Source organism: Burkholderia sp. Ac-20344 (assembly GCF_017104975.1).
Taxonomy (GTDB): Bacteria; Pseudomonadota; Gammaproteobacteria; order Burkholderiales; family Burkholderiaceae; genus Burkholderia.
On record NZ_JAAGPP010000019.1, the window covers coordinates 1 to 57671 of the forward strand.

Genomic DNA, 57671 nt, shown 5'->3' on the forward strand with positions numbered 1-57671 from the left:
CGGCCGGTTCGACGAGGTTTGCCTGACTGAACTGCACGCATGCGCGCACGCGCTCGTCGAGCAGCCAGCCGGCGCGCGTCGGCGTGAAGTGCCGCACGCGAAACTCCGTCGCGGTGCCGCGGAACGCATTGCGCCCGTAGCAGCCGAGCCGCGCCTGCTCGATCGCGCGCACGCTGAGGTCGATCGCGTCGATCGTGAAGCTGGCCGGGTCGAGCCCCGCGTCGAGCAGCGCCATCGCCGCCGAATACGGCTCCTCGCCCGTCGAGCACGGCGCGCTCAGCACGCGGATCACGCGGCCGGGCAGCGCGGCGAGCCGCTCGGCCGCGAGCCGCGCGAGCGTCGCGAAGGCCTCGCGGTCGCGGAAGAACCAGGTCTCGGGCACGACGAACAGCTCGATGAGCGCACGCCGCTCGTCGGCCGACGCGTTGAGCTGCTGCCAGTAGGCGTCGAGCGCATCCTGCGTCACGGGCGGCCGCGCCGCCGACAGCAGGCGCTCGCCGTCCGCTTGCAGCGCGTGCACGCGTTCCGTCAGCGCACGGGTCATGAAATCGTTGCCGAGCGAATCGGGGTCGATGCCGGTCTCCCGCAGCAGCCAGCCGCGAAATCGCGATTCGGACTCTTTCATGCGGACTCTCCCCCGTGGCCCGGCGGGCCGTCGAACAGATACAGGCGCGCCACGTCGTCGACCAGGTCGCACACCGATACCTGCTGCACGACGCCATCGGGCGTGTTCGCGACGGGCCCGAGCCAGCGCGTGCGCGCGGTCGAGATGCCGCTCGACCGGAACGCCGCGCGGTCGATCCGCATCGTCTGCGTCGCACGCTCGACGATCAGCCCGATCGTGCGCCCGCCGCCGGCCGCGTCCGCACGGTGGCGGACCAGCACGAGCCGCGTCGAGCGCAACGCACGCGCGCGGCGCCCGAGCGCCAGCATCGACACGTCGATCACCGGCACCGGCTGGCTCCCGCGCATCAGCAGCCCGGCGATCCATTCCGGCGCGCCGGGCACGGCCTTCGTGACCGCGAGCGGCAGCACCTGCTCGATGCCGGCCGCGTCGAGCGCATAGCGTTCGCCGTCGAGCTCGAACATCAGGAACAGCGCCTGGGCACCGTTCTGCGCGTCGGCGCGCGTCACGCGTCGACCTTGAAGCGCGACACGCTGGTGCGCAACTGGTTCGCGACGAGCGTCAGGTCGTCGATTGCCTGCGACGACTGGCGCAGCGACTCGGCCGTCTGCTGCGCGGCCTCCGACAGCTGCGACAGCGCCTGCGTGATCTGCTCGGCGCCGTTCGCCTGTGTCTGCATCCCCTCGTTGACCATCTGGAAGCGCGGCGCAAGCGTCTGCACCTCGGCGATGATCTGCGACAGCTGCCCGCCGACCTGCTGCACGTCGAGCATGCCGCGGCGCACTTCCTCGGAGAACTTGTCCATCCCCATCACGCCCGCCGACACCGCCGACTGGATTTCCTTCACCGTCTGTTCGATGTCGTAGGTCGCGACCGCCGTCTGGTCGGCCAGGCGGCGGATCTCGGTCGCGACGACCGCGAAGCCGCGGCCGTACTCGCCGGCCTTCTCGGCCTCGATCGCCGCGTTCAGCGACAGCAGGTTGGTCTGGTCGGCCACCTTGGTGATCGTCGCGACCACCTGGTTGATGTTCAGTGCCTTCTCGTTGAGGATCGCGAGCTTCGCGTTCACCGAACCGGCCGCGTCCATCACGCTGCGCATCGTCTCGCCCATCCGCGTGAGCCCGCTCTGGCTCACGCCTGCCAGCGTCGCCGATTGCTCGGCCACGCCGGCCACTTCGTTCATCGTGCGCAGTAGGTCGCGCGACGTCGCGAAGATCTCGCGCGAGGTGGCGCCGATCTCGGTCGTCGTCGCGGCGGTTTCGTTCGCGGTCGCCTGCTGTTCGCGCGACGTCGCCGCGATCTCTGCCACCGACGTCGTCACCTGCAGCGACGACTGCTGGGCGCGCGCGACGAGTTCCGTCAGCTCGTCGGCCATCCGGTTGAAGCCCGTCTCGAGCGTGCCGAATTCGTCGCGACGGCGCAGATCGAGACGGCGCGTCAGGTTGCCGGTGCGCATCACGTCGTGCACCTCGACGAGCCGCGCCATCGGTACGGTCACCGAACGGTACAGCATGTAGCCGAGACCGAGCGCGGTCAGCAGCACGAACGCCAGGGCGGTCGCGAGCACCACCTCGGTGTCCTGCACGGATTCGCGGATCAGCTTTGCGGACTGCTCGGCGAACTTGCGGTTTTCCTGGACCAGCACGTTCGCGTTGCGCACGACCTCGATCCACGCGGGCACCGTCTTCGCGTATGCGGCGACGGCTTCCTCGTGCGACCCCCGGCGCTTCTGTACGGCTTCGTTCAGCAACGGCGCGTAGTGGTCGTACGCGCCGCGGAACGCCGCGAAGCGTTGCCGGTCGTCGTCGCGGAACGTCGTGTTCTGGTAGTCGATCGACAGCGACTCGATCTCCTTCAGCGCGTCGGAGATCTTCGCGAGATTGCGCTGCGCGGCTTCGGGCTCGGTATCGACGAAGGTCGCCTGCTGCAGCAGCATGAACGATTCGTTCACCGAACCGCGCAGCGACGACGCGAGGTAGACGCCGGGCAGCGAGTCGCGCTCGATGCTCACGGCTTCGCTGTTGATCGCGCGCAGTCGCTCGTAGGACACGCCGGCTGTCACCAGCATCAGCACGAACAGCACGCCGAAGCTGAGCAGGATGCGATTGCCGAGCGTCAGCCGGGCAGCGCCGATCGTCGGATGCAGGCTTTCATTGGTCGCGCGGGGTGTCACGGTGGCCATGTTCGTTATGGGCTTTCTAAAATCAGCGTTGAAAAAATCCGCGCCCGCCTGCGCGCCGGACGGCGCGCCACGAACGCATCGGGGTCTGCGGGCAGCGCGGCGCCGGCAGGCCGCGCCGCGACATCACCGCTCCGCTTGCGCCGGCAGCCGAAGCGCGACCATGAAGCCGCGCGCCGTATTGCGCATCAGGATCTGGCCGCGATGCCGCGCCGCCGTCGCGCGGACGAACGCGAGCCCGAGGCCGAAGCCGCCACGCGCCGCGCCATGTGCAGACTCGAGCTGCACGAACGACTCGGTCGCGGCCGTGCGCTGATCCGGCGCGATCCCCGCGCCGGTATCCTCGACGCCGATCAGCCATGCACCGTCCTCGCTGCCCAGCGTGCAGTGCACGTCCGTGCCGGCCGGGCCGTACTTCAGCCCGTTGTCGATCAGGTTCGCGACCGCGCGCGTCAGCATCATGCGGTCGCCCATCGTCACGCACTCGGTATCGGGCACGTGCGCGGCGACCCGGCTGCCGAACCCGGCCGCCTTCTCCCACAGCTGGTCGACGGCGTCGAGCACGATTTCGTTGAGACTCACGACCTCGTGCGCGCGGCGCTCGGACTGCGCGCGGGTCAGGTGGATGAAGCCGTCGGCAAGCGCGAGGGCGCGCCGCGCATGGCCGGCAATGCGCTCCATGATCGCCGGCATCTCGCCGTGTTCGGCCCGGTAGACATCGAGCAGCGCGAGGATCGACGTCTGCGGCGAACGCATGTCGTGCGACAGGAAATCGAGCGCCTCGTCGCGCTGCCGGGACATCAGGTACGAATTCGAGTGATAGCGGATCCGGGCGGCCAGCTCCATCGCGTCGGGGAGCTTCACCAGATAATCGTTCGCGCCGGCGATGAACGCCTCGCGCTTGACGATCGGCTCCTCCTTCGCGGACAGCACGATGATCGGCACGCGAGCGGTGCCGGCGTCCGCGCGCCACGCACGGACGAGATCGAGGCCGTCGATCTCCGGCATCACGAGATCCTGCAGGATGACCGTCGGCTTCACGTCGCGCGCGACCGCCATCGCCCGGTGCGCGTCCGTGCACACGTGCAGGTCGATGTCGTGTTCGCTGCGCAGCGCGCGGCGGATCACCTCGCCGACGAACGGCTGGTCGTCGACCAGGAGGACCGACAACCCCGATTCGAGGTAATCCGAGGCATTATCACTGCTCGATTCTTTCATAAATACAGTTTCAAACGCCGAATCTCCAATCGATTCTTTCATAGGAGTTGTTTATCCGACTTGGACGCTATCTTATATTGGCAGTTGAAAAACCCGCCTGATTCCGCCGATTTGGCCTGTCGGCACCGCCTTGCGGGGCTTCGGACGCCGCTTGTTTCCCCGTTGGCGGCCGCATTACCTCCGCATCCTTTCTCTCAATAAACATAACCGGCTGATTCTAAATGAAATTAGAACACAGCATCTATCTCGTTCCGGTTTAGTTTTGCCAAATATGCAGAAAGAGACGGAAACAGTTAAATCAGATCATTTCCGGATTCGAAAGACGATAACGTTTGCGAGACCGGTGCCATAAGGTTTGCATGCGCTGCAAGGCTGGTTGTCCGTCGCATTTGGGGCCGGATGAAAATCCGCCGAATCGGCGGGTGAACGGAAGAAAAAACGCGCGCCGGGCAACGATCGGCCCATGCGCGCTTCGGGCCGGCTGGCGCCGGCCGCTTGATGGCGGTGTGAAGAAGGTGTGCGGCCTTACCCGCGCGCGTGCTGTGCGGACACTTCCTGCAGGTCGAGGTCGCGTTCGAGCGCATGCAGCATTTCGTCGTGGATGCGGCCCGAACGGTGCAGGCGCAACAATTCCGTGCGCCCGGCCTTGATCGCGGCCAGCACGACGTCGTAGTGCGCGGCCCGCACTTCCGCCGGATACGTGGGCGCGTTCTTCGTCCGCTCGGTCAGTTCCGCGCGATACGTGTACTGCTCGAGCAGGCGCGGATGGATCACGACACCGTTCTCGTCGCGCACGAGCGGCTGGATCGCCGCGAGTTGCGCAGCCTCGACGTACGCCCACGTCTGCGGCTCGGACAGGTGATGCGCCGCACGTTCTTCGCGCTGCGGCAGGCGCAGCAGCCGGATCAGCGGCCCGATCGTCGTGCCCTGCAGCAGCACGGTGACGAGGATCACCGCGAACGACGCGACCAGGATCACGTCGCGCCCGGGCATCGCCTCGGGCAGCGACAGCGCGATCGCCAGCGTGACGACGCCGCGCATCCCGGCCCAGCTCATGATCGTCGCGGCCTTCCAGTCCGGTGCCTCACCGCGCCGCGCGATCCCGCGCACCGGCCACTTCAGCGCCTCGACCGCGTAGATCCACACGAAGCGCGACACGATCACCGCCGCCAGCACCGCGAGCATCGGCGGCACCATCGTGGCGAGCACCTGCTCGAAGCCGCCGAGCCGGTGGATCGCGCCGCGCAGCGACAGCCCGATCAGCACGAACACCATCGCTTCGAGCAGGAACACGATGACCTGCCAGAACGCGGTGCCGCGCGTGCGCACGGCCGCCGAGAATACCTCGTGCTGATGCCAGCCGACGATCATGCCGGCCGTGACGGTCGCAATCACGCCCGACACCTCGACCATTTCCCCTGCGATGTACGCGATCCAGCCGGCGATCACCGCGACGGTGATCACGAGATAGTCGTCGTCGAGCTGCTTCAGGAACCACACGACGAGCTTGCCGACCGCGAAGCCGATCGCCACGCCGCCGAGCCCGAGCTCCGCGAAGCGCACGACCGCGTGCTCGAGGCTGAACGCGCCGGTGAGCGCGGCCGCGACCGCGAAACGGAACAGCACGAGGCCGGCCGCGTCGTTCAGCAGGCTCTCGCCTTCGAGCAGCACCATCAGCCGGCGCGGCAGCGCGACGCGTTCGAGCACGGCCTTTGCGGCAACGGCGTCGGGCGGCGACACGATCGCGCCGAGCGCGAAGCACGCGGCCCACGGCAGCGACGGCGCCACCCAGTGCACGGCGAAGCCGACCGCGAACGTCGTGAACACGACCGCGCCGATCGCAAGCAGCAGGATGCCGCCGACGTTGCGCTTGAACTCCTCCCACACCGAGAAGTACGCGCCGTCCATCAGCAGCGGCGGCAGGAACACCAGCAGCACCAGGTCGGGATCGAGATTGATCGGCGGCAGGCCGGGGATGAAGGCGATGCCGATGCCGCCGATCAGCAGCGCGGCCGCGGGCGGCAGCCGCAGCCGCTTGGCGATGCATTCGAGTGCGACGATCGCGAGGAACGACAACAAAACCAGCTTGAATGCCGAGACGGGGGACATGAATCGACCTCGTGAAGAATGAATTCGCGCGTTCCGGCGTCGTGCCCCGGTCCGCAGTTTCGCGCGATTACATCACGAGGCGAGGGTCGCAGTCGAGCGTGTTCGGGCGACCCGCCGTGCGAGGCGGTCACGGTGCGGGCCCGGCGCCGGCCCAATGCGCGCGGCACCATGAAAAACGGCACGCGGGCCGGCCCGATCGCCCGCCCGCGTGCCGTCGCGGCATCGCGCCGCCTGCCCGCGCGCTACCGCCGCCGCACGACCATCAACCGCGGCTCGGTCATGTCCTCGATCGCGTAGCGGATCCCTTCGCGGCCGAGGCCCGAATCCTTCACGCCGCCGTACGGCATGTTGTCGACGCGGAACGACGGCACGTCGTTGATCACGACGCCGCCGACCTCCAGCTCGTCCCACGCGCGCTGCGCATGCGTGAGCGAATCGGTGAACACGCCGGCCTGCAGCCCGAAGTCGCTGTCGTTCACGCGCTCGAGCGCATCGTCGAACCGGTCGAACTTCTCGAGGATCGCAACGGGACCGAACGCCTCCTTCCGGTACAGGTCCTGCTCGCGGCCGACGTTTTCCAGCAGCGTCGCCTCGAACATCGCGCCATCGACCTTGCCGCCCGCGACGATCTTCGCGCCTGCCGCGACGGCCGCATCCATCCAGCCCGACAGCCGGCGCGACTCGGATTCGGAGATCATCGGGCCGACGAACGTCGACGGATCCTTCGGGTCGCCCATTTTCAGCGAACGCGTCTTCGCGATCAGCTTCTCGCGCAGCGCGTCGTACAGATCGGCATGCACGAGGATCCGCTGCACGCCGATGCAGCTCTGGCCCGACTGGTAGTACGCGCCGAACGCGAGACGCTCGACCACGTAGTCGAGCCGGTCGCGCTGGTCCGCATCGACGATCGCGGCCGCGTTGCCGCCCAGCTCCAGCACGACCTTCTTCTTGCCGGCCTTCTCCTTCAGCGCCCAGCCCACGGCCGGCGAACCCGTGAACGACAGCAGCTTGAAGCGCTCGTCGGTCGTAAACAGGTCGGCGCCGTCGCGATGTGCGGGCAGCACCGAGAACGCGCCCTTCGGCAGGTCGGTTTCCGCGAGCACCTCGCCGATGATCAGCGCGCCGATCGGCGTGCGGCTCGCGGGCTTCAGCACGAACGGACAGCCGGCCGCGAGCGCAGGCGCGACCTTGTGCGCGGCGAGGTTCAGCGGAAAGTTGAACGGCGAGATGAACGAGCACGGGCCGACCGGCACGCGCTTCGTATAGCCCGTATAGCCCTGCGCACGCGCGGAGATCTCGAGGTTGATGATCTCGCCGTCGATGCGCACGGATTCCTCGGACGCCACGCGGAACGTGTCGATCAGCCGCGTCACCTCGCCCTTCGAATCGTTGATCGGCTTGCCGGCCTCGATGCACAGCGCCTCGGCCAGCTCGTCGAAACGCTCGCGAAAGCGCGCGACGCAATGGTCGAGCACGGCCTGCCGCTTGTAGGCCGGCAGCTCGCGCATCGGCTTCGCGGCGTCGACCGCCGCGCCGATCGCCGCGTCGATCGCCTTCGCGTCGGCCAGCGCGACGCGCGTCGCCACCTTGCCGCTGAACTTGTCCATCACGTCCAGATCGGTGTTCGCGTAGACGGCTTCGTTGGCGAGGTAGTACGGATAGGTTTCCTTCAACATGGAACGACTCCTTCCTGTGAACGGGACATTCAGAGTTGCGCCGACAGGCGCTTGATCTCGCGGTTCAGCACGCGCTCGTTGTCCGAGTAGTCGATCGGCACGTCGATCACGTGCACGCCCGGCGACGAAAAACACTCGCGCAGCAGCGGCTCGAGATCGTCGGCCGATTCGACGCGATGCCCGTGCGCGCCGTAGCTTTGCGCATACGCGACGAAATCGGGGTTCTGCAGCGTCATCGCGAAATCGGGGAAGTTCATGTTCTCCTGCTTCCAGCGGATCATCCCGAACGCGTCGTCGCGCAGGATCATCACGACGAGGTCGAGCTTCAGCCGCACGGCGGTTTCGAGCTCCTGCGAATTCATCATGAAGCCGCCGTCGCCGCACACGGCGATCACCTTGCGCTGCGGATGCACGATCCTGGTCGCGATCGCCGACGGCAGGCCCGCGCCCATCGACGCAAGCGCGTTGTCGAGCAGCAGCGAATTCGGCTCGTGCGCGCGCCAATAGCGCGCGAACCAGATCTTGTACATGCCGTTGTCGAGACAGACGATGCCGTCGACCGGCAGTGCGTTGTACAAATCGTTGACGATCCGCACCGGGTACATCGGGAAGCGCGGATCGTGCTGGCCCTTCTCCAGATGGGCGTCGAAATGCGCCTTGATCATCGCGAAACGCGCGAAATCCCAGTGCGGCTGCGGCGCGAGCGCTTCCTTCATCTGCCACACCGCATTCGCGATGTCGCCGACCACCTCGATCTGCGGGAAGTAGACCGGGTCGACCTGCGCGCCGAGGAAGTTCACGTGGATCACGGTCTTGTCGTCGGTACGCATAAAGAACGGCGGCTTCTCGATCACGTCGTGGCCGACGTTGATGATGCAGTCCGCATGCTCGATCGCGCGGTGCACGAAATCGCCGTCGGACAGCGTCGCGTTGCCGAGCCAAAGCGGGTGCGTCTCGTCGATCACGCCCTTGCCCATCTGCGTCGTGAAGAACGGGATGCCCGTCTTGTCGACGAATTCGAGCAGCATCTTGCAGGTGGTCTTGCGGTTGCCGCCCGCGCCGATCATCAGCAGCGGATGGCACGCGGCCTGGATCGCGTCGACCGCATGCGCGACCGCCTTCTCCTCGGCCACCGGCCGCCGGCTGTAGCTGCGCGGGATCGGCTTGCCGTCGCCCTCCTCGTGCGCGATGTCTTCCGGCAGTTCGAGGTGCGCGGCGCCCGGGCGCTCTTCCTCTGCGCGGCGGAACGCCTCGCGCACGGCCGACGGGATGTTGCCGATCGACACGATCTGCCGCGTGAACTTCGTGAGCGGCTGCATCATGTCGACCACGTCGACGATCTGGAAGTGGCCCTGCTTGCTGGACTTGATCGGCTTCTGCCCGGTGATCATCAGCATCGGCATCCCGCCGAGCTGTGCATACGCGGCGGCCGTCACGAAGTTCGTCGCGCCGGGCCCGAGCGTGGCGATACACACGCCGGTGCGGCCCGTCAGGCGGCCGTAGGTGGCGGCCATGAAGCCGGCCGCCTGCTCGTGCCGGGTCAGCACGAGCTTGATCTTCGATCGCCGCAGCGATTCGAGCAGATCGAGGTTTTCCTCGCCGGGAATGCCGAACACGTACTCGACGCCTTCGGCTTCCAGCGCCTTCACGAACAGATCCGATGCTTTCATGGGGACTCTCGGTTGATGCCGCCTGCCCGGCTTACGGGCGCGCGGCGTTCAGAACGCGCGCCGGCCTACGGCACGCGGACGCTTTACCTACTGGACACAAACCACGGCACTGCCCGCCGCGCAACAGGCGATGCGCAGCGGCGCCTCCGGATACCGGAGGACAAACGGACCCGCCCGCGCGCGGCAGGCGCGCACGGGCGGCAAAGACGTTTTTGATTGTAGACGGATTCGGCAGATCCCGACTTCGGCCGAACGGCCATTTGGAGCACAAACGAAGCGGGCGCCCCTACTGTAGCGGCACCGACATTCAACACACGATACATGTGAACCATGGTTGACATACTGCAATCCATGCCCTACAGTGCGCCTACGTTCAGCATCCGGACCACCGACGTCTTCGACGCCTGGTTTGCCGGCCTGCACGATCGCGTCGCGAAGCGCCGCATCCAGGCACGCATCGACCGCCTGTCGATGGGCAATCCGGGCGACTGGAAGTCCGCCGGCTCACCGGTCGTCGAGATGCGGATCGACCAAGGCCCCGGCTATCGCGTCTACTACGTCCGGCGCGGAACGATCTGGGTCATCCTGCTCTGCGGCGGCGATAAATCGACGCAACAGGCCGACATCCGCGCCGCGCACGCGATGCTCGCGCATCTCGACATGGAGTAACCGATGGACAAGATCAGCACCCGGCCGTGGGATTCGGCCGACCATCTGAAGACCGAAGACGACATGGCCGACTACTTCGAAGCGTGCCTGCAGGAAGCCGGCGACGATCCGGCCTTCATCGCGCACGCGCTCGGCGTGATCGCACGTGCACGCGGCATGTCGCAGGTCGCGCGCGATGCGGGCCTGTCGCGCGAAGGGCTGTACAAGGCGCTGTCGCACGACGGCAACCCGAGCTTCGGCACGATCCTGAAGGTCATCAAGGCGCTCGGCCTGCAACTGCACGGCTCGAAAGCGCACGCGTGATGCACGGGCACGGCCCGCCGCGCGATACCGGTGGCCGTGTCAGTGCAGCCAGCCGGCCGCCCAGCGCGGCACCAGCGACACCAGATACAACCCGAGCCCGATCAGCCCGCCGACCAGCGTGCCGTTGATGCGGATGTATTGCAGATCCTTGCCGATGTTCAGCTCGATCTGCCGCGACATCTCGCGCGCATCCCAGTTGCGCACCGTGTCGCGGATGTGGCGCATCAGGAAATCCGCGAAATCCGGCGCCATCTCGTGCACGGCCTTCTCGACGTGCTCGTTCAGCGACGCGCGCAATGCCGGGCTCTCCGCCAGCCGCGCACCGAGCCAGCCGCCGAGCGTCGCGGCCTGCCGGTGCAGCGTCGAATCGGGGCGCGCGAGATCGGCCTTCAGCCACGCGCGCAACTGATCCCACACGTCGCGTACATACTCGTTGAACGCAGCGCCGTCGCGGATATAGCGCTTGATCTCCTCGCCCTTCTCGATGAACGCGGGATCGTGCTTCAACCGCTCGGTCAACCGCATGACCGTCCGGTCGAAGCGCTGCCGCAGTTCGTGCTCGGGATCGGCCGCCACGCCTTCCAATACGCGGCTCACCGCGCTCGCGAGCATCCGCGCGCCGTTTTCGCCGAACCACTGCGTCGGCATGATCTTCTCGACCTTCGGGTACTGCGTCTTCAGCCATTCGACGATGAAGCCCGCGATCACCTCGCGGTTCTCCTCCTTGTCGAGCACATCGACCACCTGTTCGATCGCGTCGTCGAGCAGCGCCTGGTGGCGGCCGTCCTTCGTCAGCGTGTCGAGGATCGCGCCGGCCGATTGCGACAGGTCGACGCGGTCGATCACCGCGCGAAACGCGTCGTGGACGAACGACTGGATCCGCGCGTCGTCGGTCATGTCGAGCGCGAAACTCATCAGCTTCGTCACATAGCCGCCGAGCGCATCGGTATTCGCCGGCTCGCCGAGCCACGCGCCGAGTTTCTGCGCGGGATCGTGCTGGCGGATCTGCGCGGCGAGCGCGTCGGGGCCGAGGAACTTCTCGCGCACGAACACCGCGAGGTTGTCGGCGATCTTGTCCTTGTTCTTCGGAATGATTTCGGTATGGCGCGACACGAACGGGATCGGCACGCGACGGAACAGCGCGACGACCGCGAACCAGTCGGCAAGCGCGCCGACCATTGCGGCTTCGGCTACGGCCTTGACGCCGTCGACCCACGGGCCGCGCGGCAGCAGGATCGTCGTGACGAACACCGCGACGGCGGCCAGCAGCAGCCACAGCGCGCGGCGCTTGCTGCGTTTCAGTTCGAGGGCTTTGTCTGGCGTCATGGGCAACCGGTCGGGCGAACGATGCCGCTAATATGCACCGGTTGCGGGGCCGCCGACAAACATTGCGACGCGCGACGCGCGAGCCGCGACCCACCGGCGCGGACCGGCGGATCGCGCATGGCGCCGGCCGGCATCGTCACCGCATGCCGGGCCGGACGACCGTACGCCTGCTACATGAACGTCTTCAGGTTCACTGCCGGATCGGCGAGCCTCACCGGATCGGGCACCGCCCCCGCCGCGATCAGCCGGCGCGATGCGCCGATGTCGCGCCCCAGGTTCGCCGCGGCCACCGCGACGATCCTGCCGCCGTCGCCCAGCCCGAACACCGTGAACGGCCCGTTCGCCGGATCGCCGCGCACGACGATCGTGCGCTCGCTGCCGAACAGCCCGAGCATCTGCAGGTTGCAGTCGTACTGATCGGACCACAGCCAAGGCAGCTCCGCATAGGTCTCGTCGGCACCGAGCAGGTTCGCGGCCGCGACCGCCGGCTGGTTTTCGGCCACCTGCCACGATTCGATCCGCACGTGACGCCCGAGCAGCGGATTGAAGTGCATCGTCACCTCGCCCGCCGCGAAGATCGCGGGATCGACCGTGCGGCAGCCCGCGTCGACACGTATTCCGTTGTCGACATCGAGCCCGGCCGACTGCGCAACCTCGACGTTGGGAACGACGCCGATGCCGACCACGACGATGTCAGCCGGCACGCCGCCACGATCGGTCTCGACGATCGCGCCGCCGCCCGGTGCGCGACGAATCGCGCGCGGCAGTGTCTCCATCCGGAAGACCACTCCACGCACGTCGTGCAACTGACGCGCATACGTGCCGACCACTTCCGGCAACGCACGCTGCAGCAAGCGCGGCGCCGGATCGATCACCGTCACGTCGCAGTCGAGCTGGCGCGCCGCCGCCGCGACCTCGAGGCCGATGAAGCCGCCGCCGAGCACCGCCACGCGGCGGCCCGGCGCAAGCTGCGCACGCAAAGCACGCGCATCGTCGACCGTGCGGACGTAATGCGGCCTGACGCCTTCGTCGATCGCGCCACCAAACGCGCGCACCCGCGAGCCCGTCGCGAGCACGAGCCGCGCATATGGCAGCGTCGTGCCGTCGTCGAGCCGTACGCGCAGCGCATCGCGCTCGATCGCGTCGACACGCGTGCCGAGCCGCAGCTCGATGCGCTGCGTGTCGTACCACGCGGCATCGCGCACGAACGCACGCTGCTCGCCGCCGTCCGTCAACAGCGCATCCTTCGACAGCGCGGGCCGGTCGTACGGCAGCTCGCGTTCCGCGCCGATCATCACGATGCGCGCCGCGGCGTCGCGCTCGCGCAGCGCTTCGGCCGTGCGCCGCGCCGCGTGGCCGGCGCCGACGATCACGAACGGATCAGCCGACATTGACTTCCACCTGCCCGTCGACGATCCGGATCGGATAGGTTCGCACCGGCTCCGTGATCGGCGCGCATTTCGGCGCGCCGGTGCGAATGTCGATCAGCCCCTGGTGCAGCGGGCATTCGACGCAGCCGTCTTCCACATAGCCCTCCGACAGTCGCGCATGGCCGTGCGTGCAGAGGTCATGCATCGCGAACAGTTCGTCGCCGATCCGGAACACGGCGATCGGCTTCTGGCCGGCGACGCGCGCCGCCGGTTCGTCTTCGGAGAATTCGTCGAAAGCGCCGAGCGGATGCCACTCGGCGAGCGTTGCTTCGGTCATGTCTGTTCCTTGCTTCCGTATCAGATCGGGGTGGCGAGCAGCGTCTGCACGCGCGACGTGTCGTAGATCACCCGCTTGGTCTTGTAGCGCAGCCCGTCCGGCGTGCGCACGACCGTGTCGTAGTACTTGCCGGCCTGGTACACGTTCGACTCGCCGTTGCTGCGCGTCTGCACGACGACGTAGTTGCTCTCGGTGTCGATCTCGCCGTCGCGTTCGGCGACGATCGTCAGCCCCGACGTCATGTGCCGGTACGTATGCTCTTCGAAGATGTTCGCGTGCCGCAGCGACACCACGCGGTCGCGCAGCATCCGCTGGTTCGTGCAGTGGACGATCCCGACCGGCAGCCCGAGGTCGGCGTTCTCCTTCGGTACGATTTCGTACGTGCAGTCTTCGGTAAACATCGTCGGCCACGCTTCGAGCCGGTCGTTGTCGAGGTGTCCGATATAGCGGTTCTGGAGCATGTAAATCTCGAACCACGTCTTCATGTCTTCCGTCAGGTTTTCCATCATTGCGCGCTCCCGCTTCAATAGCCCATCAGCTTCTGGTAGCCGACCCAGAACTTGCGGATCAGGCTTTCGGTGATCACCGTGTCCTGCTGGTCCGGATTGCCGCGCGACATCTCGATCACCGACGTCGCGTCGCCGTCGCGCACCGTGCCGCGCTGCACGAGCTCGGTCGCCTCCGTGTCCTCCATCGAGATATAGCCCGCGGGCCCGACGAGGTTCGCCTGCTTGATGCGCAGCGCGCGCAGCTCGGGCGTATCGTCCGCGTAGCCGAAGAAGTGGAAGATCAGCTCGAAGTTGTCGGGGCCTTTCGGCAGGATCTGGCGCGCGACCAGCGTGTTGTGGATCTGCTGGATCACGAGCTGCGGGAAGATCGGCTGGATATGGTTCGTGCAGTCCTCGTCGTATTCCGACACGAGATCGAGGATCGATTCGTCTTCCAGATGAAAGCCTTCGTCGAACGAGCGAATGTTCTGCTGCTTGTAGGCGGCCGACGTGTCGTCGCCGGTCTTCGTCACCGTGATGATGCTGTGCAGCCCGTGGTTCGCATCCGGAATCGAGCGCGCCTTCATCCCGACGCGGAAGATGTTGAAGGTCGTATGGAACAGGTGCAGCATGCTCGCGTGATACGGGTCCTTCACGTTCTCCATGTACAGCTTCCAGTTCGACTTCGAATACTGGCGCGTACAGCCGAGATACTCGATCGGCTTGTGGAAGATCCGGTCGATCCACGGGCGCATCTGCTCGCCGAGATAGTCGGGCAGCGGCGCCACCTCGTCGCTGAACGTCGCGAACACGAGCCCGCGATAGCTGTCGACGCGCAGCTTGCGCAGCCCGTGCTGCTTCGGATCGAAGTCGGCCGGCATCCCGGACATCCCCTTCTGGCCGCGCCGGAACGGCACGCCGAGCAGGTTGCCCGAATTGTCGAAGCTCCACTGGTGATAGACGCACGTGTGCGAGCTCGCGTTGCCGCGCGACTTGCGGCACACCTGTGCGCCGCGGTGCGCGCAGCGGTTCACCCAGGCGGAAAGCGTGCCGTCCTCGGTACGCGTGACGACCACCGGCGTATCGCCGACGAACGTGCTCTTGAAGTCGCCGGCGTTCGGGATTTCCGCCTCCAGCGCGACGAAGTTCCACGTCGGGCCGCGGAAGATGCGTTCCTGCTCGCGATCGTAGACCGCGCGCGAGCTGAACACCTTGTACGGCACGCGCGAGCCGTCTTCGTGCGGAAAGGTCACGTCGGACGCGTCGTTGCGCGCGGCGAAAACGACGGGCGATTCTGTCTGCTCCATGTCGGACTCCTTGTCGATCCGTTGCGTTGAATGCATGGAGCCGATTTTTGAAAAGCTAATATTCGGCGTCTATCCGGAAAGTGCGATTGCGGCGGCGCAATATCCACTTTCGGCGGATTTCTGCGCTAGCATGACGGCACACACGACCCGGCGCACGATCGCGACCCAATGATCGGATCGATGCGCAGGCCGTCTACACCAAGGCTGATGCCCATGTCCCCAACGTCGTTCGAGCCGTTCGCGCTGCGCGCGCACCGGCTGTTCGAATCCCGCGATCTCGACGAGACGCGCGAGCGGATCTCGCGCGTGATGCAGCCGCATGCGCTGCTGCCGAACGGCCGCACGCGTGGTGCGTCGCACATGGATTTCGTCCGGCTCGGCGGGCTCGGGATCGGCACGATCGCATTCGGCGATGCGATGCGCGTGCAGGTCGACGCGGTCGACGGCTATTACCTGCTGATGTTCTGCCTGTCCGGCCAGGCCGAGGTGCGCGCGATGGGGCGGCAGCTCGGCGTCGACGGCCAGACCGGCGTGCTGTGCGCGCCCGGGGAGCGCTTCGACGCGATGCTGTCGGCCGATTGCGAGCAGTTCGTGCTGCGCATCGATGCGGCGACCGTCGGCTCGCTGACGGGCGACCCGCGTGCGACGCTCGATCCCGTGCTGCATGTCAGCGACGCCGCGCTCGCCGCGTGGCGCCAGCAGCTGATGCTCGTCGCACGTTCGCCCGAACTGCTCGAACGTGCGAACGCGAACCCGCGCGTCGCATCCCAGCTCGAGCACCTGCTGATCGACCTGCTGATCGAAGGCCACCCGCCATCCGTGCTGCAGCCGTCGCACCGCGACCCGGCGCCGGGCTTCGTGCGGCGCGCGCAGGAGTTCGTGAACGCGCACTACGCGCAGCCGCTGCAGCTCGCCGATATCGTCCAGGCCGCCAACGTGCCGGAACGGACGCTGCGCGACGCGTTCCTGCAGTTCCGCGGGATGAGCCCGATGCAGTACCTGCGCGCGACGCGGCTCGACCATGCGCGCGAGCTGCTGCGCGGCGCGGCGTCCGACCGGCGGATCGCCGATATGGCACTCGATTGCGGGTTTACGCACCTCGGCCGGTTCGCGATCGCGTATCGGGAGAAGTTTGGCGAATCGCCGTCGGAAACGCTCGACGGGAAGCGCTAACGCCGCATACGCTCGCGCGGCTGGCGGCTGGCGGCTGGCGGCTTGCCCGGCTGGTCGTGGCTTTGCCCGGATCGGCATGAAGCCGTGCTGCCCTGCCCGCATCTGCCCGCCCTGGCCGAAATAGACCGTTAGTTGCGATTTGAAGACACAATGACGATCGTCACCCCGCCGGCACGATCATCTCCCGCGCAATCGCACAAAACGCAGCCGTGGCAGCGCTTTCGCCGTGCAGCCGGCGGCTCATGATGATCGGCGACGTCGCGGCGGGCTCCGGGAGCCGCCGGTAGACCACCCCCTTCACGCGCACCCCTTCCACGCTTTCCGGCACCAGCGACACGCCCACCTGCGCGGCCACGAGCCCGAGCGCCGTCTGCAACTCGCGCACCTCGTGAACCGCCGCCGGCACCAGCCCGCCGTCGCGCAGCGCGGACAGCTGCTGATCGGCAAAGCTCGGCCGCGGCGTGCTCGGATAGACGATCAGCGTCTCGTTCGCGATATCCGCGAGCGTCAGCGGCCGGGCCGGATCGGCGAGCGGATGCCCGACCGGCAGCGCCGCGATCAGCTTTTCCTCGATCAGCGCCTCGCGCACCAGCTGGTCGTCGTCGAACCGCAGCCGGCCGAACCCCACGTCGATCCGCCCGCCCTTCAGCGCACCGAGCTGTTCGAGCGTGAACATTTCGATCAGCGACAGCTCGACCTCCGGCTGCGCCTCGCGAAACGCGCGGATCACGTCCGGCAGCGCGCCGTACAGCGTCGACGGCACGAAACCGATCACGATCCGCTCCGACAGCTGCGCGAGCCGCCGCGTCAGCGGGCCGAGTTCGTCGGCCTGGTCGACGAGGCGCTTCGCCTGCGCATAGAACACACGCCCCGCATCCGTCAGTTTCAGCGGCCGCGCACCGCGCTCGAACAGCGGCAGCCCGATCTCGTCCTCGATCGCCTGGAGCTGGCGGCTGAGCGGCGGCTGCGTCATGTGCAGCCGCTCGGCCGCCCGCGTGATGTTCATTTCCTCGGCGACGGCGATGAAGTAGCGGAGCTGACGCAATTCCATTTCATGCCTCAAAGGTATGGAAGTAGTCGGAAAGAGTGTTGGACGACGCGGGGCGGGAATTCCTACCATGTGCACCAACAGGAGGAATCGCATGATAGCAACTGCCGCCACCATCGAACGCATCGAGACGCTGCTCGTTGACGTGCCGACGATCCGGCCCCACAAATTGTCGGTCGCCACGATGAATTGCCAGACCCTCGTGCTGGTCCGTATTCGATGCACGGACGGTATTGAAGGCGTCGGCGAGGCGACTACCATCGGCGGTCTCGCATACGGCGAGGAGAGCCCCGAAAGCATCAAAGTCAACGTCGACACCTACTTCGCGCCGCTGCTGCAGGGCATGGACGCGACCCGCCCGGGCGCCGCGATGGCCCGCGCCCGCAAGCTGTTCCAGGGCAACCGTTTCGCGAAATGCGCGATCGAGACCGCGCTGTTCGATGCGCAGGCGCGCCGCCTCGGCGTGCCGCTGTCCGAGCTGTTCGGCGGCCGCCGGACCGATGCTGTGGACGTCGCATGGACGCTTGCGAGCGGCGACACGCAGCGCGACATCGCGGAAGCCGAAGCGATGCTCGACGCGCGCCGCCACCGCGCGTTCAAGCTGAAGATCGGCTCGAACGCCGTGGCCGACGATGTCGCGCACGTGATCGCGATCAAGCGCGCGCTCGGCGAGCGCGGCGACGTGCGCGTCGACGTGAACCAGGCATGGAGTGAAACCGACGCGATCTGGGCCGGCGCACGACTCGCCGAAGCCGGCGTGAGCCTTGTCGAGCAACCGATTGCCGCGACGAACCGTGCGGGGCTGAAACGCCTCACGCAACTCGCGCAGGTGCCGATCATGGCCGACGAGGCGCTGCACGGCCCCGTCGATGCGTTCGCGCTCGCACAGGATCGCGCGGCCGACGTGTTCGCGGTGAAGATCGCGCAGTCGGGCGGCCTGCAGGGTGCGGCGAGCGTCGCGTCGATCGCGGCGGCGGCCGGCATCGAACTGTACGGCGGCACGATGCTCGAGGGCGCGGCCGGCACGATGGCGTCCGCGCAGCTGTTCAGCACGTTCGACTCGCTGAAATGGGGCACCGAGCTGTTCGGCCCGCTGCTGCTCACCGAGGAAATCCTCGTCGAGCCGCTGCGTTACGAGGATTTCAAGCTGCACCTGCCGGCCGCGCCCGGCCTCGGCATCACCTTCGACTGGGCCCGCATCGAACGGATGCGACGCGACGCCCGCTGACCCCACACGACAACCGAAACCGGAGACACAGATGAACAAGCAAGCCATCGACGCCCTGCTGAAGACCTTCGACGACGCCGCGGAAAAGCCCGGCAACCCGCGCGTGCGCGCGATCGTCAACCGGATCGTGAAGGACATCTGCTACACGATCGAGGACTTCGACGTACAGCCGAGCGAATTCTGGACGGCGCTCAACTACCTGAACGAAGCCGGCAAGGAACTCGGCCTGATCGCCGCCGGCCTCGGCCTCGAGCACTTCCTCGACGTGCGGATGGACGAAGCCGAAGCGAAGGCCGGCATCCAGGGCGGCACGCCGCGCACGATCGAAGGGCCGCTGTACGTGGCGGGCGCGCCGGAATCGCTGGGGCATGCACGACTCGACGACGGCACCGATCCGGGCCAGACGCTCATCATGCGCGGCCAGGTGCTCGGCCACGACGGCACGCCGGTCGCGAACGCGCTGGTCGAGGTATGGCACGCGAACCATCTCGGCAACTACTCGTACTTCGATCCCTCGCAGCCCGCGTTCAACCTGCGCCGTTCGATCCGCACCGACGCCGAAGGCCGCTACAGCTTCCGCAGCGTGCTGCCGGTCGGCTACAGCGTGCCGCCGGGCGGCAAGACCGAACAACTGCTCGACCAGCTCGGCCGCCACGGCCATCGTCCGGCGCACATTCACTTCTTCGTTTCGGCGGACGGTTATCGTAAGCTGACGACGCAGATCAACATCGAAGGCGATCCGCATCTGTGGGACGACTTCGCATTCGCGACGCGCGAGGGGCTGATCCCGGCAGTGAAGCAGGCCGAAGGCGCGGAAGGCAAGCCGTATGGCGTCGACGGGCAGTTCGCGCTGATCGACTTCGATTTCTCGCTGCTCGCGGAAAAGCAGGACGTGCCGGGCAGCGAAGTCGAGCGAGCCCGCGCGCAGGCGTGAGCGGCCTTCCCGTTCGACGAATCGACAACGCAAGGAGTGCAGGATGCTGTTTCATGTGGAAATGACCGTCCGTCTGCCGACGGACATGGATCCGGTCAAGGCGGCCACGCTGAAGGCGGAAGAAAAGGCGATGTGCCAGCGGCTGATGAACGAAGGGACCTGGCGGCATCTGTGGCGGATCGCCGGGCAGTATGCGAACGTCAGTATTTTCGATGTCGAAAGCGTGCAGCAACTGCATGACCTGCTGAGTCAGTTGCCGCTGTTTCCGTATATGGAGATGGAGGTTCGGGCGCTGTGCCGGCATCCGTCGTCGGTGCGGGAAGATGATCGGTGATCCCAGTGCGGCCCATGCCGCCGGTTGTCCGGCGCATGGGTCGCAGGACATGGCGTCGTGATGACGCCATGCACGCCAGCATTGACGACTATTCGATGCTTGGCAGCGACCGGGAAAACTCGAAGCCGTCGCCAATCTGATCCAGTGTCCAGCGACGCTGCGTATGCAGCTTTACCCAGCGTGTACGTTCGCGATCGTCGGACACATTTCCGATCGATATCTTGGCCTTGCCTGTCGAGTAGTTCACGCTGAGGTTTCGCACGGCGCCCGTATTGCGCATTGTCGAGAAGTTGTCGTAGCCGATCAGCATGAAATTCCGATCTTGCCACCGGAATGTATAGGTGGTGGATCCCATTTCCCAACTCCCTGCACTGGAAAAGCGACTCAGCGTGACCCGCAACGTGCCCCGGTCGATCATCACGTCCCCTTCTTCCAGAGCATCCGCGAGACAGGGGGATTCCCGGGCCGGTATGAGCGTATCGTTTCGCAACGCGACAGCGTACCGGCCGTCTGGCTGCGCAAAGGCAACGACAAGAATGCGCGGATTCGCGTCGAACGGGTTCTCGCACATGCCGCCATGCGATATCACGTTCGCAGGATCATTGTCACGCAAGACCAGCACAAGATCGTCGCGGCCATCGCCGTTCAGGTCACCCTTCGTCTGGAATTCCAGCTTCCAGCCTTTGGGCACAAAACCATCCGGCTTTCCAGCGAGCGGCGCAATGGATGGAGACGGCACATCTCGAGCCACCGCGTGAACGGACACGACAACGCCAAGCAAAACTGCCAGCCTGAGTCGTTTGGACAGCGTGAATGGTTTATTCCCGCTCCGAATGGGTTGCGTGACGTTCACTTCGCCCCATCCCCCGCCATTTGCAATCCATTCGACGTCAAACCGATACGTAGAGGCTTATCCGGATCAAGCTTCTTTTTCTCGACGACCCGCTTCCAGTCTGCCGCAGCTCCGGGGGCGCGGTACAACGCGACGATCGCCACATACTCCGTCTCGCGTTGCATCGGTTGAGACAAGCTCGACGAAGCGCCGGGGTTCACAACAGCCGACATATCCGCTCGCAGATCCTGATCCAGCACGGTCCGATCGTTCTTCAACAGATCGTCATACGACGCCGCATCGAATATCTTGCGATCCTTCAACTGGTAGACGCGAACGGCAACCGATGTCGGTCGTCCCGCGTCGTCCGGATTCAACTCGGCGCGTGCAGTCAGATCGACATCAAGCACCTTCACCTGCTTGAAAAAAACGGCACGATAGGCATTCGACGACGCATCCGACACGGACTGCCAGGCACCACACCCCGACAGCAGCAATACAGCGGCAGCGGTGGCCGCACTCACTCGATAAAACATGGAAACTCCGGAATCAGGTTGCTTGCGGCGCGAGATGCGGGTTGGGTTGCGGCACGGGAAACGCCTCGTACACACCGAGCGCGATATCGATCAGGCGCTCATCGACTGAAGGCAACACCGTCGTCCAGCCGAGACGCGGCGCGGGAGCGGCACATTCGATGCCGACGGTCGGAGGTGGCACGAACCGTGTCGACACTTTCATCCGCAAATGCACGTCGGCCTTGATGCCGACATACAGCTGGATGAATGCCATCACCTCTCGATGCAGCCATCCGCCCGGCAACAGATCCTGGGCCTGCTTCGCATCGGCAGGTCGCAACGTCAAACGCACCGCCCGGCTGCGATACGCAAGACGCCTGCCGAGCACATAACCGCCACCGAGCCCTTTGCGCTTCCCGTCCGACAGACCATCCTCATCCGGCTTCGCCGACGTCAACGGTTTCGGTCGCCCGCTACGCGTCGTCACCGTCCAGAACTCGTCGACACGAACGTCGGCCCCCGGCGCGGCGAGCGCCGCCACACCAGCCAGCCCTTCCGATGTACGCGTACGCTGAATCAACAGCCCCAGCAATGCAAGCATCCGCGAGTTCGGCAAGCCTGCCCGCGAAGGCTTGTCGCCCCACCCGAATCCCGCCAGACACAACAGGCTTTGCGAATAATCGTCGACACCACCGGCACGAAAGCGTTCCGGATAACGATATTTCTTCCAAGCGCGATAAAGCAGCGTCGCCATCCGGTGGTTGAACGGATCGAGAAACGCCTCGACCGCTTCATGCCCCTCCTCCCGCAACACGATCTCGTCGATCATGTGCGACGGCATGGCCGCATCGACACCATAAAGACCCATGAAAGTCGTACGCACGGTCGTGGGTGCATCGGAGTGCTCATCGTCGAATTCGACAGCGGCCATCTCACCCGCCGGAAACCCCAACCGCGAACGCGGCCGGAATCGCACCGGCTCATGTTCAAGCGTGTCGCGCGTACCGAGCCCGGGACGTTCAGGCGCACAGGCCTCCAGCAGACGACAGAACTGCATGAACGTCATCTTCGGCGCCCGCTCGAACAACTTCACAGCCACTGCCGGCAGGCCTTTCGGCTCACCGGCTTCAGCACTCCTCCGATCGATCGAAAGACTCATAACGGCGCCCGCTGAGCCTTGCTGCGCGGCCATTCCGTCCGCGAGCGGGACGGCAGGCTGACGATCGCCAGCTTCGTGAACAGATTGATCTCCGCATAGGCGCCGAAGAACCGGTGCAACAGTTCACCGAACAGCATCACGTCGCCCCCGCCGGAAAATGCATGTGCATCAAGCGTGACTTCAATGAGCACGCCACGCTCGACCGCCCCGCCCGACACCTCCTCGATCATTTCCTGCGACACGTGCAGGATGCCGGCGAGCCGCCGCCGGTTCAGTTCCTCGTGCGTCCAGTCGTACAACGCCAAAGCACCGCGCAACACCTCCGCATTCATCATCGACAGGAAATTCGGCGCGAGATGCGACAGCACGCGCCACTGGAAGCGATCGTCTGTCGGCGGATACAGCGGCAATGTCGGCGACACGAGATTGCGCACGCTTGCAACGTTCGGCGTGCTGGCCGCCAGCTCGTCGAGGCTCGCTTCGCGCAACCCCTTGCGCGGCAGCAACCCGTTCGTGCCCGTCACACGCAGCGACAGGCTTTCCTCGGGTAGCGTATCCATCGTTTCCCACGCATGACCGCCGAGAATCACCCACATTTCGTGCAGCCCCGATACGCCCGAACGCACGCGCGCGTGGAAATAGCGCTCCGGCGCCTCGTGCCGCAGCATGCCGCCGCGGTGCCGGAACGTCGCGAACGGCACGTATTCGTATCGCTCGGCCGTATCGTGATCGAACGTCGCGATCGCGTCGACCGAATACGTTTCGACGTGCTCGCCCTGATGGCCGGCCGGCACCACGCGATATTCGGTTTCGTGATGGTCGATCTCGATCGGCTCGGCATCCAGTTCGAACAGGTTGATGACCGGCGAACAGAACAACCGGACGTTCTCCGCGTTGAAACGCTGGTCCGACGGATAGGCATCCTTCAGGAGAATCTCCAGCTCGAAGCGGGTCGATTTTTCGGGAAGCGTCGAGACGTCCAGCCCGCACAGATCGACGAACAGGAATTTCTCGCGGAACGTAAAGTATTCGAGCAGCAGCTGATATCCGGAAAACGCCGCATCGGCCTTGGGCCACAGCCGTTCTTCCGTCGAAAAACCTGCCGGTTCGATCGTCACGCCGGTGAGCGGCACCGGTTCGCCGTCACGGACTTCCGGAACGCGCCAGTCAATCGCATCGACCTGACGTGTCAGCGCAAGATGCATCGCGAATGCAGTCGGCAAATCCGCGTTCAGATGCAACCGAAGCCGCGACAGATCCGTTTCGCTGCGCAGCGCGGAACCATGCAGCAAGAAACCGAGACGAATCACCGAGCGACCGTCGTGGCGTACGGCAGGCCCTGCATGCGTGATCGACACCGGCTGCAGCGCAACGGCCTGTGTCGTCCGGTACAGACATTGCACCGTGCGCGGCGTCCCGCCCTCTGCCCCGCCCGGCGACGGCACGTTGATTGGTGCGGACCGCACGGGTACGCCGGCCGGCACGACTTCGGTCTTCTGCAGCTTCTCCGCGAACGGCGTCAGCTCGACGATCGACAGCGAGGGAATCATCCGCAGATAGTGCGGCCACAACAGGCTGACGAGCCCTTCGGTCAACTCGGGCAATTCGTCGTCGAGTTTCTGCCTGAGCCGGCCCGTCAGGAAGGCAAAGCCCTCGAAAAGACGTTCGACGTACGGATCGCGATCGCCGACGCGGTCCAGATTGAGCAGGCGCGCCCGGTCGGGGTGGGCCTTCGCGAATTCCTTGCCGGACTCGCGCAGGTAACGCATTTCCGCTTCGTAGTAGCGCAGGATGGGATCGTTGTTGTCCATGGGAATCCGTTACGAAAGGGTCAATGCACGCGCGGGATCGAGTACCGCGAGTTCCGCATGCAGTTCGCCGATGCGGCGGGCGAGTGCCGGCTTGTCGGCATCCTTGCGGCTGCTCATCGCTTTCAATGCCTTGACCAGTTGTTGCTTGACCTCGAACGTCAGCGCCGGCTCCCAGCGCATCAGCGGCAGTGAGCGGGACGTTCCGTCGAGGTCGGCGAGCAGTGCGAGCGCCGTATCGTGACGGCCGGCATGATCGGCCAACCGGGCCATCACGAGCCGCTGCAAATAGCGATGTCGATCGGTTTTCATGCCGGGCAGCGCCTCGAGCCACGCAAACGCCGTCTCGATACCTTCACGGCCAGCCAGTTCGCGAGCCTGGGTTTCGATCTCCGGCCAGTCGCCGGCTGCATCGCCCTCGCTGTCTGCGGAAACCGGCAGCGGCGCAACCGTCTCTCCCGCGTCCAGGTCGCGTACGACCGCGTGGCGGGCAATCCACTCGAGTGTCGTGTCGTCGGCGAATGGCGTGCCGTCGCTGAATGCCAGCCGTTCGACGCCTGGCAATCGTTCGAGAAACAGTGCAAAGTCGGCGCGCAGCAATTCCCGCCACGCGCTGTAGGGCGTACCGACGTGATCGAGCGCCACGTGCTGGAAGTACTGCAGATCGAACCACAGGTGATTCACGCCTTCCATGAATGCCCCCTCGACGCGCTCCAGCAACTCGTGCCAGTGCTTCTGCAGCACGAGACGCTTCATCTGCTGACGCAACTCGGCGCGGGGCGGCGCCAGACGCGTATGTGACGCGGCGTCTGCGGGCGGCACGTCATGCAAGGTATCCCACCGAACGCTTCGCACGAGGCGCACCGAAGGCAAGTAGCCGTTTTCCTGATCGCGGAGCCACGCCGACATCGCGCGTGCCTGATCGAGCAGATCGCGTGTGGACGCAATCGAGCCCGCCGACGTTTTGCCCGGCGCAGTCGCTGCCGGCATCGCCATGCCGGAATCGACGCCGCGCGCCGACGCCTCCTTTTTCTCGAACCGGGAAACGAGCGGCTGCAAATTTGGACGAGCCGCATCGGGCCACGCGGCCGTATGCGTCACGAGCACGTCGAGTGCGGCCAACGTGCGTTCGAGATCGACCGGCACGAAGTCGCCACGACTCTCCAGCGTTTCGATCACGCGCGCAGTCGCCAGCATTTCAAGCGCGGCCTTCTTGGCTTCGTGACGGACGGGCAAAGCCGTCTCGCCAAATCGGTCGACGAGTGCAGCGGCCAGCTCAAGTCCATCGGCAAACCCGGCCGGGCCGTCCTGCCGCAGGCGTGCGAACGCGTAGTAGCCGGCGAGCCGCAAATCCTTGCCGGTCTCCTTGAGCAGGTGTTCGCATGCGCGAATGATCAACCCGTCATCGATTCCCGACAGCTTGCCGGCTTCGTCCTTCAGTTCGAAGAACGCGTCTTCGTAGCCGGGATCGCGTCCGTATGCATGCTCGCCCGGTATCGGTGCAACCCATGTGGCCCAGGTATCCGTCCGTGCCCGCTGGAGCGAAGCGATACGGGGACCGCCGACGAGTGTCTTCACAAAATTGGCAAGCGTCATGGCATATCTCAAAAAACGAATGCGTCGCCCAACAGGCTGAGGGCGTGTCCGAACGGACTGGAGGAGGATTCGGAAAGTCCCGACGTGGTCGCCAAGGGCGAAATTGTGGCCTTCGCTGCGGCCGTTTGTTGCGCCGCTCCGCGCTCAGCGGCCTGCGCTTTCGTCTGAGCAAATTCGAGCGCGGTACGCTGACCGGATGCCTGCTCCGTCGTCGCCGGCATGACCGTGTCCGGCACGGCGCCTCCGCCCGGAAGCCCCGGTGGCAATGGCACGGCTACATGCTTCGCTGCCTCGATCGCCGACATCGGCAGCGGCGGCGGGCCGCTTGCCGATACCCGAGCCCCGACATTTGCCGATCCCGTCACGAAAATACGTGCCGGCAACACGAAATTGCGCAACTGGAGAACGTCGAGCGGACCGCCGCCGGCTTCGCTGCGCAATTGCACCTTGAGCGGGATACCCTGACTCGTGTCTGGCGTCCAGGTCAGCAAATAGCGCGCGTTGTCCTGCTGTACGACCTTCGCGCGCTCCAACAACCGGACGAGACCGAAGCGCCCCTGCGAATCGAGTGCGGTGCGCAACCCGCCCTGCTCCGTCTGCCATTCGATATGCGACAGGTTCTCGAGCGATTGTCCCGGCCATTCGAACGGTGTCCATTCCTGCTTCTGGTTGAAGTAATGCAGTTCGCGGCCGGACAGTACGAATCTCATGTCGGTGACGCCCGGCGTCGGCTCGGCCCGCAGTTCGTAACGCACACGCGCGTCACCCGACGGGAACAGGATCGTCGACGTGCGCGTGAGCTTGTTCAACCCGTTGAGGAACGCCGGATCGATCGTCAATGCGCCGGAATCGGTACCTTGCGAAGCGACCCATCGGTCGCCCTGCCGTTCGACGACACCGGCCAGCTGCGACGTCACGAACTGCGCGATCACGCCGCTATCCGGGCGCATGAAGCGCGCCATCTCGGGCAGCGATGCGTCGTTGTCGGAATCCCCGAACGGATAGCGGCCGCCGAATGTCTTGTTCCAGTCGGCAAGGATCGCGGTGCGCCAGATTTCGTTCAAGCTCGACGCGGCCGGCTGCACGATGACTTGCCAGGACTGGTCGAACGGTGCGCGGAACAGCGCGCCAAAGCCTGACCATGGTTCGCCGAGACTCGCGGCGACACGGCTCGCGTAATCGCGGCTATCGGCAATATCGGATGTCTTGCCTTGCAGCACGGATTGAGCGGCCAGACGCGCAATTGCGTCCGGATCCGGACTGGAGACGATCTGCGATGTCTTCAGGCGCATGGCCGTGATCCGCTCAAGGTAGCGTGCCAGGCTCAGGTCGCCGGTTGAGGCCGGCGATGTGTTCCCCTTGCCGCCGGACGGCGCGCCTGAAACGAGATCGCTGCCGGTCAGACGCACGATCGGCCCGAATGTGGCGGCAAGCGGTGCGAGCTGAGGTTTTGCCTGCTTCGACGGATCCTTTTCGTCTGCCCCAACCAGTTGCTGCGCCTTGCTGAGCAGCGTGTCGGACAGCGACTGAGCGCTGGCGCCCGTGCCCGCCTGATAGACGATCGCATTCATCAACGCAACGAGCGGTGAGCGCTGCGGATCGCCCAGTAGCGTCAACTGGTCGGCTGTGGCCGACAGCGTCGGGGCATGTTGCCAGCGCAGGCTGTTGAGGAAGAGCGCCCACGCCCGTGCGTAGTCGTCGAAATAGCGCTGACGCAGTTCAGCCTTCAATGTCGACGACGATGCGTTGGCAACCTTGGTGTCGGAGAGCACCCAGTCGCCCCCCACACCGCGTTGCTCGCCGGCTTCGTCGATTGCCTTCGAGATCCGATCGTCCCACGCAGCACGTGTGAATACGCCAGGCACGGTTGCCGTCGTACCGAACAGGCCTCGGCTCGTTGCGCCGCCGGCAGAGGATTGCGACGCCGCGTCGCCGAGTAGCGTCGCAAGTGACAGCGGCGGGTATTTCGGTGTCGCTTCGTCGATGATCTGCTGATAGATCGCATCCCCGGAGTGCTGGATGCCTCGGACACCGATGATCGTCTGGCGGGTCGACGCGATCAGGTTGCCGTCCGGGGCAATCGCAAGTGCGGCTTGAGCGGATGCAGCGCCACGGCCAACGTGGTTGGCGAAGAACGCGATCGCTTGCCGACGCAGGTCTTCCCAACCGCCCTTCGACAGTTGCGAATGGGTCGGGCGTTCAGGGGCGGACGTTGCGACGAGTTGCGGTATCAGGAACGTGGCCACGGCGCGCTCCGGTTTGGCAAGCATCATGTAGGTCTTGAGCGTGTCGTAAGCAGCCTGTACCTGAGCATCGCCGCCACTGGCGATTTCCGCGTCGGATAGGGACGCCAGCTGATGCAGCCTCGTTTCGAGCTTCTGGCGAATCGGGTTGACGAAGATGCGGTTGGCGGCATCGGCGTAGTAAGGCCACAGGGCATCGAGCAGCGCGCGGTCGCGGTTCAGGCCGAAACGGGTAACCCAAGGCGCAGCGGTACGCTGATGGATTTCGAGCGTGTCCATTTGTCGATCGAGATCGGTGAGCGTTTGCAGCGACTGTGTCGGGTTCAGGGGCTCGGTGAACTTCGCGACCGTCTCCGTTGCACTGCCGATCGTTGCGCGGTTGGCAAAGCCGGACAGCATCGTGCCGGCGAACCAGCAACCGATCAGGGCAGTCACCATCCAGGCTGCCGTGGCCGACAGAGAAAAACCGACGCGGCGACCGTGAACCTTGCGACTGTGGTCGGCGATGGTTTGCCAGAGGGTTCGGTGTTGAGGATTGCCGGGCGTATCGTCGTCGTTCTCTGGAACGGGACCCGGTGGCGTTAAGTCACGCTCCTTGAACAGCGGCGCAAATATCAGACCGTAGACCGCATGCCGCCAGACGCTGGATTCAGTGGCTTGCTGTATCAGATTCGATAGCGCATCGTGCAGCCTCGAAACATGCTGAGACAGTTCCGCAGGATAACGATCACGGGCATCCGCCGCGAGACGTACAACACCCGCATCCGCGAGGTTGTCGATGAGGCTTCGCAGCGATGCATCGATCGTCTCTTCATTCATCCGCGTATTGGCCCACGTCAAGCCAATGGCTTCGTCCGGATCCTGCCACTCGCTACCAAAATCCGTGGCGTTCAGAAGATAAGCAGGCGCAGCCCAGCGTAGCGTGCGCGCATGGCGCGCAAGACGTGCCGCGAGTTCGTCAGTATCGAACGCGGCATTCGTGGCACTACGGTTTCGGGTTACCGCCACGATGGCGTCAACCGGGCGACGACGTCGCAAGCGTCGGACTTGATCGAGCCATTCGGTGTCAAGCTGGTCGCGAATCTGGTTTGCGTGCAATACAACCGTGTTGCCGAGAACGACGTACCCGATCTCGGCCAGTTCGGGGGCGAGACGTTTGACGAGAGGGGTGTCGCCGGCAACGAGCACCCAGCGGTCACGGTAGCGCCAGCGCCAGCCGTGCCGGTCACTCAGGATGTCGCGAAGCGCCGTAGCGCGATTGACCGGTTGTGGTAACTCGTCCGAATCGTCGCATTCGGCAGATTCGGCGCGTTTTCCGGCATCGAAACGAGCGAACCATCTGAACGCCCTCAGCGCCGCAATTTTCAGCAATACCAACTCGAAGAACTTGACGGCCACGATCGCTAACAGAAACGCGCATGCCAAGGAAAGCTCGGCGATGATCCGGGTCTCGAGCGACCACCCACGATGAGGCCCCTCTACCCATACCGCGAGACTGAGTGCAAGGAATACGATGACGGCCGCGATACCGATGAAGAAGCCGGCCGACCGGGTTTTGTTTTCGTTCTTGTTGTCGTTCATGTCTGCTTTCCGCACATGAGGGCGATCAGTTCTTGACCTTCGCCACAAAGCACCAATTGTGGATCGCCCGTAGTTCGAGCCCTTTCCGCGGCAAGGGCTACGGCCAACCACGGCCCTGCACCCGAACAGTCGCCCACTGACGTCTCGAGTCCGATCCAGCGCGCCTCGTCCGGCAATGACGCGGCTTGTCGGACACAACTGATACCATCGCCGATCAGACCGTGCGTCCATACCGTGCGTAGACGATCGGATGAGGATTGTCCCCACCGGGCAGCAAGTTCGAGCGTCACGGCAGGGAAATCAAGCGGGCCCTTAGCCGGCCGATGTAAAAGGAGTCCGGTGGACATGGACGGTGACGCAAGGCGTCGGCGTCCGACCAGGAGAGCGACGCCCGCCTCCGCAACGCCGTTGGACAGGACGGCACTGATTGCGTCGCGAAGTTCAATAGCTATCAGAAGGTAGGCGCTTTGGGCGTCTCGGTTGTCGTGCCATGCATCCGTTCTGAAGACGGTGAGTGCTGGGTCGCTGGCCCCGATGTCCACCTGCAATGCAGGTACTCGTTCAACGAGCAATTCCTGTATTTGAGTTTCGACAACCTCGGCCTTCAGCCTCGATCGATGACATAGTTCGACATGAAGTCTTGTTCCCGGCGGGAGCGCCCGGCACTGTGGCAACAAGTTGTCTATCAAGCGCTTGAGCAACCATGTACACACGGCATGATGGCGGGCATGTTCCGTGAGTTCGTTACCCGGAAAAAAATGGACATCGGGAAGGGTGAGCCAGCGTGCGTTCACTTCTCTATCCGCCACTGCACCACTTTGTCGCAACGTCTTCCCTTCGGCCCCCGTCAGGATCTGTTTGAATGAGTTTTCCGAATCATTCGTGGAGACGCACCAGGTATGGCCCAAAATCGCCAAAGGTCTGGCTGCCATTGCATGACGCGACTGCTCCGCGTCGTCGCTAACGCGATTCGTCGCAATCGCCTGATCGCGGCAGGCATAGCCATATCCGAGCCACGCGAACAGCAGAAATGCCCAGGCCAGAAATGGGTAACCCACGAGGCAGAACCAGAACCATGAGGTATTCGTAGGTCGGTCAGTCGGCCAGAGCGTGATCGTCAGCCCTGCTCCCGCTCCCATCACGAGGACAAACAGGATTGTCCAGATGATCATCGAAACCTGGGGGGCAGCCGGTACATTCACGCGCGGCGGCACACGATTGAAATCGATAGGCATCGCTTACCGGACCTGCGCTCCGCAGGACGAAGCAATCAGAACGGCTCCACAGCGTGTGTGATCACCGTCTCGCGACAGCGGTATCGTGCCGTCCTTCATGCTGAAGCTGCCTTCGACGATTTCGTTGTCGCCGTGGATCGGGCATGAGATTTTGTCGCCAATGCGAGCAGCCCGGCGGCCCTTCACTTTGATGCGATCCGAGCCGGTCAGGATCTTGCCGCCGTGGCTCGTTGCGTCACCTTCGTATGCGAGATTTTTCACCTTGAATACCTAGGTAAGAAATTAAAAATCGACGGTTCAATTACCTGCGGAGCACGCATTCACATCATCGCAACGAATCCATCGCTCGATAATATTTCCGCTCTTCTGACGATACCTTGAAGCCATAAACCCCTGCGACAAGCTAGATTTATTCACCAATACCGAATCACCATGCACAAGGTAGGCTCTGGTAGCCGATGATTTATCGGGTTTTCCATAGAGATATGCCTTCTTGGAAATCACTGCATAGGCGACCCAGGCGCCCGACTCAACTGGCGCTACGTGGATGGATGTGCCACTCCGGTCACCACTCAGAATCTCCTTCAGCTTGGTGGCGTTTTCGGCGTCTCCATCTCCTTGCAATTGGACAAGTATCTTATAATAAGCGCTTTTGTTACCTGCATTCGGTGGGTCGCACGCAAGCAGATTGTCAAATGAGGTACCTTCCGCCAGATAGGCTAGAATTGGCGGCTGTGAAACTTGGTATCCGATTTTGTATTTCGATGTGTAAGCGTCGTAAGTGTCGGCTGCATTAGGTGGATTATCGAAGATAGGCTCAATGTTGATGGACCACTGGTGAGGCGGGCGCCACTCTCCACCACAGACAGCGTCTTGCGCAACATGCACAACGCAACCGTCCTTCATACGTACGAAGGCACACAGATACTCGGTATGCACAGACACACCGCTGGAATCGTCGAGATCTCCTTCAGCAGAAAAACTCACGATCGAGTACTGTCTGTCCGGAGACAGACTGTTGGCGCCGGGCTTGTAAAATCTCAACCCCTCATCGAAAGGGGTAAACATCGTGCCATCTGGGCGTTTAAAGCGTAGCGATCGGTAGACGTTGCGCCCGTCATCGGCATACTCTAAAACACTTGATTCACCCAACACATTTACCTGCGCCTGAACGCAGGTAGACAGTACTACCAAGAACATAAATAGGAATTTACGAGTCATTTTGAGTTCTACAGCAATCCGCGAAGATGGTTGTAACGTTCTGCAGCAGAGTTCATGTGGCGTGACGGGCCATAGATCTGAATAAGTTCATTTTCATACTGCGCCCGGTTATCACCCCATTGCGTCGGATCTGCGCCCAATCCCGGATGCCGTGCCCGAAGTGTATTAATCGATGCTCCAAGATCTGTAGAGACATTACCGGGTGCATTGACGTCGTGATCAAGAACAAGCGCGCGACCCAAACGGGACAGAAAGAAGTTACTTGCTGAATTTCTATAGCCACTCGGTTTCTTAGCGATGGCAATGTGTAAACGACCAATGAAATCCAGAACCTGCTTCTTCTGATACTCCTCGTTGATCATCGCGTGCGCAATGGAAGCCAATGGTTTTGATTCCTTTGGGAATCCACTGTCTGCTTCCTGAAACCCTTTCTTGATGAAAACATAGAGCTCCTGCCCTGTTATTTTCTCGTTTGCGGTATCACTGGACGAATAGTAAATCCTCGGACCTCTCTCCTGTTTAATGGACCATCCGCATCGGCCAAAAATTTCCTCAAACAGATTAGGATTTTCGTTCTGGAACTCCCAGATCTGTTGTGGGAGTTCTCCGTAGCCTTCTGGCGTCACGGTCTTCTGCATGGCACCGGCACTGAATGTCTGCCAATCCCAGGCCTGTACGGCATCCATATTGCCTTCGTTGGACGACATGGCGATCACGATTGCCTTTTCGTCCTCAGTGGCCTTGGACTTAGCAATGAGATCGTCCCATCCTGTGAACTTGTCCAACTTCTTTGTACCCGCATAGAGAGGACCATAGTATGTCTGCGGCGGATGGTTACGCCGATGTCTAATCCAACGATAGCGGTTAAACACCTTGCCGAGGCAGCATCCGCAGGCGCAAGTATCGCCCTTGAAAAAATTCCCCACGAACGCAACCGGATGAATGTGAAAAACCTCCGGCCCCGGGAAGCCCGACACCCCGGCCACTACCTCATCCCACCACGCAAGCTTCTCGATCCGCTTCTGCTCTTCCTCATGCTGTGACTTTGGCCCCGTCAGCCTCTCCAACTCGATAATCAACTGCTTCCACTTCGACGGGTTCGCCCACTCGCTCTCGTGTTTGACAATCAATCGTGACGCAGCCTGCATCAACCACGGATATCCACCTCGCTCGATCTTTGACAACGTACAGAGCTCGTCAGCCGCGCGACTACCATCGCCCTTCGTGAACAGCGCGCCATACACCTTGAGCATCAGCGGGCTGAGCTTCGAACACGAAGCGAGGTCCGGCATATTTGCGCCACTCGCGTAATCAGCCCACGCTTGGATCTTCGCAAAGATCGTATGTACCGGATCATGCGCATCCGAAACACACTTAAATTCGATCCACTTTTGTGCGAATTCCCGTGTGACCCGCCCCCCTCCTGGGTGGTTAAAGTCACACACCCAACCGTCAATCGGCCGCCCTTGTTCGGTCACGCCATCAACGTGCCACCAACTCACGGGGAAACCTGGATTGGGATTCGGATGAGGCTCCGCCACGCGCCGTTTCGAATCCTGCGCCAACTCGGCGAGCGAATACACCTGCACACGGTCGGTTTTTCTCGATTGCGGATCTGCGCCCTGTACAAACTTGTTGTCCGCCGTACGCTGATACAGCACCGTACCCGCCTCAATTCGAAGAATGGTCGGATCGGAAGAGAGCCCCAGCGCCGCCCAATCCTCCTTGTGCGGACCGTGTTGATTGACCCATGAACGCCCTTGCTCTAGGAACGACTCGATGCTGTCATCGCAAAAGACCTCAATGTGCGCGATCCGAGCGCCCGAACTACATTGATTCAACGAGTCGTATCGCCCCAGGTGTCCGATCAGGTCCCCCGCCTTGATTGGAATGCCCGGTGTGTCGTCAGGCTTGGCCTGATCCGTCACCACCACAACTCGATCAAACAACGAGTCCTGAACCGTCTCCTGAGCGACAGTCCCTCCGTTTTCCTGGCCGAGAAATAGCCACCCACCGATCGCACTCGATGGCTCGACGTATCCGCCCGCTTCCTGCGGATACAGCGACGACCCGTGGAGATCCGTCAGTTGTCCCCACGGCTTCCCGTTCTTCGTCTCAATCTTCCCGATGCCGACATGGGCTCCCTGGGGAAGAATAGCAATCGGCACACCGTTCGGCGTCTTGCGAACTCGCAGCCCCTGCTGCGTCGGATCGGGAGCCTGGCCGTTTTTGCCTGACACTGACTTGTCCTGCGCATACTGCGTCACCAGCCATTGCCGCGGCCAATACGACGGCTTCCCCCGTTTCGGGAAGTTTGCGTAGTCCTCCCAGGACATCAGGTGCATGTACAAGCTGTAGAACGTCAGCTCCGTGTCCCGCGGGAACTCCATCGTATGCCGCACCAGTGCGAAGCCCGTGCTGTACGGCGCCTCGTACGGCAATCCGTTATCGGTCAGGGCAAGCTTGCTGACTGGATAGGCCTTGTTGGCGCGATACGCGATCAGCACGCCATCGGCGATACAGCGCAATCCGCCATCGAGGTCCAGAGACTGCCCCGCGCCAGCCTCCGTGATATGAATTCCGCCGTGCCACATTCCACTGCGGCTCGCCAGATAGGTCCCGGATGGCTCACGCTCGGCCAGTAGCCGATAGATATCGTGCTCATCGGTGAATCGAGTCGAAGCATCGGACTTGCCGTTCCCTTTGCGCAAAAACGGAAACGCAAACGACAATTGCTTCAGAGCAGGCTTGGCGGGCACCGGTGCGGGCTTGGGCGGTGCCGGTTGCTTCGGCGTCTTTTTCGGTGTGGATTTGGTCGCCATAGTCGGGCTTACTCCGAGAATCCGAAATTCAATGTGCTCTTCACTTCGTTGAGCGGCGCAGCGGACCACGTCGGGAATTTGAAACTCCCACCGTCGGCGTCGTTCACTGTCAGATTGCCTTTCAGCTCGATCTCGCCCGCAGGACTCCCGAGAACGATCTTTCCGCCTGACAGCTTGATATAGGCGCCCGAGCCGTCCCCGATCGTGACGCCTTTTCTCCCGGTTATCGTGATTTCACCGTCCGACGAACTCATTTGCATGTCCCGCATCGCCATCAGTTCCATGCCGTCGCCTTGCGCCTGAATCTGGACCTTGCCCTTTGCTGCGAAGAGTCGAATCCCGAGCTTTGCCGCGAGGAACGAAATCGCCTCGCCAGCCGCCACCGTGATTCGCTTCATGACGCCGAGATCGAATCCGTCGCCCGCTGTGACGAACATCTGCCTGCGTGCAGCGACCTGAACGTGCTGCCCACTTGCGATGCCAACTCCTTCTGGTGCACTCGCAACAATGACGGGCTTCTGGAGACGGCTCAGCTTCTTCTCGATGAGCTCGCGTTGCTGGTTGGCCTCGGCTTGGAGTGCCTTTGCTGCGTTCGCGGCGTCATTGAGCGAACGCAGAATTTCTTCGGCCTGCGCGAACGTTGCGTCCGCGTCTTGCATCGCAAGCTGATTGCCGGCCGCGCCTGGTTGTGCCTCGGCCGATACGAGCACGCCGTCTGCTGCCCGAATCGCCGCATGTCCGTAGGTAGCGAGTTCGGCTCCCTTTCCTCGCGCCTTTCGATCGGTGTCCACCATGAACCCAAGATTCAACTGACTTGCCTGGAACGGCGTTATCAAGTGGACATGCTCGTTGCCCTCCTTATCCTCCATCCGCAGCTCATTCTGCGCAGCCGTCCGAATAAGGTTCCGCGTATGGTTCAGGTTGTTCACCAGATCCGGATGCACGCTGTCATGCATCGCCCCGATGATCACTGGCCGGTTCGGATCGCCGTCCGTATGGACAATCGCCACCTCCGCCCCGTCGATCAGCGGAAAGTGATGCCCGTAGTTGTCCCCGCTATACGGCTTTGCAAACCGCACCGGCCGGCTCGTCCCACCCGGGCTCCATTCATCGAGATCGAATGGCAGCTTGATCACATACCAGCCCTGCTCGGTCAGATACGCATACTTGTAGTTTCCCGGCGACGTAATCCGCGCCGGCAGAATCCCGTCGACCACCGGCCGCGAAACCGACGCCACCGGCGTACGCCATACACGATCCGACGGAATCCCCTCGAACGCCACCCAGTACGACTCGTTTCGCCCGCCGTGTGATTCGACCGACGTGACGAACACCCCGTGCTTCGCATCAGCCGGCTTCGGCTCGACCCGCATCACCTCGCCGGCTTCAAGCCAGAACGGATTGCCCGTCCCCTTGAACGTAATCTGCTCGGCCAAATAGGCTTCGTGCCGAAGCCGGGCAACCCGCTTACCCTCTTCGGGGGTCTCGTAATGCTCGCCCCAGCGGTAATCAATGGCGCTCGTCGTCTTGTCGTCGCGCGCCGTGTTTTCCTCTACAAGCAACGACACCCCGGCCTGCCGATGGTTGTAATCGTGCAACCGCACCGCCTCCGGCACGCGCTTCATCTCACGCCCGAGCGTCTTGATCGCATCCGCACCGACGCTCTCCAGCCCCGAGTCACGCCGATACGGCACCGAGCGCTGCTTGCGCGCATACGCATCCAGATCGTCGCCGAACACGACCACTGCGCGATCCTTCTTCTGCTCCCAGCGAAACCAGATCCCCTCTTCCGCACAAATGCGCTGAATGAAGGCAAACGTCGTCTCGTGATACTGCGTCACGTATTCACGACGCTTGTACTGCCCGCGCAACTGGAACTGGAAGTCGACACCCGCTCGGTACCCGTAATGCCGCAGCGTGTCGGTCACGATCTCCTCGACCGACTGTTTCTGAAACAACCGGCTGGTCACACCACGATCGAGATCGGCCAGTGTCGGCTCCAGCACGACCCGGTAGCGCGTCTCGTCCGCCGACGTCTCAAGCTCGTCGAACTGCGTGATGACACCGTGAACCGTATAAGCCACCGGCTTCGCACTGAACTGCGCCGCGTTCTCCCCGAACATCTTTCGCAGGTAATCCATGTCCGGATCGATCGGATCGGCAATGAACTTCGCCGGCCGACCCAGCACCTGGTCCATCGGAATGCCCGCCATCGGGCTTGTGAATTCGATCTCGTACCGATAAAGCTGGCTTACCCGGTCAAGCCCGGTGAACTTCAGGATCGAGAATGGCGCCGGATGCGGCGCCAGCTTCAATTCATAAGCCTGCGCAGGCAAAATCATCGACATCGACTCTCCCGGTTGTGCAAACACACGGCACCGCCGGGGTACCCCTCTACACCCCGGCGGCGCGCAGACAAACGTCGGATCAGTTCTTGGCCTTCGGCATCTGCGACACGAGCGACAGCCCGATATCCATCCCTTCGACCTGGAAGTGCGGGACGATGAACAGCTTGATCCGGAAGAAGCCCGGGTTGTCCTCGATATCCTCGACCGTGACCTTCGCCTCGCGCAGCGGATGCGACGCCTGCAACTCGTCGCCCGGATCCTTCATCTCGGTCACGAGACCCTTGATCCAGCCGTTCAGCTCGAGTTCGAGCAGACGGCGATCCTTGGTCGTGCCGATGTTCTCGCGCTGGATCAGCTTCAGGTAGTGCGCGATGCGCGACAGCAGGAAGATGTACGGCAGCCGGGCGTTGATGCGGCTGTTCGCGGTTGCTTCCTTGGTCTCGTACAGCGCCGGCTTCTGCGCCGAGTTCGCGGAGAAGAAACACGCAAAGTCGTGGTTCTTGTAGAACGACAGCGGGATGAAACCGAGATTCGCGAACTCGAATTCACGGGTTTCCGGGATCAGCACTTCGGTCGGGATCTTCGGCTGGTAGCCGGTGCCGAGGTCGTACAGGTGGACCGGCAGATCCTCGACCTTGCCGCCCGCCTGCGGCCCGCGGATCTGCACGCACCAGCCGTTGCTCACGAAGCTGCGCACCATGTTCGCCGCGAACGCGAACGACGCATTCATCCACAGGTACTTGTCGTGATCGGGGCCCTTGACGGCCTCCTCGTAATTGAACGCACGCACCGGCGCCGTGTCCTTGCCGTACGGCAGACGGCCGAGCACGCGCGGCATCGTCAGGCCCACGTAACGCGCATCGTCGGTATCGCGGAAGCTCTTCCACTTGATGTATTCGGCGCGATCGAAGTAGTTGCCGATGTCCTGGATAGCAGCCACTTCCTCCATCGACTGCTTGCCGAAGAATGCCGGCCCGACCGAGCCGATGAACGGCATGTGCGCGGCGGCGGCCACCTTCGAGATGTTGCGCAGCAGCGCGATATCCATCGGCGAATTCGCGAACTCGAAGTCGCTGATCATCGCGCTGATCGGCTGGCCGCCCGGCGTGTCGTATTCCTCGATGTACGTCAGGCGGTACAGGCCGCTCTGGATCAGTTCCGGCGTATCCTCGAAGTCGCGCTGCAGCGCATCCTTCGACACGTCCAGCACTTCGATGCGTGCGTTCTTGCGGAAATCGGTGCGGCTCACGAGCATCTTCAGGCCACGCCAGCGCGCTTCGAGTGCCTGGAATTCTTCCGTATGCATCACGGCATCGAGCTGGCGGCCGATCTGCCGGTCGATCTGGCCGATGTGGAAGTCGAGCAGCGATTTGTCGAGGCGATCCACCGGCTGGCTCGCCTTCGCGACGAGCTCGAGGAACGCGCCCATCCCGCGCGCGATCCGCTCGTCGGCCGACGCCTCGGACAGCATGTCGTTGTCGCGGAACGCCTCGAGCGGTCGCGCTTCGCTGATCGGTTTCAGGTTGATCTTGCTGCACAGCGATGCATAGACGCTGTCGATATCCCCGTGCGGGGCATCCAGCACGACCGTTTCGGTCGCGCCGGTCTGCTGAGTTTCAGTGGATTTCATCTCGTGTCCTGTCTGCGATCGAATCGCTACGATGTTGCGGAATGCGCTGAACGCGCGTTTTGCCCGGCGGCGTTCACGCATGCCCTTCCGGCTGCGTCGCGGCGGTCGCGATCTGTGCGAGTTCGCCGCGCAGCTTTGCGGACAGGCGATCGTCCTTCAGCACCTTCTCGAACTCGCGACGGAACGTGCCGTTGTCGAGCAGGTTGGATTTGAGGTCGCGCAGCAGATTGCGCATCGCGAGGAGCGCCTGGAGCTCGGGAATCTGGCGCGCGACCTGCTCGGGCTCGAAGTCCTTGATCGACCGGAACGACAGGTTGACGGGCAGTTCCGAACCGTCGCCGGCCAGCGTGTTGTCCGCGGCGATCTTCAGATCCGGCGCATAGTCGGCCAGGACGGCATCGAAGTTGTTCTTGTCGATGTTCACCTTCTTGCGCTCGGCGAGCGGCGCCTGCTCACGCCCAGCACTGAAGTCGCCGGCAACCAGCAGCTTCAGGGGCAGCTCGACCTTCTTCTGCGCCCCACCCGTATGCAGATCGAGGGTGATCGACACCCGGCTCTTCGGGATCTCTCGTTGAAAGCTATCCAATTCGTTCTCCTTATCTCAGGAAGCTTGAAGACTCCGCGACACGCACCCACGACTCACGGCACGGGTGCTCCGTCGTCCGCACCGCCCATGCCGAACCCCGCAACGTGCATCGACGAACGACCGAGTCGGATATTCGCGGCCCGATATCCGACTCAGGCGGCAGAAAATATCACGGCCTTTATCGACGAGTAAACCCGTAATTCAAAAAATACAAAATTAACGACGCGACGATTTTTATAATGAGACTCGTCCTATTTTTTTGCGCGACCCCACGACGCGATCCGCAGCGCCCACACACCACCATCATTCACTATCCAATAAAATTTACAAAATCAGCCAAGCAATTGATTTTCATAAGAAAACAAGATCGCAAAAAGGAAGAAAAATCTTGATAAAAATCCACACCACACAACCCACACGCCGAAAGCAAAATCGATCCCGACAATCTCGAAATAAACACCCCGTTTATCTCAATTTAATCGACACGATTTCCAACAAATTCGAATTACCTGGGGTATACGAAATCGGAAAACGATGTATAGAATCGGCGCCTCATAATTCCTGGATCATTACGACCACACCATGCGGATCGACAAACCGCTCTGGCATGAAGGGCTGATTCTTACGCAGCAGCATTTCCAGCAGCAGGAACGCTGGAACGGGTTCGCGCTGCAACAACTGGCTTCGGCGATTGCCGTTGCGCCATGGGGAACGCTGAACGTCGACGTCGACGAAGAGGCACTGGCCTCCGGTCGCCTGAAGCTCACTCGGCTGCAATTGCGCTTCCCCGACGGCACGCCGATCGACACGACCGTCGCCGATGCGTTGCCGCCTGCACGCGATCTCGCCGGCGAAATTCCTGCCGATGCCCAGACGATCGACGTGCTCGCCGCGCTCGCGTTGCCCGATGCGAACGGCAACAACTGCCGCTTCGACGAAACGGCGCTGGCCCGCCCGCGTCGCGCGTATCGCGAGTTCGTCAAGGTGACGGATCTGAGTGGCGCAGGAGAGGCCGAAATCGCCGCCGAGCGCCACGCCGTGCGGCTATTGTTCGGCTTCGAATCGCATGCGGACGACACCGTGTGCGCGATCGCGCGCCTGAATCGCACGACGAGCGGCCGTTTCCAGGTCGATCGCGACTTCGTTCCACCGTGCCTGACGTTGTCCGGCCATACGCTGCATATCGAACGCATCCGGCGTCTCGCCGATATCCTCGCAGCCAAGAGCGCGCTGCTCGGCGCACGGCGCAGCGAGCGTATCGAGCAGGTGGCCGAATATGGCGTGGCCGACGTCCAGCTGTTCTGGCTCCTGCACTGCCTCCATCAGGCCTGGCCGCAACTGCGCTTCCTCGCGTCGCATCCCGGGCAACCGACCGATCGCCTGTATCAGGTGCTCGCCCAGTTGGCCGGTTCGTTGACCACATTCTCGACGCGCGTCGCACTGACCGACATTCCGCCCTATGACCACGCACGCGCTCATGATGTTTTCGCGACGCTCGAATCGCTGATTCGCGGCCTGCTCGACACGATCATCCCTTCGCGTGTCGTCTCGATCGGGCTTTCGCATACGACACCGACCACCTGGGTCGGACAGTTCCTCGACGAACGCGTCGTCGAGGGCGCGGCTGACTGGTATCTGTCCGTCAACGCCGCGCTACCGGCGTTCGAACTCGCCGAACAGTTTCAGCGCCTGTGCAAGATCGGCGCACCGGACGACGTCGAACACATCGTCAATTCCGCCGTGGCGGGCATCCCGCTCAAGGCGGTACAGCGAGTGCCTGGCGCCATTCCCGTCCGGTTGGACAACCACTATTTCGCGCTCGACGCGCATGACGCCGCGCATGCGAGGATGCTCGCCGCTCGCGCGTGCCAGATCTATCTGCCCGCGTCGATTCCCGACGCGTCGATCGAACTCTATGCGGTGCTGCGCTGATGAATGCCATCGTCTCCACGCGTCACGAATCCGCGCTGCTTGCGCGGGAGCCGTCGTCCGGTCACTCGCGTCAACCTTCGATGCGTGCATTGCTGCGCGATACGGCGCTACTGGTCACCCATCTGTCGAGTGGCGGCCAGATCGACAACCATGAAAGCCTGCGCCAGCAGTGCGTGAGGCTCGTCGCGCAATTCGCGACCGCGCTCGATGCGCAAGGGGTCGCCGCCGACATACGGGACGACGCCGTCATCGCACAGTGCGGACTGGTCGACGAAGCCGCACTGCGATATCTGTCGGCCTCCGACAAGGCAAGCTGGGAGCAGAAACCGCTGCAGGTCGACCGGTTCGGCATTCACGACGCAGGCACGCGCATTTACGAACGGATCGAACACCGGATGCGAGAACCCGCACCGAACGTCGATCTGCTCGAATGCTACGCGGCCGTTCTCGGCCTGGGATTCCGCGGCTGCTACGCCGCCCGCTCGAGTTCGTCTGCGAACACCCACGACGGTGAAGCGAAGCGCCAGGCATTGATCGCGGCGCTGGCGGCACGGATCGATCAGTTGCGCCCGGCCGCCATGCCGGGATTCGTCACCGATCGCACGAACACGCGCCTGCTCGACCGGTTCAGGCGTCTTTCGCCATGGGCGATCGCGGGTACGGCATGCGTCATCGCGCTACTCGTGTGGTTCGCATGGGACCGCATCCTCGATGCGGAACTCGCACAACTCGTTCAGAAAGCGAAACGACCGTGAAGTCGGATACCGCTCTTCCGCCAGCAACGACGCCCGCCGATTCCGACGCCGCGCGCGCAGCCCTGGCCGGCCTCGGCTATCCGTTGCGCACGGTCGTGACGATTTCGGCCTCACTGGCGCTGGCCCTCATCGGATGGGTTCTCCCCGTTGACCGCGGCGTCATGTGGGGACTGGTTACGACGGTCATCGTGTTCGCCATGCTGGTCGTCTGGCTGCATTCGCGCAGCATGGCTCGCACCCGCGAACGAAACGTGCACGCGATCGCACAACTCGGCGCCGCGACCGCCGACCTGCCTGTCGCATTGCGTACGAAAATGCCGCTCACGCTCGTCGTTGGCGACGGTTTGCCCGCCCTGTTCGATCGCGACATGGCTCAATCGCGTTTCGTCCACGTCGGTGACGGCGCAATCTGGTTGCGAGCCGACCGGCCCCAGGATCTTCCCCGTCTCGCCGTCGCGGTCCGCCAGTGGCGCGACGGCCACGCCCCCGATTGTGTCGTGCTGTCGGTCGCCCCCTCCCTTCACGCGAATGACGACACGCTGTCGCAGACGCTGCGCGTGATCCGGCAGGCCGTCGCCGATACGTCGCGCATGCTTGGCATGTCATTGCCGGGCTACGTTGCGATCTATCAACGACTCTCGAACACAACGCTTGCCGCGATGCCGGCAACCGGCGAATCGTCTTCCCGGTGGTATGGCCTGTCGGCTGGCTCGCCGATCGGGAAAATGCACCGCTTCGACACAGCAATCGATGCGGCCGAAACGGATGCCCTCCATGCCGACGGAAGTCCGCAGGCCACGGCACGCGCCGCCGGGCTTGCGTCGCTGATCGGGTGGACGCGCCGGATCGTGTTCGACACGCTGACGGACCGCCGTCAGCCTGCGTCGCCCTGGCCATTGTTCGGCGCCGGCTGGATCGACCATGGCCCGGCGACTGGGCCCGGCAAACCGTGGGAACGTGAAGTCCGCGGCCTGACGGGTATCGCCCCGGCCGCACTATCTGCGTCGCCGCTGCCCTGGCCATTGCCGCAGCCGCTGATCGACGCGATGCCGCGCCGATCGTGGCGATCGCCGCGCATCACCGCCGCCGCACACGTCATCGCAATCGTTGCCTGCGCGGCAATCGCCGCTATCTGTGGAGCCGCGAAGAACAACGATGTGTTGATGACCCGCATCGGCGAGCACCTCGACCGCTACAACCGTATCCCCGCCACGCAGGACGCCGCGAAGCGCGACGCCCTCCGGTCCCTTGCATCGGACCGCGATCAGCTCGACCGGTATGCGCGTGTCGGCGTTCCGCTTCGGCTGTCGTTCGGCACCTATCACGGCGCACCGCTGCTGCCGGTTCTCAATGAGGCGATCGCCTCCTACGAGCCGCCCCCGCCGCCGCCCGCCGTCGTCGCGCTGGACAGCATGTCCCTGTTCGACAGCGGCAAAGCGCGGCTCAAGACGGGCACCACGCGCGCGATGGTCGATGCGCTCGAACTGATCAAAGCCCATCCCGGCAAGCGCGTACTCGTCGCCGGCTATGCGGACGATCAGGGCCGGCCCGATCGCAACCTGAAGCTGTCGCTCGAGCGAGCGTCGGCCGTGCGCGACTGGCTCGTCGAGGCATCCGGCATCCCGCCGACACAGTTCGCGATCCAGGGCTACGGCGATACACGGCCGGTCGCGGATAACGCCACGCCGGAAGGACGCGCAAAGAATCGTCGGGTCGAGATCACGCTCGTTCCCGATACACCGGTGCCTGCCGTCCCGACCGGTGCCACGAAGTAACACGCGTTTGGGTTCCCGAGGCAGTCGCCTCGGGTTTGTCAACGCCGGAATCCGGTTCCGGCGATTCGTAGTACGAAGAAGAAGGAGTGAACAAATGGCAATTCCGGCCTACATGTGGCTCAAGGACGACGGCGGTGCGGACATCAAGGGTTCGGTGACCGTCCAGGATCGCGAAGGCAGCGTCGAACTGGTTGCATTCGATCACGGCGTGCACATTCCGACCGACGGCAATACGGGCAAGCTGACCGGCACGCGCGTGCACAAGCCGATCACGCTGACGAAGGAGACGGATGCATCGACGCCCTATCTGTACAAGGCCGTGACGAGCGGCCAGACGCTGAAGTCGGTCGAAATCAAGTGGTACCGGATCGACGACGCGGGCAAGGAGAAGGAATACTTCAACACGAAGCTCGACAACGTGAAGATCGTCGCGGTGAAGCCGAAGATGCTCGACATCAAGAACCCCGATTACGAGAAGCACAACCATCTCGAAGACGTCGAACTGCGCTACGAGACGATCACTTGGTCGTACAAGGACGGCAACATCATCCACAAGGACACCTGGAACGAACGTTCCTGATGGACTGAACGGCTGGCGGATTCCGTCGCGCTCGCGCGGCGGGAATTCCGCCGCTCCGGGCGCCCGCCCTCCTCCCTTCCTGACCCGCTACCGACATGACGCCGCCGCTCCGGGATGCTTCCCATCTCATTCGCCGCCTCAATCCCCACTGCACGCGTGCGCTCGAAGCCGCCGCGAGCCTTTGCCAGACCCGCCTCGCGGACGAAATCGCGGTCGAACACTGGGTGCTGAAGCTGATCGAGGCGGACGACGGCGACATTCCTGCGCTGCTGCGCCACTACGATCTCGACATCGATGCCGTCTGGGACGCGATGATCGACGTGATCGACCGCATGCCACGCACGTTGCGCGGCATGCCGGTGCTGTCGCGGCAGCTCGCCACGGTGATCGAGGATGCGTGGGCGCATGCGATGGCCGACGATCGCGACGGCACCATTCGCTCCGGACATCTGCTGCAGGCCATCGTCGATGCGCCGCACGTGCTGCGAACGCAGCGTGCGTGGCCGCTGCTGTCGGTCTCCAGCGCGCAAATCCGGCGTGTGCTGCCGCGGCTTGGACGACGATCGTGCGAAAACGCCGGCGAAGACCCCATACCGGCGCGCGCAACCGACTCGACGGGCGATCTGCCCGCCGACGGCACGACGCCGTCGGCCACCTCCCCGCAACACACACCGGCGCGCGCGATCGAACCTGACGCGCTCGCCCGCTTCGCACTCGACCTGACCGAAAAAGCACGCCGTGGCGAGATCGATCCTGTCTTCGGACGGGACCGGGAGATCCGGCAGATGATCGACGTGCTCGCACGGCGCCGCAAGAACAATCCGATCCTCGTCGGCGAACCGGGCGTAGGCAAGACCGCGCTGGTCGAAGGGCTCGCATTGCGCGTGGTCGAAGGCAGCGTGCCGGAAACGATCCGGGATACGCGCATCCTGACGCTCGATCTCGGCTTGTTGCAAGCCGGGGCGGGCGTAAAGGGCGAATTCGAGCAACGGCTGAAGAACGTGATCGACGAGGTACGGGCTTCGGCTACACCGATCCTGCTGTTCATCGACGAAGCGCACACGCTGATCGGTGCAGGCAACGCGGCGGGCGGCGCCGACGCGGCCAACCTGCTGAAGCCGGCGCTCGCGCGCGGCGAATTGCGCACGATCGCAGCCACCACGTGGGCCGAATACAAGGAATACTTCGAACGCGATGCCGCGCTCGAACGGCGCTTCCAGGTGGTCAAGGTCGACGAACCGGACGACGATACGGCCTGCCTGATGCTGCGCGGGCTCGCGAGCCGATACGCGAAACATCACGACGTCCACATCCGCGACGAAGCGATCGTCGCGGCCGTGCGGCTGTCGCGCCGCTACATCCCGGCCCGGCTGCTCCCGGACAAGGCGGTCGACCTGATCGACACGGCAGCGGCACGCGTGCGGATGGCGCTCGACGTCCCGCCGGCGGAACTGCAACAGGTTCGCGCGACGCTGGCGGCGCTCGAACTGGAGCGCGACGCGCTTGATGCGGACACCCGCGCCGGGATTGCCGACATCGCCGGACGGCGCGCCGCCATCGATATCGACCACAACACCCTGCGCGACACCGCCGATGCAATGCTCGGCCAGTACACGCGGGAACGCAAGCTCGTCGGGATCTTGCGTACGCTGCGCAGCGCGTCCGAGCAGGCGCCCGATCCGGTCGCCGTCTCCAACACGATCGATGCGTTATCGACCGTTCAGGGTAAAGCGCCGATGATCTCGCCCGACGTCGACGCACAAGCCATCGCGCGCGTCGTCGCCGAATGGACGGGCATACCGGTCGGCAATCTCGTCGAGGACGAACTGCGGAGCCTGCTCGCGCTCGAAGCAACGCTCGCTGCGCGCATCGTTGCACAAGACGACGCGATCGCAGCACTGGCCGAGAGCCTGCGCACGGCCAAGGCGGGCCTGAAAAGCGAACACGCGCCGCTCGGCGTGTTCCTGCTGGCAGGGCCATCCGGCGTCGGCAAGACCGAGACTGCACTAGCGCTCGCCGACCTGCTGTTCGGCGGCGAAGCCGCGCTGACGACGATCAACCTGTCCGAGTATCAGGAAGCGCACACGGTGTCGCAGCTCAAGGGTTCGCCGCCCGGTTACGTCGGCTATGGACGCGGCGGCGTGCTGACCGAAGCGGTACGCCAGCGCCCGTACAGCGTCGTCCTGCTGGACGAAGTCGAGAAAGCGCATCGCGATGTGCTCGACATCTTCTATCAGGTGTTCGACCGCGGCACGATGCGTGACGGCGAAGGGCGCGAGATCGATTTCCGCAACTGCGTGATCGTGATGACGTCCAATCTCGGCAGTGCAGAAATCGACGACGCGACAGCCGGCGGCGCGTCGATGACGCAGGCAGGCCTGCGAGAAGCCATTCACTCGCAACTGGTCGCGCACTTCCAGCCGGCGCTGCTCGCCCGCTTCCAGACGCTCGTCTACCGGCCGCTCGATGCCGCCGCGCTCTCGTCGATCGTGCGTATCAAGCTGGACAAGATTGCCCGGCGCCTCCATCGGCAACATGCCGTGACACTGACGTATGCCGACGATCTGATCGAATCGATCGCGCAACGCTGCGTGTCGCGGGAATCCGGCGCACGCAGCGTCGACGCGTTCCTCAATCAACGCGTGCTGCCGGTTGTCTCGCACGAGCTGCTTGCCCGGATGGCCGGAGGCGTCACGCCGCGTGAAGTCCTGCTGTCGGCAGCAGCCGACGGCACGATGACGATCGATTTCATCGACGTCCCATCAGCCGCCGATGACGGCACAGGCCAGCGGAGCCACCGATGACCGCCGGCCCGTCCCTCTACGACATGCTGCTCGGCCAGATCGGCGGCGAGCCGATCGGCGCGTACGACGACCGCACACTTGAATGCCTGAGCGTACAGCAGAACGTACGCCGCATCCTCAACACGCGGGCCGGTGCGCTGAAGCACCTGCCCGACTACGGGCTACCCGACCTGACGAACATCTACAAGGCCCTGCCCGCGTCGGCGCACTTGCTCAAGCAGCAGATGGAAGCGACGCTGCTGAAGTATGAGCCGCGCATCCGCTCGATCGACGTCGGGATCGTCGACAACCGCGATCCCGGCATCCTCGTCAGCTTCGAGATGACCTGCCACCTGAAGAACGCGAGGCTCGTGCGCTTCGGCACCTACTTCGAGCCACCCGGTCGCCTGCGCATCGAACGGTACGTCGCCCGCTCATGATCGAGCGCGATCAGCCCTCGTGCGCCAGATGCGCCGCAAACCCCACCTTCCCCGGCACGATTTCGTCCTTCAGCGTCAACGCCGGAATCTCGTAGTCGCCCGCGTTCTGCCGCCGGAACGGAATCGGCTGCGTGGTCCACAACGCATCGAGACGCTTGCCGAGGGCCGCACGCGTTTCGTCGAAGCGCGCTTCGTTCATCCTGCCCGTCCGGTAGATCACGAACGGCGGCAGCACGTCGAAGCCCGGGTAATACAGCACGCCGTGCTGGATCGGGAACAGCAGGTCGTCGATCGGCCCGTTGATGCCGCGCGGGCCGTAGTGCGACTCCCACCCGCCCGTCGTGACGATCACCATCGCCCGCTTGCCGGCCAACGAACCTTCGCCGTAGCGATCGCCCCAGTGCGTATCGGAATGCTCGCCGACGCCGTACGCAAAACCGTATGCATACACGCGCTCGAACCAGCCCTTCATGATCGCCGGCATCGAGAACCACCACAGCGGGAACTGCAGGATCACCGCGTCGGCCCATTTCAGTTTCTCCTGCTCGCGCGCGATGTCTTCGCTTTGCGTGCCGGCCGCGAACGCGCGCTTCGAGTCGAGCGACGGATCGAACCGCGCGTCGGGCGCACGATCGGTCACGTCGTTCGCATCGAATGCCGCCTTCCAGTTCATCGCATACAGGTCGGTCACCTGCACCGTGTGGCCGGCCGCTTCGAGATGCTCGACCGCAAAGTCGCGCAACGCGCCGTTCAGTGAGCGCGGTTCGGGATGGGCATAAACGATCAGCACATTCATGTTCGGTACTCCGTTGATTGAATGACTGCAGGATGCCGCTTCCGAAGGTATATTTGAAATGAATTCACAATATTCCTGGTATAGCCATGAATAATCTCAGACGGCTCGATCTGAACCTGCTCGTCACGCTGGACGTGCTGCTCGCCGAGCACAACGTCACGCGCGCGGCCGAGAAGCTGAACATGTCGCAGCCGTCGGTCAGCGTGCAGTTGCAGAAGCTGCGCGACGTGTTCGGCGATCCGCTGCTGCTGCCGGGGCCGCGCGGGATGCGGCCGACCGCGCGTGCGGAAGCGTTGCGCGAGCCGTTGCGCGATGCGCTCGAAGCGATCGAGCGTGCGGTCATTCCGGCCACGCCGTTCGATCCCGCCACCGCGCGGAACACGTGGCGTGTGGCAGCGACCGACTACGGTGAATCGACGATCGTACTGCCCGCGCTGAACACGCTGCGTTCGGCCGCACCCGCCACACGGCTCGCCGTCGTCGAGTTGGTACCGCCGCGCATCGAACAGGATGCCGAACGAAACGGCATCGATCTCGCCTTCCATACGACCGAAGGGTCGCCGCCCGGCATGCGGCGCCTGCCGCTGTTCGTCGAGCGTTACGTGCTCATCGGCCGCGCCGGACACCCGAAGCTGAAACGGCGCCCGACGCTCGCGCAGTTCGGCGCGCTCGAGCACGTGATCGTGTCGCCCGACGGCGGCGGCTTCTTCGGCGTGACGGACGAAGCGCTCGCGAAGGTGGGCGCCGCGCGGCGCGTCGTGCTGTCGGTGCCGCATTTCCTGTTCGTGATGTCGGCCGTCGCCAGCACCGATCTCGTCGCGATGCTGCCCGAGCGGCTGGTGCGCGATGTGCCCGCGTTGCGTGTCGTGGAAGCGCCGGTCGAGGTGCCCGGCTACGAAATGTCGATGCTGTGGCACGAACGCGTGCATCGCGACCCGGCGCACCGGTGGATGCGGGAGACGATCGCGGCAGCGGTGTAAATCGTTCGCCTGCCCGGTGCGGCCGCCCGCTTCAGTCGCCATCGCATGAAATCCTGCATCCGGGGCTTGAAACCGCGCCGAACACTGTATATATTTACAGTGCTTTTGCACCATTTGACCCGAATTCCGTCATTCACAGACGAACGGACTTTTGTGAGGCGACCATGTTCCAGGCATCCGCATTCGATCCCGAGCAACCCGGCTTCAACCCCGTCCACTTCGAGCGCGCCGCGCAGCGGGCGGTCGTCGATCTGCAGCGTGTCGCGGGCGGCCCCGCGCAGCGGGCGCTCGGCCTGCGGCGCCGCACCCATCCTGCGGCGGTCCGCACGATGAGCTGGCAGGCGCTGCTGAACGTCGAAGAGCTGGCATTCTCGAATGCCGGCTTCCTGAACCGCAACGATCCGGCCGTTGTCGACGCGTTCATCCGGCTGCGCGACAGCCGCCTGGTCGCCGCGGACGTCGAGGAGCCGGTCGACTGGCGCCGCGACGACGACGACCTGCCGGCCATCTACCTGATCGTCAAGGCGATGCTGGACGCAGAAGAGGAAGAACGGGCCGAAGCGGCCTGAGCCGTGTGACGGCCGTTCGCGGTCACGGTCTGTCGGGGTCGCGCCGCCACGCTGCGTGACGACGCGGCCGGCGCTGAGGCTCATTTCAGTCCTGCGCCAGCGTATCGACGCATCGAACGGTGAGCCGCGAACCGCCGCGCAGGCAGATCACCGCCACGCGGCGTACGTCCGGTGGTGGTCCTTGCTGCGTCCGCCCGTTACAGCCGTGCCGCGAGCCGTGACCCCTGATCGATCGCGCGCTTCGCGTCGAGTTCGGCGGCCAGTTCCGCGCCGCCGATCAGGTGCACCGAACGCCCGGCCGCCTGCAGCGGCGCGAGCAGCGCGCGCTGCGGCTCCTGCCCCGTGCAGAGCACGACCGTGTCGGCCTCGATCAGTTCGTGATCGGTGCGCTGCTCGCCGTACGACACGTGCAGGCCGCGTGCGTCGATCCGTTCATAGTTCACGCCGCCGATCATCTTCACCTGCTTCATCTTCAGCGTCGCGCGGTGAATCCAGCCGGTCGTCTTGCCGAGCCCCTTGCCGAGCGGCGCGGCCTTGCGCTGCAGCAGCGTCACTTCACGCGCGGGCGCCGTCACCTGCGCGCGCGTCACGCCGCCGCGCGTCGCAGCCGGGTCGGTCACGCCCCACTCGGCCTTCCACTCTTCCAGATCGAGCGCCGGCGATTCGCCGTCCTGCACCAGATACTCGGCGACATCGAAGCCGATCCCGCCCGCGCCGACTACCGCGACACGCCGGCCGACCGGCTGCCTGCCCGAGAGCACGTCGATATAGCTGAGCACGTTCGGCCCGTCCTGCCCCGGAATCTTCGGGTCGCGCGGCGCGACGCCCGTCGCGAGCACGATCTCGTCGTAGCCGCCCGCGATCAGGTCGCTTGCATCCACGCGACGGTTCAGGTGCAGGTTCACGCCGGTCAGCTCGACCTGGCGGCCGAAGTAGCTCAGCGCTTCGTGAAACTCTTCCTTGCCCGGAATCCGCTTCGCCATGTTGAACTGGCCGCCGATCTCGGCCGCGCCGTCGAACAGGTCGACCTGATGGCCGCGCTGCGCGAGCACGGTCGAGCACGCGAGCCCGGCCGGCCCCGCGCCGACCACCGCGATGCGCTTCGGCTGCGCGGCGGGCGTGTATTTCAGCTCGGTCTCGTGGCACGCGCGCGGATTCAGCAGGCACGACGCGATCTTGTTCTTGAACGCGTGATCGAGGCACGCCTGGTTGCAGCCGATGCAGGTGTTGATCTCGTCGGCGCGGCCCTGCGCGGCCTTGACGACGAACTCGGCATCCGCGAGCAGCGGGCGGGCCATCGACACCATGTCCGCGCAGCCGTCCGCGAGAATCTGCTCGGCCACTTCGGGACGGTTGATCCGGTTGGTCGTCACGAGCGGAATGCCGACCTCGCCCTTCATCTTCTTCGTCACCCATGCGAACGCGCCGCGCGGCACCGACGTCGCGATCGTCGGCACGCGCGCCTCGTGCCAGCCGATCCCCGTGTTGATGATGGTCGCGCCCGCGCGCTCGACAGCCTTCGCGAGCTGCACGGTTTCGCTCCAGTCGCTGCCGTCCGGAATCAGGTCGAGCATCGACAGCCGGTAGATCAGGATGAAATCGCGGCCGACCGCTTCGCGCGTGCGCTCGATGATCTCGATCGGCAGCCGGATGCGGTTCTCGTACGAACCGCCCCACTGGTCGGTGCGCTTGTTGGTATGCATCGAGATGAACTGGTTGATCAGGTAGCCTTCGGAACCCATGATCTCGACGCCGTCATACCCGGCTTCGCGCGCGAGCGTCGCGCAGCGGACGAACGCGCGGATCTGCCGCTCGACGCCGCGCGCGCTCAGTTCGTGCGGCGCGAACGGCGAGATCGGCGACTTGATCTTCGACGGCGCGACCGCGAACGGGTGATAGCCGTAGCGGCCCGTATGCAGGATCTGCAGTGCGATCTTGCCGTCCTCCGCGTGCACGGCTTCCGTGATCTCGCGATGCCGCCGCGCGGCGGCCGACGTCATCAGCGTGCCGCCGAACGGCTTGGTCCAGCCGGCCACGTTCGGCGCGAAGCCGCCCGTCACGATCAGGCCGACGCCGCCGCGTGCGCGTTCGGCGAAATACTCGGCGAGCCGCGGCAGCGTCTTGCGGCTGTCCTCGAGGCCCGTGTGCATCGAGCCCATCAGCACGCGGTTCTTCAGCGTCGTGAAGCCGAGATCGAGCGGTGCGAGCAGGTGGGGAAAGGTCGTGGTCATGATGATCGTGCCAATTCGTGCCGGTAAGCGATGCGTGACATCGTAGGCGCGCGCCGCCTTGAACGTGAGGGGGCAAACAGCCATAATGCTTGTCATTTCCGGCCAAGACGACATGACCTCCCCGCTCGCCAAGGACCGCCTCGGGCTGCGCCGGCCGACGATTCCGGTCGCCTATACGCGCCTGCTGCTACAGGCGCTGGCCGCGCGCGGTGTCGACCTGGCCGCCGTGCGCGCCGGCACCGGCCTGCGCGACGCGGTATTGGCCGAACCGGACGCGCGCGTCGCGCCGTCGCAATGGGGGCGGCTCGTGCTCAACGCGATCGAGATCGGCGGCGATCCGGGCATCGGGCTCGCGTTCGGGCTGCTGCTGAAGCCGACCGTGCACGGCTTTCTCGGCTATGCGACGCTAACCGCGCGGGACATCCGGGAAGCGCTCTCCGTCACGCAGCGCTACTTCCGGATGCGCAACCGTCAATACCGGCTGATCTATGCGGAAGACGAACGCGGCGCGACGCTCGAACTGCATGGCGTGCAGGCGAGCCCCGTGCTGCAGCATCACGTGATGTTCGAATTCGTGCTGACGGGGCTCGCGCAGAACATCTCGCAATGGGCCGGGCGTGCGTCGCCGCCGATCAAGCTCCAATTCGCGTGGCCGGAGCCGCCCTATTTCGTACGCTATCGCGACCAGCTACCGCCGGTCGAATTCGGCTGCGCCGCCAACGCGCTGTGGATCGCGCACGACGTGCTCGACTGGCCGCTGCCGCTCGCCGACGAAGTCGCACACCGGCAGGCGCTCGTGCAAGTGGAGCGCGAATATGCGCAGGTGCGTCAGGAGGAAGGCGATCTCGTCGAACGCGTGCGTGCGGAGCTGGCACGCGGGGCCGGCGATTACCCGGGGCCGGAGACGCTCGCCGACGCGCTGCTCGTGTCGACGCGCACGCTGCGGCGCCGGCTGGAGGAAGCCGGGTCGAGCTACCGGCAATTGCTCGACGAAGCGCGGTTTCGCGACGCGAAGCAGTTGCTCGCCGCGTCGGACCTCGACCTGAAGACGATCGCCGAGCGGCTGCAATTCACCGACCCGGCGAATTTCACGCGCGCGTTCCGGCGCTGGGCCGGGCAGACGCCGAGCGCTTACCGCGAAGCGGCCGGCGGACTGGGCGAACCAGCGCCGCGCGCCGCAGCACCCAGATAGATCCGCGCGCCGCCATCGCCCTCGCCCGCGTCGATCCTCACGTCACCCGCTGCGGCGACGATCGCGTCGTACACGTCATCGGTCACGCACACCACCGGCACCGCGATCGCATACAGCTCGGCCGCCACGATCGCGCCGATCGAGATGATCAGGTCGCGCTCCTTCAGCACGATCCCGACCGGCCCCGTGCCGTTGCGCACGGCTTCCGCGAGCACGCTGCTGCTCGAACTCGAGCCCTTCGCGTGCGGCATGACCATCACCTTGCCGGCGAGGCTCGCACCCGCCTGCGGATGCCCGCGATCGACGATCTTTCCCGCGCCGGAGTCGTAACCGCCCCAGAAGCTGAGCGGCTTGTCGAGCACGAACGGCCGCGCGCATGCGCTGCCCGGCACGAGCGTGTCGCCCGTCAAACCCTTGCCCGTCGCGTCAGTCATCGAATCGCACCTTTCCTTCATACGCCGAACGCACACATTCGCGCATGCTGCCGTACGCGACCGTCACGCCGATGTTCGCGGGCGCATACGACGCCCATTTCCCCGAATTGGTCATCACGAGCCCCGACAGTTGCTTCATCACAGGCGTGATGTACGTGCAGGTGTCGACGACGATCTGAATGCCGCGTGCCGCGAATTTCTCCGCGAGGCCGACCTCGTCCAGCTCCCACAAGATGAACCGGCTTGTGTTCACGTAGAAATCGCAGGCCGGCTTGCCGTCGAACGCGTCGAGCAACGTGTCGAGCGTGCGGAATTCGGCCAGCGAAAAATGCGGCGTCCCGAGTGCCACCGCGACGAGCGCGTCGCCGGCCGCGCCGTGGTTCAGCGTGCGGCGAATCTCGTCGAGATCGGCCATCGCGACATCGACCGTGCGTTGCGCTGCTTGTCCGTGCAATGCGGCGTCGAGCGTCGGCGCCTCGGGCGTCACGCCGACCGCATGGAACAGCGCGACGGCGCCGCTCGACGCGGCGGCCGCACCGAGCGCCTTGAGTTCGTCTTCGGTGGTATTCGCCGGCAGCCCGACGATCGCCGGCACGACCGCGCCCGCGATCCTGCCGATCAGCAACCCGAGCGCGGCGAAATAGATGTCGCGCGACGGCAGATGGCTGAAGTCCGGCGCGTGGAACACGATCCGCGCGGCGCGGTTCGCTTCGACATGCAGCCCCGCATACGGCGCACGGCCGGTGATCGCGGCGGCCAGGTCGAGAAAATCGCCGTACCGGCTCGTACGCGCGCCGAGCACCGAATTCGCGAACACGATCGCATTGGATTCGGCCCACGCGATCTGCTCGCCTTTCGCGGGACGGTTCTTCAGCTGATAGGGCGCGCACGTGAAGCTCGATTCGCAGCCGAGCTGCAGATGCGCGTCCATCAGGCGCTGCGCGTCGCGCTGGATCGTGCGGTCGCCGTGGTACAGCTCGGGATGGATCAGGTCGAGCGACCCGACGTTCAGCGTGGTCGGCACCGCGACCTTCGCGCCGGTGTCGACGAAATACTCGACGAAGTCGAGGCTGGTCTGGCCGTGGTAAAGGCAGCCGTCGATATGCGCGGACGTGATGTCGATCAGGTGCGGCGCGGACATCACTTGCGCCGTGCGCGCGACGATCCGCATCGCACGTGCGACGCCATCGCCGAAATCTCCGCGCAGCATGGCGCTGTCGCGGTCACTCAACTGCAGCATCGGTTGCTCCTCTGACGCGTGCCGGCGGCGCCGGCCCGTGAAATCCGTCAGGGGACTCTACAACTGGAAATGAAAACCGTCCAGATCGACATCAATCCGGAGAGTTTAAAAACCAATTTCAGCTATCGAGCGCCGCCAAAGCGGCCAATGGCTCGAATTCCGCTCCAGTTTGCCGCCGCTCCGCCTAGCGTTGCGCGGTAACACTGAACAGCTCGTCGCGCAGCGCCTTCGCACGGTCGCGGCCGAACTGCGTCTCGAATTCGTCCTGCGCAGCCTGCCACGCCACTTTCGCCTGGGCGAACGTACGCTCGCCCAGCTTCGTGAGGCTCAGCGCATGCGCGCGCGCATCGTGCTCGGACGCGGCCGTTGCGACGAAGCCGTCGCGCTGCAGCGGCTTCAGCGCGCGCAACAGCGTCGTGCGATCCATCACGAGCGTATCGGCAAGTTCGCTCATCAGCAGGCCCGGCCTGCGCGTCAGGTTCGCCATGATCGAGAACTGGGCGGGCGTGACGCCAACCGGGGCCAGATGGCGCTCATAGAGTTGCGTGACGAAGCGCGCCGCCTGACGCAGCGCGAGGCAGTTGCACGCCTGGGCAATCGAAGTGTCGTTCATGCTCCGCAATTTATATGTGCATATGCATAAAGTCAATGTACACTCGGCCGTAACAAGGCCGGCGGCCGGCCCTCGCGTCAAGGAGACGGACATGGACTACATCGACAAGCTGCGGATTTTCCGGTCGGTGGTGGAGATGCGCAGCTTCACGCGTGCCGCCGACATGCACGGCCTCGCGCGGCCTGTCGTGTCGCGCGCGGTCGCGGATCTGGAGGCGCGCTTCGGCAGCCGGCTGCTGCACCGGACCACCCGCCAGGTGTCGCTGACCGAAACGGCCGAGCGCATCTACGAGCGCTGCGCGGCCGTGCTCGACGAACTCGACTCGCTCGAAGCGGAAGCGCAGGCGTCGACACGCGAGCCCGAAGGCCTGCTGCGGCTCGTCGCGCACACGACGGCCGCGCTGAACCGGCTGGTGCCGCTGATCGCCGGCTTCAAGGCCGCACACCCGAAGGTGCGCCTCGACGTGACGCTGACCGAACGCCCGGTCGATCTCGTCGGCGAAGGCTACGACATCGGCATCGTCGTGCCGTACATGCTAACCAACGAATCGACCGTCGTGCGAATGATCGAGCGGATTCCGCTCGTGATCGTCGCGACACCCGCGTACCTGCGCGCCCATTCGCACCCAGTCGCGCCGGCGGATCTCGCCGATCATCTGTTCGTGCCGATGTCGCCGTCGCTGCGCCGGCCCGCGCTGTCGTTCCGCGTCGACGGCGACCTGCTGACCGTGCCGTTCCGCTTCGACATCTCGTCGAACAGCCCCGTCTTCAATCGCGAGATGGTGATGCACGATTTCGGCATCGGCGTCGTGCCGAAAACGCTCGTTCAGGCCGAACTCGCGTCGGGCGCGCTCGTGCAGCTGCTCGCGGATGCCGATCTCGTCGACAAGTTCGTCGAGATCAAGCTCGCGTACGCGAACCGCTCGCTGCTGCCCGCGAAGGTCAAGGCGTTCATCGACTACACGGCCGCCTACTGCGACCGCGAAGGCTGGATCGTGCCGGCGGCGGCCTGACGCCGATTGGTACAGCCGTGACAACAATCTGATCGCGCCCCGCCGCTCGCTTCCCGCCCCATTGCCCCCTAACATGTGTACATGCACAAGACGACGCTCACCGATGACGATTGCTTTGCGGTCCGGCAAGCCGCCCGCCGGATCTCGCAGTTCTACGAGCGTTATCTGTCGCGGGCGGGCGTGACGCCGTCGCAGTACAGCATTCTCGCGCTGCTGCGCGACCGGCCGGGCCTGACGATGGCGACACTGTCGGCCGTGCTGGTGATCGAACGCACCGCGCTGCTGCGCGCGCTCAAGCCGCTCGTCGGCGCGGCGCTGGTGGCGGGCCGGATCGAGCCGCCGTGCCGCCGCCAGACGTTCGCGCTGACCGCGCACGGCGAAACGAAGATCGCCGACGCCCAAGTGCACTGGCTCGCCGCGCAGGAAGCGTTCGAGCAGCGGTTCGGGTCGACGCAGGCGGCCCGCCTGAGAGACGAATTGTTCCGGATCACGCACAACCTGCCGGAACGCTAGCCCCTTCCCCGATCGACGCCATGTCGTCGATCGCTTTGATAAGTGCATATGCATAGGTGAATCGATGGATACGACCCAAGCCGCTGCGTCATCACGTGAAGCAGCCACACTCGACCAGCCCGCGAAGCAACAGCGCCGCGTGCCGTGGATGCGCATCGCGGTGGGTGCCGTCGCCGTCGTCGTCGTCGCCGCCGCGCTCGACTGGCTGTTCGTGCTGCGCTTTCAGGAAAGCACCGACGATGCGTATGTCGGCGGC

General features: G+C 64.4%; 49 protein-coding genes (1 of these 49 running past the window's edge). 18 read left to right on the top strand and 31 right to left on the bottom strand.

Features of this window, described 5'->3' with window-relative positions; all coding sequences use genetic code 11:
* From G3N64_RS08725 to G3N64_RS08755, 7 genes are all read right to left on the bottom strand, one after another.
* On the bottom strand, window positions 1-625 hold a 625-nt coding region (locus G3N64_RS08725), incomplete at its 3' end, for a CheR family methyltransferase (RefSeq protein ID WP_277399099.1).
* Window positions 622-1134, bottom strand: coding sequence for a chemotaxis protein CheW (locus tag G3N64_RS08730; RefSeq protein WP_205783471.1), 513 nt, complete (start codon window positions 1132-1134; stop codon window positions 622-624). The genes G3N64_RS08730 and G3N64_RS08725, both read right to left, overlap by 4 nt.
* On the bottom strand, window positions 1131-2807 hold the full coding sequence (locus G3N64_RS08735; protein ID WP_205783472.1) for a methyl-accepting chemotaxis protein: 1677 nt from the start codon (window positions 2805-2807) through the stop codon (window positions 1131-1133). The genes G3N64_RS08730 and G3N64_RS08735 overlap by 4 nt, the downstream gene beginning before the upstream one ends.
* A gap of 123 nt (window positions 2808-2930) precedes the next feature.
* Complete coding sequence (locus G3N64_RS08740) at window positions 2931-4064, bottom strand: hybrid sensor histidine kinase/response regulator (RefSeq protein ID WP_205783473.1); 1134 nt, start codon at window positions 4062-4064, stop codon at window positions 2931-2933.
* Between the two features lie 483 nt (window positions 4065-4547).
* A complete protein-coding gene (locus G3N64_RS08745; protein WP_205783474.1) occupies window positions 4548-6131 on the bottom strand; it encodes a Na+/H+ antiporter in 1584 nt (527 codons plus the stop codon).
* Window positions 6132-6373: 242 nt separating this feature from the next.
* Window positions 6374-7807, bottom strand: coding sequence for an aldehyde dehydrogenase family protein (locus tag G3N64_RS08750; protein WP_205783475.1), 1434 nt, complete (start codon window positions 7805-7807; stop codon window positions 6374-6376).
* 29 nt (window positions 7808-7836) lie between these two features.
* Window positions 7837-9477 (bottom strand): acetolactate synthase large subunit, encoded by a 1641-nt coding sequence (locus tag G3N64_RS08755; protein WP_205783476.1) that lies wholly within the window; start codon window positions 9475-9477, stop codon window positions 7837-7839.
* A 351-nt stretch (window positions 9478-9828) separates the two neighbouring features.
* Here G3N64_RS08755 and G3N64_RS08760 point away from each other — a divergent pair, with 351 nt between their 5' ends.
* Together G3N64_RS08760 and G3N64_RS08765 are read left to right on the top strand one after the other, a co-directional pair.
* Window positions 9829-10146 carry a type II toxin-antitoxin system RelE/ParE family toxin gene (locus G3N64_RS08760; RefSeq protein ID WP_346778808.1) on the top strand — a complete coding sequence of 106 codons (318 nt, stop codon included), beginning with the start codon at window positions 9829-9831 and terminating at the stop codon, window positions 10144-10146.
* Between the two features lie 3 nt (window positions 10147-10149).
* Window positions 10150-10449, top strand: a complete 300-nt coding sequence (locus G3N64_RS08765; RefSeq protein WP_039344756.1) for an addiction module antidote protein — start codon at window positions 10150-10152, stop codon at window positions 10447-10449.
* Between the two features lie 39 nt (window positions 10450-10488).
* On the opposite strand, the gene G3N64_RS08770 is transcribed toward G3N64_RS08765, so the two are convergent.
* The 5 genes from G3N64_RS08770 to andAc all read right to left on the bottom strand — a co-directional run bounded on the left by G3N64_RS08770 (window position 10489) and on the right by andAc (window position 15277).
* The gene (locus G3N64_RS08770; RefSeq protein WP_205783478.1) at window positions 10489-11775 is read right to left on the bottom strand and encodes a DUF445 domain-containing protein; all 1287 of its coding nucleotides are present in this window, start codon (window positions 11773-11775) and stop codon (window positions 10489-10491) included.
* A gap of 170 nt (window positions 11776-11945) precedes the next feature.
* On the bottom strand, window positions 11946-13166 hold the full coding sequence (andAa, locus tag G3N64_RS08775) for an anthranilate 1,2-dioxygenase system ferredoxin--NAD(+) reductase (protein ID WP_205783479.1): 1221 nt from the start codon (window positions 13164-13166) through the stop codon (window positions 11946-11948).
* Window positions 13156-13482, bottom strand: coding sequence for an anthranilate 1,2-dioxygenase ferredoxin subunit AndAb (andAb, locus tag G3N64_RS08780; protein ID WP_006479527.1), 327 nt, complete (start codon window positions 13480-13482; stop codon window positions 13156-13158). Before andAb ends, andAa begins: the two co-directional genes overlap by 11 nt.
* Before the next feature lie 20 nt (window positions 13483-13502).
* Window positions 13503-13991, bottom strand: a complete 489-nt coding sequence (gene andAd, locus G3N64_RS08785; protein ID WP_205783480.1) for an anthranilate 1,2-dioxygenase small subunit AndAd — start codon at window positions 13989-13991, stop codon at window positions 13503-13505.
* Window positions 13992-14005: 14 nt separating this feature from the next.
* Window positions 14006-15277 carry an anthranilate 1,2-dioxygenase large subunit AndAc gene (andAc, locus tag G3N64_RS08790; protein ID WP_205783481.1) on the bottom strand — a complete coding sequence of 424 codons (1272 nt, stop codon included), beginning with the start codon at window positions 15275-15277 and terminating at the stop codon, window positions 14006-14008.
* Between the two features lie 213 nt (window positions 15278-15490).
* On the opposite strand from andAc, the gene andR reads away from it, so the two are divergent.
* Window positions 15491-16450 carry an anthranilate 1,2-dioxygenase regulatory protein AndR gene (gene andR / locus G3N64_RS08795; protein WP_205783482.1) on the top strand — a complete coding sequence of 320 codons (960 nt, stop codon included), beginning with the start codon at window positions 15491-15493 and terminating at the stop codon, window positions 16448-16450.
* A gap of 160 nt (window positions 16451-16610) precedes the next feature.
* On the opposite strand, the gene G3N64_RS08800 is transcribed toward andR, so the two are convergent.
* A complete protein-coding gene (locus G3N64_RS08800; protein WP_205783483.1) occupies window positions 16611-17501 on the bottom strand; it encodes a LysR family transcriptional regulator in 891 nt (296 codons plus the stop codon).
* Between the two features lie 91 nt (window positions 17502-17592).
* Between G3N64_RS08800 and G3N64_RS08805 the strand changes: the two genes are divergently transcribed.
* From G3N64_RS08805 to catC, 3 genes are read left to right on the top strand one after another with little or no spacing between them, the layout of a single operon-like run.
* The gene (locus tag G3N64_RS08805; protein ID WP_205783484.1) at window positions 17593-18726 is read left to right on the top strand and encodes a muconate/chloromuconate family cycloisomerase; all 1134 of its coding nucleotides are present in this window, start codon (window positions 17593-17595) and stop codon (window positions 18724-18726) included.
* 31 nt (window positions 18727-18757) lie between these two features.
* Window positions 18758-19660, top strand: a complete 903-nt coding sequence (gene catA / locus G3N64_RS08810; protein WP_205783485.1) for a catechol 1,2-dioxygenase — start codon at window positions 18758-18760, stop codon at window positions 19658-19660.
* A gap of 43 nt (window positions 19661-19703) precedes the next feature.
* On the top strand, window positions 19704-19994 hold the full coding sequence (gene catC, locus G3N64_RS08815; RefSeq protein ID WP_011355923.1) for a muconolactone Delta-isomerase: 291 nt from the start codon (window positions 19704-19706) through the stop codon (window positions 19992-19994).
* An 88-nt stretch (window positions 19995-20082) separates the two neighbouring features.
* Here catC and G3N64_RS08820 read toward each other — a convergent pair whose 3' ends face one another.
* From G3N64_RS08820 to tssB, 13 genes are all read right to left on the bottom strand, one after another.
* Window positions 20083-20847 (bottom strand): hypothetical protein, encoded by a 765-nt coding sequence (locus G3N64_RS08820; protein WP_205783486.1) that lies wholly within the window; start codon window positions 20845-20847, stop codon window positions 20083-20085.
* Entirely contained in the window at window positions 20844-21362 is a 519-nt protein-coding gene (gene tssJ / locus G3N64_RS08825; protein WP_205783487.1) for a type VI secretion system lipoprotein TssJ, read from the bottom strand. The genes G3N64_RS08820 and tssJ overlap by 4 nt, the downstream gene beginning before the upstream one ends.
* 13 nt (window positions 21363-21375) lie before the next feature.
* Window positions 21376-22533, bottom strand: coding sequence for a type VI secretion system baseplate subunit TssG (tssG, locus tag G3N64_RS08830; RefSeq protein WP_205783488.1), 1158 nt, complete (start codon window positions 22531-22533; stop codon window positions 21376-21378).
* Entirely contained in the window at window positions 22497-24311 is a 1815-nt protein-coding gene (gene tssF, locus G3N64_RS08835; protein WP_205783489.1) for a type VI secretion system baseplate subunit TssF, read from the bottom strand. Before tssF ends, tssG begins: the two co-directional genes overlap by 37 nt.
* A 9-nt stretch (window positions 24312-24320) precedes the next feature.
* Window positions 24321-25904, bottom strand: a complete 1584-nt coding sequence (tssA, locus tag G3N64_RS08840; protein WP_205783490.1) for a type VI secretion system protein TssA — start codon at window positions 25902-25904, stop codon at window positions 24321-24323.
* 8 nt (window positions 25905-25912) lie between these two features.
* The gene (locus G3N64_RS08845; protein WP_205783491.1) at window positions 25913-29728 is read right to left on the bottom strand and encodes an ImcF-related family protein; all 3816 of its coding nucleotides are present in this window, start codon (window positions 29726-29728) and stop codon (window positions 25913-25915) included.
* Window positions 29725-30963, bottom strand: a complete 1239-nt coding sequence (locus G3N64_RS08850; RefSeq protein ID WP_205783492.1) for a hypothetical protein — start codon at window positions 30961-30963, stop codon at window positions 29725-29727. Before G3N64_RS08850 ends, G3N64_RS08845 begins: the two co-directional genes overlap by 4 nt.
* A 3-nt stretch (window positions 30964-30966) precedes the next feature.
* Entirely contained in the window at window positions 30967-31224 is a 258-nt protein-coding gene (locus G3N64_RS08855; protein ID WP_205783493.1) for a PAAR domain-containing protein, read from the bottom strand.
* A gap of 36 nt (window positions 31225-31260) precedes the next feature.
* Window positions 31261-32184, bottom strand: coding sequence for a hypothetical protein (locus tag G3N64_RS08860; protein WP_205783494.1), 924 nt, complete (start codon window positions 32182-32184; stop codon window positions 31261-31263).
* 8 nt (window positions 32185-32192) lie between these two features.
* Window positions 32193-35006 (bottom strand): hypothetical protein, encoded by a 2814-nt coding sequence (locus G3N64_RS08865; RefSeq protein ID WP_241020853.1) that lies wholly within the window; start codon window positions 35004-35006, stop codon window positions 32193-32195.
* Between the two features lie 8 nt (window positions 35007-35014).
* Window positions 35015-37354 carry a type VI secretion system Vgr family protein gene (vgrG, locus tag G3N64_RS08870; protein ID WP_205783495.1) on the bottom strand — a complete coding sequence of 780 codons (2340 nt, stop codon included), beginning with the start codon at window positions 37352-37354 and terminating at the stop codon, window positions 35015-35017.
* A gap of 79 nt (window positions 37355-37433) precedes the next feature.
* Window positions 37434-38984: a type VI secretion system contractile sheath large subunit gene (tssC, locus tag G3N64_RS08875; RefSeq protein WP_205783496.1), complete on the bottom strand. Its 1551-nt coding sequence runs from the start codon at window positions 38982-38984 to the stop codon at window positions 37434-37436.
* A 73-nt stretch (window positions 38985-39057) separates the two neighbouring features.
* Window positions 39058-39570: a type VI secretion system contractile sheath small subunit gene (gene tssB / locus G3N64_RS08880; protein WP_034185094.1), complete on the bottom strand. Its 513-nt coding sequence runs from the start codon at window positions 39568-39570 to the stop codon at window positions 39058-39060.
* Between the two features lie 582 nt (window positions 39571-40152).
* On the opposite strand from tssB, the gene tssK reads away from it, so the two are divergent.
* The 6 genes from tssK to tssE all read left to right on the top strand — a co-directional run bounded on the left by tssK (window position 40153) and on the right by tssE (window position 47835).
* Window positions 40153-41502, top strand: coding sequence for a type VI secretion system baseplate subunit TssK (gene tssK, locus G3N64_RS08885; protein WP_205783497.1), 1350 nt, complete (start codon window positions 40153-40155; stop codon window positions 41500-41502).
* Complete coding sequence (locus G3N64_RS08890; RefSeq protein ID WP_205783498.1) at window positions 41502-42257, top strand: DotU family type IV/VI secretion system protein; 756 nt, start codon at window positions 41502-41504, stop codon at window positions 42255-42257. Before tssK ends, G3N64_RS08890 begins: the two co-directional genes overlap by 1 nt.
* Window positions 42254-44032, top strand: coding sequence for an OmpA family protein (locus tag G3N64_RS08895; protein WP_346778807.1), 1779 nt, complete (start codon window positions 42254-42256; stop codon window positions 44030-44032). The genes G3N64_RS08890 and G3N64_RS08895 overlap by 4 nt, the downstream gene beginning before the upstream one ends.
* A gap of 94 nt (window positions 44033-44126) precedes the next feature.
* Window positions 44127-44612, top strand: coding sequence for an Hcp family type VI secretion system effector (locus G3N64_RS08900; protein WP_006750272.1), 486 nt, complete (start codon window positions 44127-44129; stop codon window positions 44610-44612).
* 95 nt (window positions 44613-44707) lie between these two features.
* Window positions 44708-47416 carry a type VI secretion system ATPase TssH gene (tssH, locus tag G3N64_RS08905; protein WP_205783500.1) on the top strand — a complete coding sequence of 903 codons (2709 nt, stop codon included), beginning with the start codon at window positions 44708-44710 and terminating at the stop codon, window positions 47414-47416.
* The gene (gene tssE / locus G3N64_RS08910; RefSeq protein ID WP_205783501.1) at window positions 47413-47835 is read left to right on the top strand and encodes a type VI secretion system baseplate subunit TssE; all 423 of its coding nucleotides are present in this window, start codon (window positions 47413-47415) and stop codon (window positions 47833-47835) included. The genes tssH and tssE overlap by 4 nt, the downstream gene beginning before the upstream one ends.
* 10 nt (window positions 47836-47845) lie before the next feature.
* On the opposite strand, the gene G3N64_RS08915 is transcribed toward tssE, so the two are convergent.
* On the bottom strand, window positions 47846-48631 hold the full coding sequence (locus G3N64_RS08915) for an NAD(P)H-dependent oxidoreductase (protein ID WP_205783502.1): 786 nt from the start codon (window positions 48629-48631) through the stop codon (window positions 47846-47848).
* A gap of 86 nt (window positions 48632-48717) precedes the next feature.
* Here G3N64_RS08915 and G3N64_RS08920 point away from each other — a divergent pair, with 86 nt between their 5' ends.
* Together G3N64_RS08920 and G3N64_RS08925 are read left to right on the top strand one after the other, a co-directional pair.
* Window positions 48718-49611, top strand: coding sequence for a LysR family transcriptional regulator (locus G3N64_RS08920; protein ID WP_205783503.1), 894 nt, complete (start codon window positions 48718-48720; stop codon window positions 49609-49611).
* A 164-nt stretch (window positions 49612-49775) separates the two neighbouring features.
* Complete coding sequence (locus tag G3N64_RS08925; protein WP_059237403.1) at window positions 49776-50180, top strand: DUF2471 family protein; 405 nt, start codon at window positions 49776-49778, stop codon at window positions 50178-50180.
* A 197-nt stretch (window positions 50181-50377) separates the two neighbouring features.
* On the opposite strand, the gene G3N64_RS08930 is transcribed toward G3N64_RS08925, so the two are convergent.
* The gene (locus G3N64_RS08930; protein ID WP_205783504.1) at window positions 50378-52411 is read right to left on the bottom strand and encodes an NADPH-dependent 2,4-dienoyl-CoA reductase; all 2034 of its coding nucleotides are present in this window, start codon (window positions 52409-52411) and stop codon (window positions 50378-50380) included.
* Window positions 52412-52496: 85 nt separating this feature from the next.
* Here G3N64_RS08930 and G3N64_RS08935 point away from each other — a divergent pair, with 85 nt between their 5' ends.
* Window positions 52497-53603 carry an AraC family transcriptional regulator gene (locus G3N64_RS08935; protein WP_205783505.1) on the top strand — a complete coding sequence of 369 codons (1107 nt, stop codon included), beginning with the start codon at window positions 52497-52499 and terminating at the stop codon, window positions 53601-53603.
* Here the strand turns inward: G3N64_RS08935 and G3N64_RS08940 are convergent.
* The 3 genes from G3N64_RS08940 to G3N64_RS08950 form a co-directional block, all read right to left on the bottom strand.
* A complete protein-coding gene (locus G3N64_RS08940) occupies window positions 53543-54037 on the bottom strand; it encodes a DUF126 domain-containing protein (RefSeq protein ID WP_205783506.1) in 495 nt (164 codons plus the stop codon). The genes G3N64_RS08935 and G3N64_RS08940 overlap by 61 nt on opposite strands.
* Window positions 54030-55277 (bottom strand): aconitase X, encoded by a 1248-nt coding sequence (locus G3N64_RS08945; RefSeq protein ID WP_205783507.1) that lies wholly within the window; start codon window positions 55275-55277, stop codon window positions 54030-54032. The genes G3N64_RS08940 and G3N64_RS08945 overlap by 8 nt, the downstream gene beginning before the upstream one ends.
* A gap of 184 nt (window positions 55278-55461) precedes the next feature.
* The gene (locus G3N64_RS08950; protein ID WP_205783508.1) at window positions 55462-55890 is read right to left on the bottom strand and encodes a MarR family winged helix-turn-helix transcriptional regulator; all 429 of its coding nucleotides are present in this window, start codon (window positions 55888-55890) and stop codon (window positions 55462-55464) included.
* Window positions 55891-55981: 91 nt separating this feature from the next.
* Between G3N64_RS08950 and G3N64_RS08955 the strand changes: the two genes are divergently transcribed.
* From G3N64_RS08955 to G3N64_RS08965, 3 genes are all read left to right on the top strand, one after another.
* Window positions 55982-56902, top strand: a complete 921-nt coding sequence (locus tag G3N64_RS08955) for a LysR family transcriptional regulator (RefSeq protein WP_205783509.1) — start codon at window positions 55982-55984, stop codon at window positions 56900-56902.
* An 81-nt stretch (window positions 56903-56983) separates the two neighbouring features.
* Window positions 56984-57415 carry a MarR family winged helix-turn-helix transcriptional regulator gene (locus tag G3N64_RS08960; RefSeq protein WP_205783510.1) on the top strand — a complete coding sequence of 144 codons (432 nt, stop codon included), beginning with the start codon at window positions 56984-56986 and terminating at the stop codon, window positions 57413-57415.
* Window positions 57416-57479: 64 nt separating this feature from the next.
* Window positions 57480-57671: the start of an HlyD family secretion protein gene (locus G3N64_RS08965; RefSeq protein WP_205783511.1), read on the top strand. The gene runs 903 nt beyond the window's last position; only the first 192 of its 1095 coding nucleotides appear in the window; the start codon lies at window positions 57480-57482; its stop codon lies beyond the right edge, outside the window.

Excerpts from the sequence above, each read along its gene's own strand:
- G3N64_RS08800 (WP_205783483.1), bottom strand. The coding sequence starts at position 17,501 with ATGGAATTGCGTCAGCTCCGCTACTTCATCGCCGTCGCCGAGGAAATG.
- catA (WP_205783485.1), top strand. The coding sequence starts at position 18,758 with ATGAACAAGCAAGCCATCGACGCCCTGCTGAAGACCTTCGACGACGCC.
- G3N64_RS08850 (WP_205783492.1), bottom strand. The coding sequence starts at position 30,963 with ATGCCTATCGATTTCAATCGTGTGCCGCCGCGCGTGAATGTACCGGCT.
- andAb (WP_006479527.1), bottom strand. The coding sequence starts at position 13,482 with ATGACCGAAGCAACGCTCGCCGAGTGGCATCCGCTCGGCGCTTTCGAC.
- G3N64_RS08740 (WP_205783473.1), bottom strand. The coding sequence starts at position 4,064 with ATGAAAGAATCGATTGGAGATTCGGCGTTTGAAACTGTATTTATGAAA.
- G3N64_RS08805 (WP_205783484.1), top strand. The coding sequence starts at position 17,593 with ATGATAGCAACTGCCGCCACCATCGAACGCATCGAGACGCTGCTCGTT.
- G3N64_RS08770 (WP_205783478.1), bottom strand. The coding sequence starts at position 11,775 with ATGACGCCAGACAAAGCCCTCGAACTGAAACGCAGCAAGCGCCGCGCG.
- G3N64_RS08925 (WP_059237403.1), top strand. The coding sequence starts at position 49,776 with ATGTTCCAGGCATCCGCATTCGATCCCGAGCAACCCGGCTTCAACCCC.
- G3N64_RS08950 (WP_205783508.1), bottom strand. The coding sequence starts at position 55,890 with ATGAACGACACTTCGATTGCCCAGGCGTGCAACTGCCTCGCGCTGCGT.
- andAc (WP_205783481.1), bottom strand. The coding sequence starts at position 15,277 with ATGGAGCAGACAGAATCGCCCGTCGTTTTCGCCGCGCGCAACGACGCG.
- G3N64_RS08845 (WP_205783491.1), bottom strand. The coding sequence starts at position 29,728 with ATGAACGACAACAAGAACGAAAACAAAACCCGGTCGGCCGGCTTCTTC.
- tssE (WP_205783501.1), top strand. The coding sequence starts at position 47,413 with ATGACCGCCGGCCCGTCCCTCTACGACATGCTGCTCGGCCAGATCGGC.
- G3N64_RS08745 (WP_205783474.1), bottom strand. The coding sequence starts at position 6,131 with ATGTCCCCCGTCTCGGCATTCAAGCTGGTTTTGTTGTCGTTCCTCGCG.
- G3N64_RS08765 (WP_039344756.1), top strand. The coding sequence starts at position 10,150 with ATGGACAAGATCAGCACCCGGCCGTGGGATTCGGCCGACCATCTGAAG.
- G3N64_RS08865 (WP_241020853.1), bottom strand. The coding sequence starts at position 35,006 with ATGGCGACCAAATCCACACCGAAAAAGACGCCGAAGCAACCGGCACCG.
- G3N64_RS08955 (WP_205783509.1), top strand. The coding sequence starts at position 55,982 with ATGGACTACATCGACAAGCTGCGGATTTTCCGGTCGGTGGTGGAGATG.
- G3N64_RS08750 (WP_205783475.1), bottom strand. The coding sequence starts at position 7,807 with ATGTTGAAGGAAACCTATCCGTACTACCTCGCCAACGAAGCCGTCTAC.
- tssH (WP_205783500.1), top strand. The coding sequence starts at position 44,708 with ATGACGCCGCCGCTCCGGGATGCTTCCCATCTCATTCGCCGCCTCAAT.
- tssG (WP_205783488.1), bottom strand. The coding sequence starts at position 22,533 with ATGGCCGCGCAGCAAGGCTCAGCGGGCGCCGTTATGAGTCTTTCGATC.
- andR (WP_205783482.1), top strand. The coding sequence starts at position 15,491 with ATGTCCCCAACGTCGTTCGAGCCGTTCGCGCTGCGCGCGCACCGGCTG.
- G3N64_RS08900 (WP_006750272.1), top strand. The coding sequence starts at position 44,127 with ATGGCAATTCCGGCCTACATGTGGCTCAAGGACGACGGCGGTGCGGAC.
- G3N64_RS08930 (WP_205783504.1), bottom strand. The coding sequence starts at position 52,411 with ATGACCACGACCTTTCCCCACCTGCTCGCACCGCTCGATCTCGGCTTC.
- G3N64_RS08920 (WP_205783503.1), top strand. The coding sequence starts at position 48,718 with ATGAATAATCTCAGACGGCTCGATCTGAACCTGCTCGTCACGCTGGAC.
- G3N64_RS08755 (WP_205783476.1), bottom strand. The coding sequence starts at position 9,477 with ATGAAAGCATCGGATCTGTTCGTGAAGGCGCTGGAAGCCGAAGGCGTC.
- tssC (WP_205783496.1), bottom strand. The coding sequence starts at position 38,984 with ATGAAATCCACTGAAACTCAGCAGACCGGCGCGACCGAAACGGTCGTG.
- G3N64_RS08935 (WP_205783505.1), top strand. The coding sequence starts at position 52,497 with ATGCTTGTCATTTCCGGCCAAGACGACATGACCTCCCCGCTCGCCAAG.
- G3N64_RS08940 (WP_205783506.1), bottom strand. The coding sequence starts at position 54,037 with ATGACTGACGCGACGGGCAAGGGTTTGACGGGCGACACGCTCGTGCCG.
- G3N64_RS08915 (WP_205783502.1), bottom strand. The coding sequence starts at position 48,631 with ATGAATGTGCTGATCGTTTATGCCCATCCCGAACCGCGCTCACTGAAC.
- G3N64_RS08860 (WP_205783494.1), bottom strand. The coding sequence starts at position 32,184 with ATGACTCGTAAATTCCTATTTATGTTCTTGGTAGTACTGTCTACCTGC.
- tssF (WP_205783489.1), bottom strand. The coding sequence starts at position 24,311 with ATGGACAACAACGATCCCATCCTGCGCTACTACGAAGCGGAAATGCGT.
- tssA (WP_205783490.1), bottom strand. The coding sequence starts at position 25,904 with ATGACGCTTGCCAATTTTGTGAAGACACTCGTCGGCGGTCCCCGTATC.
- catC (WP_011355923.1), top strand. The coding sequence starts at position 19,704 with ATGCTGTTTCATGTGGAAATGACCGTCCGTCTGCCGACGGACATGGAT.
- tssJ (WP_205783487.1), bottom strand. The coding sequence starts at position 21,362 with ATGTTTTATCGAGTGAGTGCGGCCACCGCTGCCGCTGTATTGCTGCTG.
- G3N64_RS08760 (WP_346778808.1), top strand. The coding sequence starts at position 9,829 with ATGCCCTACAGTGCGCCTACGTTCAGCATCCGGACCACCGACGTCTTC.
- G3N64_RS08735 (WP_205783472.1), bottom strand. The coding sequence starts at position 2,807 with ATGGCCACCGTGACACCCCGCGCGACCAATGAAAGCCTGCATCCGACG.
- G3N64_RS08945 (WP_205783507.1), bottom strand. The coding sequence starts at position 55,277 with ATGCTGCAGTTGAGTGACCGCGACAGCGCCATGCTGCGCGGAGATTTC.
- andAa (WP_205783479.1), bottom strand. The coding sequence starts at position 13,166 with ATGTCGGCTGATCCGTTCGTGATCGTCGGCGCCGGCCACGCGGCGCGG.
- G3N64_RS08960 (WP_205783510.1), top strand. The coding sequence starts at position 56,984 with ATGCACAAGACGACGCTCACCGATGACGATTGCTTTGCGGTCCGGCAA.
- tssK (WP_205783497.1), top strand. The coding sequence starts at position 40,153 with ATGCGGATCGACAAACCGCTCTGGCATGAAGGGCTGATTCTTACGCAG.
- andAd (WP_205783480.1), bottom strand. The coding sequence starts at position 13,991 with ATGATGGAAAACCTGACGGAAGACATGAAGACGTGGTTCGAGATTTAC.
- G3N64_RS08890 (WP_205783498.1), top strand. The coding sequence starts at position 41,502 with ATGAATGCCATCGTCTCCACGCGTCACGAATCCGCGCTGCTTGCGCGG.
- vgrG (WP_205783495.1), bottom strand. The coding sequence starts at position 37,354 with ATGTCGATGATTTTGCCTGCGCAGGCTTATGAATTGAAGCTGGCGCCG.